Origin of the sequence: Pseudomonas sp. Leaf15 (assembly GCF_001421425.1) — a bacterium.
GTDB classification, from domain to species: Bacteria; Pseudomonadota; Gammaproteobacteria; order Pseudomonadales; family Pseudomonadaceae; genus Aquipseudomonas; species Aquipseudomonas salomonii.
The window spans coordinates 57672-112806 of record NZ_LMKI01000014.1; the positions used below are offsets into that span (position 1 = coordinate 57672).

General features: G+C 56.1%; 59 protein-coding genes and 3 pseudogenes (2 of these 62 only partly in view). 25 read left to right on the forward strand and 37 right to left on the reverse strand.

Annotation, left to right across the window (positions count from 1 at the left end):
* Both ASE80_RS13495 and ASE80_RS13500 read right to left on the reverse strand, forming a co-directional pair.
* On the reverse strand, positions 1-78 hold the start of the coding sequence (locus ASE80_RS13495) for a methyl-accepting chemotaxis protein (RefSeq protein WP_056859360.1). The gene continues 1839 nt to the left of window position 1, outside the view; the window shows 78 of its 1917 coding nt (coding positions 1-78); its start codon is at positions 76-78; its stop codon lies beyond the left edge, outside the window.
* 337 nt (positions 79-415) lie between these two features.
* Positions 416-805 carry a histone-like nucleoid-structuring protein, MvaT/MvaU family gene (locus tag ASE80_RS13500; protein ID WP_034103374.1) on the reverse strand — a complete coding sequence of 130 codons (390 nt, stop codon included), beginning with the start codon at positions 803-805 and terminating at the stop codon, positions 416-418.
* 143 nt (positions 806-948) lie between these two features.
* Between ASE80_RS13500 and ASE80_RS13505 the strand changes: the two genes are divergently transcribed.
* From ASE80_RS13505 to ASE80_RS13525, 5 genes are all read left to right on the forward strand, one after another.
* On the forward strand, positions 949-1590 hold the full coding sequence (locus ASE80_RS13505; protein WP_201784831.1) for an HAD-IA family hydrolase: 642 nt from the start codon (positions 949-951) through the stop codon (positions 1588-1590).
* A gap of 261 nt (positions 1591-1851) precedes the next feature.
* Positions 1852-3174, forward strand: a complete 1323-nt coding sequence (locus ASE80_RS13510) for a chloride channel protein (protein ID WP_056859362.1) — start codon at positions 1852-1854, stop codon at positions 3172-3174.
* 421 nt (positions 3175-3595) lie between these two features.
* Positions 3596-4432, forward strand: a complete 837-nt coding sequence (locus ASE80_RS13515) for an isocitrate lyase/PEP mutase family protein (protein WP_056859363.1) — start codon at positions 3596-3598, stop codon at positions 4430-4432.
* A gap of 84 nt (positions 4433-4516) precedes the next feature.
* The gene (locus ASE80_RS13520) at positions 4517-5608 is read left to right on the forward strand and encodes a bifunctional transcriptional activator/DNA repair enzyme AdaA (RefSeq protein ID WP_012723700.1); all 1092 of its coding nucleotides are present in this window, start codon (positions 4517-4519) and stop codon (positions 5606-5608) included.
* A 253-nt stretch (positions 5609-5861) separates the two neighbouring features.
* Entirely contained in the window at positions 5862-7001 is a 1140-nt protein-coding gene (locus ASE80_RS13525; protein WP_056859364.1) for a hypothetical protein, read from the forward strand.
* 365 nt (positions 7002-7366) lie between these two features.
* Here the strand turns inward: ASE80_RS13525 and ASE80_RS13530 are convergent, their stop codons facing one another.
* Together ASE80_RS13530 and ASE80_RS13535 are read right to left on the reverse strand one after the other, a co-directional pair.
* Entirely contained in the window at positions 7367-8584 is a 1218-nt protein-coding gene (locus tag ASE80_RS13530) for a DUF1444 family protein (RefSeq protein ID WP_056859365.1), read from the reverse strand.
* 262 nt (positions 8585-8846) lie between these two features.
* Entirely contained in the window at positions 8847-9629 is a 783-nt protein-coding gene (locus ASE80_RS13535) for a DUF4253 domain-containing protein (protein WP_056859366.1), read from the reverse strand.
* Between the two features lie 212 nt (positions 9630-9841).
* Here ASE80_RS13535 and ASE80_RS13540 point away from each other — a divergent pair, with 212 nt between their 5' ends.
* Positions 9842-10078 carry a hypothetical protein gene (locus ASE80_RS13540; RefSeq protein WP_056859367.1) on the forward strand — a complete coding sequence of 79 codons (237 nt, stop codon included), beginning with the start codon at positions 9842-9844 and terminating at the stop codon, positions 10076-10078.
* 141 nt (positions 10079-10219) lie between these two features.
* Positions 10220-10624: a hypothetical protein gene (locus tag ASE80_RS13545; protein ID WP_236708831.1), complete on the forward strand. Its 405-nt coding sequence runs from the start codon at positions 10220-10222 to the stop codon at positions 10622-10624.
* A gap of 103 nt (positions 10625-10727) precedes the next feature.
* Here the strand turns inward: ASE80_RS13545 and ASE80_RS13550 are convergent, their stop codons facing one another.
* Positions 10728-11027, reverse strand: a complete 300-nt coding sequence (locus tag ASE80_RS13550) for a hypothetical protein (protein WP_056859369.1) — start codon at positions 11025-11027, stop codon at positions 10728-10730.
* 727 nt (positions 11028-11754) lie between these two features.
* The gene (locus ASE80_RS13555) at positions 11755-12555 is read right to left on the reverse strand and encodes a GNAT family N-acetyltransferase (protein ID WP_032900661.1); all 801 of its coding nucleotides are present in this window, start codon (positions 12553-12555) and stop codon (positions 11755-11757) included.
* Between the two features lie 252 nt (positions 12556-12807).
* On the opposite strand from ASE80_RS13555, the pseudogene ASE80_RS13560 reads away from it, so the two are divergent.
* Positions 12808-13149: pseudogene (locus ASE80_RS13560) on the forward strand (serine hydrolase); the annotation flags it as partial.
* Positions 13150-13456: 307 nt separating this feature from the next.
* On the opposite strand, the gene ASE80_RS13565 reads toward ASE80_RS13560, so the two are convergent.
* A complete protein-coding gene (locus ASE80_RS13565; RefSeq protein WP_003173940.1) occupies positions 13457-14404 on the reverse strand; it encodes an aromatic alcohol reductase in 948 nt (315 codons plus the stop codon).
* 195 nt (positions 14405-14599) lie between these two features.
* Here ASE80_RS13565 and ASE80_RS13570 point away from each other — a divergent pair, with 195 nt between their 5' ends.
* Positions 14600-15058: a winged helix-turn-helix transcriptional regulator gene (locus tag ASE80_RS13570; protein ID WP_003429427.1), complete on the forward strand. Its 459-nt coding sequence runs from the start codon at positions 14600-14602 to the stop codon at positions 15056-15058.
* Between the two features lie 17 nt (positions 15059-15075).
* Here ASE80_RS13570 and tnpC read toward each other — a convergent pair whose 3' ends face one another.
* From tnpC to tnpA, 3 genes are all read right to left on the reverse strand, one after another.
* Positions 15076-16605, reverse strand: a complete 1530-nt coding sequence (tnpC, locus tag ASE80_RS13575; RefSeq protein ID WP_056859370.1) for an IS66 family transposase — start codon at positions 16603-16605, stop codon at positions 15076-15078.
* Positions 16606-16686: 81 nt separating this feature from the next.
* Positions 16687-17022: an IS66 family insertion sequence element accessory protein TnpB gene (tnpB, locus tag ASE80_RS31415; RefSeq protein ID WP_003177794.1), complete on the reverse strand. Its 336-nt coding sequence runs from the start codon at positions 17020-17022 to the stop codon at positions 16687-16689.
* The gene (tnpA, locus tag ASE80_RS30735; protein WP_003173944.1) at positions 17019-17351 is read right to left on the reverse strand and encodes an IS66-like element accessory protein TnpA; all 333 of its coding nucleotides are present in this window, start codon (positions 17349-17351) and stop codon (positions 17019-17021) included. The genes tnpB and tnpA overlap by 4 nt, the downstream gene beginning before the upstream one ends.
* Before the next feature lie 105 nt (positions 17352-17456).
* Here tnpA and ASE80_RS13590 point away from each other — a divergent pair.
* A pseudogene (locus ASE80_RS13590) lies at positions 17457-18035 on the forward strand (serine hydrolase); the annotation flags it as partial.
* A 330-nt stretch (positions 18036-18365) separates the two neighbouring features.
* On the opposite strand, the gene ASE80_RS13595 reads toward ASE80_RS13590, so the two are convergent.
* From ASE80_RS13595 to ASE80_RS13605, 3 genes are all read right to left on the reverse strand, one after another.
* Positions 18366-18905 carry a hypothetical protein gene (locus tag ASE80_RS13595; protein WP_177336521.1) on the reverse strand — a complete coding sequence of 180 codons (540 nt, stop codon included), beginning with the start codon at positions 18903-18905 and terminating at the stop codon, positions 18366-18368.
* 282 nt (positions 18906-19187) lie between these two features.
* Positions 19188-19472: a hypothetical protein gene (locus ASE80_RS13600; RefSeq protein WP_003191463.1), complete on the reverse strand. Its 285-nt coding sequence runs from the start codon at positions 19470-19472 to the stop codon at positions 19188-19190.
* Positions 19473-19676: 204 nt separating this feature from the next.
* Positions 19677-20093 carry a hypothetical protein gene (locus tag ASE80_RS13605; RefSeq protein ID WP_003191464.1) on the reverse strand — a complete coding sequence of 139 codons (417 nt, stop codon included), beginning with the start codon at positions 20091-20093 and terminating at the stop codon, positions 19677-19679.
* Positions 20094-20360: 267 nt separating this feature from the next.
* Between ASE80_RS13605 and ASE80_RS13610 the strand changes: the two genes are divergently transcribed.
* Both ASE80_RS13610 and ASE80_RS13615 read left to right on the forward strand, forming a co-directional pair.
* The gene (locus ASE80_RS13610; RefSeq protein ID WP_056859371.1) at positions 20361-20855 is read left to right on the forward strand and encodes a hypothetical protein; all 495 of its coding nucleotides are present in this window, start codon (positions 20361-20363) and stop codon (positions 20853-20855) included.
* Positions 20856-21025: 170 nt separating this feature from the next.
* Complete coding sequence (locus tag ASE80_RS13615; protein WP_056859372.1) at positions 21026-21361, forward strand: hypothetical protein; 336 nt, start codon at positions 21026-21028, stop codon at positions 21359-21361.
* 69 nt (positions 21362-21430) lie between these two features.
* Here the strand turns inward: ASE80_RS13615 and ASE80_RS30125 are convergent, their stop codons facing one another.
* Positions 21431-22090: a hypothetical protein gene (locus ASE80_RS30125; RefSeq protein WP_082463614.1), complete on the reverse strand. Its 660-nt coding sequence runs from the start codon at positions 22088-22090 to the stop codon at positions 21431-21433.
* Positions 22091-22346: 256 nt separating this feature from the next.
* On the reverse strand, positions 22347-23057 hold the full coding sequence (locus tag ASE80_RS13620; RefSeq protein ID WP_056859373.1) for an SOS response-associated peptidase family protein: 711 nt from the start codon (positions 23055-23057) through the stop codon (positions 22347-22349).
* A gap of 99 nt (positions 23058-23156) precedes the next feature.
* Here ASE80_RS13620 and ASE80_RS13625 point away from each other — a divergent pair, with 99 nt between their 5' ends.
* From ASE80_RS13625 to ASE80_RS13640, 4 genes are all read left to right on the forward strand, one after another.
* Positions 23157-23588 (forward strand): LexA family protein, encoded by a 432-nt coding sequence (locus ASE80_RS13625; RefSeq protein WP_056859374.1) that lies wholly within the window; start codon positions 23157-23159, stop codon positions 23586-23588.
* On the forward strand, positions 23575-24855 hold the full coding sequence (umuC, locus tag ASE80_RS13630) for a translesion error-prone DNA polymerase V subunit UmuC (RefSeq protein WP_056859375.1): 1281 nt from the start codon (positions 23575-23577) through the stop codon (positions 24853-24855). The genes ASE80_RS13625 and umuC overlap by 14 nt, the downstream gene beginning before the upstream one ends.
* A gap of 146 nt (positions 24856-25001) precedes the next feature.
* Positions 25002-25640, forward strand: coding sequence for a hypothetical protein (locus ASE80_RS13635; RefSeq protein ID WP_056859376.1), 639 nt, complete (start codon positions 25002-25004; stop codon positions 25638-25640).
* Complete coding sequence (locus ASE80_RS13640) at positions 25637-26839, forward strand: XRE family transcriptional regulator (RefSeq protein WP_056859377.1); 1203 nt, start codon at positions 25637-25639, stop codon at positions 26837-26839. Before ASE80_RS13635 ends, ASE80_RS13640 begins: the two co-directional genes overlap by 4 nt.
* A 109-nt stretch (positions 26840-26948) precedes the next feature.
* Here ASE80_RS13640 and ASE80_RS13645 read toward each other — a convergent pair whose 3' ends face one another.
* The 3 genes and pseudogenes from ASE80_RS13645 to ASE80_RS13650 all read right to left on the reverse strand — a co-directional run bounded on the left by ASE80_RS13645 (position 26949) and on the right by ASE80_RS13650 (position 30453).
* Positions 26949-27227: a DUF3892 domain-containing protein gene (locus tag ASE80_RS13645; RefSeq protein ID WP_056859378.1), complete on the reverse strand. Its 279-nt coding sequence runs from the start codon at positions 27225-27227 to the stop codon at positions 26949-26951.
* A gap of 403 nt (positions 27228-27630) precedes the next feature.
* Positions 27631-27825 (reverse strand): annotated as a pseudogene (locus ASE80_RS31420) (2-oxoadipate dioxygenase/decarboxylase family protein); the annotation flags it as partial.
* Between the two features lie 180 nt (positions 27826-28005).
* Positions 28006-30453: a UvrD-helicase domain-containing protein gene (locus ASE80_RS13650; protein ID WP_056859379.1), complete on the reverse strand. Its 2448-nt coding sequence runs from the start codon at positions 30451-30453 to the stop codon at positions 28006-28008.
* A 324-nt stretch (positions 30454-30777) separates the two neighbouring features.
* Between ASE80_RS13650 and ASE80_RS13655 the strand changes: the two genes are divergently transcribed.
* Positions 30778-31599: a DUF6602 domain-containing protein gene (locus tag ASE80_RS13655; protein ID WP_056859380.1), complete on the forward strand. Its 822-nt coding sequence runs from the start codon at positions 30778-30780 to the stop codon at positions 31597-31599.
* A gap of 86 nt (positions 31600-31685) precedes the next feature.
* Here the strand turns inward: ASE80_RS13655 and ASE80_RS13660 are convergent, their stop codons facing one another.
* The 3 genes from ASE80_RS13660 to ASE80_RS13670 all read right to left on the reverse strand — a co-directional run bounded on the left by ASE80_RS13660 (position 31686) and on the right by ASE80_RS13670 (position 33049).
* The gene (locus tag ASE80_RS13660; RefSeq protein ID WP_056859381.1) at positions 31686-32069 is read right to left on the reverse strand and encodes a hypothetical protein; all 384 of its coding nucleotides are present in this window, start codon (positions 32067-32069) and stop codon (positions 31686-31688) included.
* A gap of 90 nt (positions 32070-32159) precedes the next feature.
* A complete protein-coding gene (locus ASE80_RS13665) occupies positions 32160-32606 on the reverse strand; it encodes a hypothetical protein (protein WP_012723693.1) in 447 nt (148 codons plus the stop codon).
* A 47-nt stretch (positions 32607-32653) separates the two neighbouring features.
* Positions 32654-33049: a DUF6957 family protein gene (locus tag ASE80_RS13670; protein ID WP_043205199.1), complete on the reverse strand. Its 396-nt coding sequence runs from the start codon at positions 33047-33049 to the stop codon at positions 32654-32656.
* A gap of 258 nt (positions 33050-33307) precedes the next feature.
* Here ASE80_RS13670 and ASE80_RS13675 point away from each other — a divergent pair, with 258 nt between their 5' ends.
* Positions 33308-33805, forward strand: a complete 498-nt coding sequence (locus ASE80_RS13675; RefSeq protein ID WP_043205197.1) for a helix-turn-helix domain-containing protein — start codon at positions 33308-33310, stop codon at positions 33803-33805.
* A 444-nt stretch (positions 33806-34249) separates the two neighbouring features.
* Here ASE80_RS13675 and ASE80_RS13680 read toward each other — a convergent pair whose 3' ends face one another.
* Together ASE80_RS13680 and ASE80_RS13685 are read right to left on the reverse strand one after the other, a co-directional pair.
* Positions 34250-35023: an L-iditol 2-dehydrogenase gene (locus tag ASE80_RS13680; protein ID WP_056859382.1), complete on the reverse strand. Its 774-nt coding sequence runs from the start codon at positions 35021-35023 to the stop codon at positions 34250-34252.
* Positions 35024-35036: 13 nt separating this feature from the next.
* Positions 35037-36347 (reverse strand): ABC transporter substrate-binding protein, encoded by a 1311-nt coding sequence (locus ASE80_RS13685; RefSeq protein ID WP_056859383.1) that lies wholly within the window; start codon positions 36345-36347, stop codon positions 35037-35039.
* 209 nt (positions 36348-36556) lie between these two features.
* Here ASE80_RS13685 and ASE80_RS13690 point away from each other — a divergent pair, with 209 nt between their 5' ends.
* From ASE80_RS13690 to ASE80_RS13700, 3 genes are all read left to right on the forward strand, one after another.
* Entirely contained in the window at positions 36557-37495 is a 939-nt protein-coding gene (locus ASE80_RS13690; protein WP_056859384.1) for an AraC family transcriptional regulator, read from the forward strand.
* 155 nt (positions 37496-37650) lie between these two features.
* Positions 37651-38613, forward strand: coding sequence for a nucleoside-specific channel-forming protein Tsx (locus tag ASE80_RS13695; protein ID WP_056859385.1), 963 nt, complete (start codon positions 37651-37653; stop codon positions 38611-38613).
* Between the two features lie 14 nt (positions 38614-38627).
* Positions 38628-39656, forward strand: a complete 1029-nt coding sequence (locus ASE80_RS13700) for a purine-nucleoside phosphorylase (RefSeq protein ID WP_056859386.1) — start codon at positions 38628-38630, stop codon at positions 39654-39656.
* Between the two features lie 140 nt (positions 39657-39796).
* Here the strand turns inward: ASE80_RS13700 and ASE80_RS13705 are convergent, their stop codons facing one another.
* The 7 genes from ASE80_RS13705 to ASE80_RS13730 all read right to left on the reverse strand — a co-directional run bounded on the left by ASE80_RS13705 (position 39797) and on the right by ASE80_RS13730 (position 43870).
* A complete protein-coding gene (locus tag ASE80_RS13705; RefSeq protein WP_056859387.1) occupies positions 39797-40132 on the reverse strand; it encodes a DUF6124 family protein in 336 nt (111 codons plus the stop codon).
* Positions 40133-40563: 431 nt separating this feature from the next.
* The gene (locus tag ASE80_RS13710; protein ID WP_056859388.1) at positions 40564-41523 is read right to left on the reverse strand and encodes a quinone oxidoreductase family protein; all 960 of its coding nucleotides are present in this window, start codon (positions 41521-41523) and stop codon (positions 40564-40566) included.
* A gap of 30 nt (positions 41524-41553) precedes the next feature.
* On the reverse strand, positions 41554-41727 hold the full coding sequence (locus ASE80_RS30135; RefSeq protein ID WP_082463615.1) for a DUF1427 family protein: 174 nt from the start codon (positions 41725-41727) through the stop codon (positions 41554-41556).
* Positions 41728-41829: 102 nt separating this feature from the next.
* Positions 41830-42594 (reverse strand): AraC family transcriptional regulator, encoded by a 765-nt coding sequence (locus ASE80_RS13715; protein ID WP_056859389.1) that lies wholly within the window; start codon positions 42592-42594, stop codon positions 41830-41832.
* A gap of 67 nt (positions 42595-42661) precedes the next feature.
* A complete protein-coding gene (locus ASE80_RS13720; protein WP_017139618.1) occupies positions 42662-42832 on the reverse strand; it encodes a metallothionein in 171 nt (56 codons plus the stop codon).
* An 89-nt stretch (positions 42833-42921) separates the two neighbouring features.
* A complete protein-coding gene (locus ASE80_RS13725; protein ID WP_056859390.1) occupies positions 42922-43377 on the reverse strand; it encodes a DMT family transporter in 456 nt (151 codons plus the stop codon).
* A 4-nt stretch (positions 43378-43381) separates the two neighbouring features.
* The gene (locus ASE80_RS13730; RefSeq protein WP_056859391.1) at positions 43382-43870 is read right to left on the reverse strand and encodes a DMT family transporter; all 489 of its coding nucleotides are present in this window, start codon (positions 43868-43870) and stop codon (positions 43382-43384) included.
* 117 nt (positions 43871-43987) lie between these two features.
* On the opposite strand from ASE80_RS13730, the gene ASE80_RS13735 reads away from it, so the two are divergent.
* A complete protein-coding gene (locus tag ASE80_RS13735; RefSeq protein ID WP_056859392.1) occupies positions 43988-44920 on the forward strand; it encodes a LysR family transcriptional regulator in 933 nt (310 codons plus the stop codon).
* 142 nt (positions 44921-45062) lie between these two features.
* Complete coding sequence (locus ASE80_RS13740; protein ID WP_056859393.1) at positions 45063-45320, forward strand: type II toxin-antitoxin system Phd/YefM family antitoxin; 258 nt, start codon at positions 45063-45065, stop codon at positions 45318-45320.
* Between the two features lie 8 nt (positions 45321-45328).
* On the opposite strand, the gene ASE80_RS13745 is transcribed toward ASE80_RS13740, so the two are convergent.
* From ASE80_RS13745 to ASE80_RS13755, 3 genes are all read right to left on the reverse strand, one after another.
* The gene (locus ASE80_RS13745; protein ID WP_017139624.1) at positions 45329-46648 is read right to left on the reverse strand and encodes an Nramp family divalent metal transporter; all 1320 of its coding nucleotides are present in this window, start codon (positions 46646-46648) and stop codon (positions 45329-45331) included.
* A 41-nt stretch (positions 46649-46689) separates the two neighbouring features.
* Complete coding sequence (locus tag ASE80_RS13750) at positions 46690-48243, reverse strand: DUF726 domain-containing protein (protein WP_056859394.1); 1554 nt, start codon at positions 48241-48243, stop codon at positions 46690-46692.
* A gap of 87 nt (positions 48244-48330) precedes the next feature.
* Entirely contained in the window at positions 48331-49110 is a 780-nt protein-coding gene (locus ASE80_RS13755; protein WP_056859395.1) for an AraC family transcriptional regulator, read from the reverse strand.
* Between the two features lie 99 nt (positions 49111-49209).
* Here ASE80_RS13755 and ASE80_RS13760 point away from each other — a divergent pair, with 99 nt between their 5' ends.
* Both ASE80_RS13760 and ASE80_RS13765 read left to right on the forward strand, forming a co-directional pair.
* Positions 49210-50082 (forward strand): EamA family transporter, encoded by an 873-nt coding sequence (locus tag ASE80_RS13760; RefSeq protein ID WP_056859396.1) that lies wholly within the window; start codon positions 49210-49212, stop codon positions 50080-50082.
* Between the two features lie 81 nt (positions 50083-50163).
* Positions 50164-50565: a RidA family protein gene (locus tag ASE80_RS13765; RefSeq protein ID WP_056859397.1), complete on the forward strand. Its 402-nt coding sequence runs from the start codon at positions 50164-50166 to the stop codon at positions 50563-50565.
* Here ASE80_RS13765 and ASE80_RS13770 read toward each other — a convergent pair.
* The 4 genes from ASE80_RS13770 to ASE80_RS13785 form a co-directional block, all read right to left on the reverse strand.
* A complete protein-coding gene (locus ASE80_RS13770; protein ID WP_056859398.1) occupies positions 50555-51451 on the reverse strand; it encodes a LysR family transcriptional regulator in 897 nt (298 codons plus the stop codon). The genes ASE80_RS13765 and ASE80_RS13770 overlap by 11 nt on opposite strands.
* 19 nt (positions 51452-51470) lie before the next feature.
* The gene (locus tag ASE80_RS13775) at positions 51471-51776 is read right to left on the reverse strand and encodes an XRE family transcriptional regulator (RefSeq protein ID WP_017139630.1); all 306 of its coding nucleotides are present in this window, start codon (positions 51774-51776) and stop codon (positions 51471-51473) included.
* Positions 51769-52134, reverse strand: a complete 366-nt coding sequence (locus ASE80_RS13780) for a type II toxin-antitoxin system RelE/ParE family toxin (RefSeq protein ID WP_056859416.1) — start codon at positions 52132-52134, stop codon at positions 51769-51771. Before ASE80_RS13780 ends, ASE80_RS13775 begins: the two co-directional genes overlap by 8 nt.
* Positions 52135-52348: 214 nt before the next feature.
* A protein-coding gene (locus ASE80_RS13785; RefSeq protein ID WP_056859417.1) for an autotransporter-associated beta strand repeat-containing protein crosses the window boundary here: on the reverse strand, positions 52349-55135 show its 3' end. It continues 8592 nt past the right edge of the window; the window shows 2787 of its 11379 coding nt (coding positions 8593-11379); its start codon lies off the right edge, out of view — the gene reads right to left on this strand; the stop codon is at positions 52349-52351.

Consider the following 55135-nt stretch of genomic DNA (forward strand, 5'->3'; position numbering starts at 1 on the left):
GTTCATCTCGCTCAGTGTCTCTCGTTTGTCAGCTACAAAAATCCCGGCGAAGACCAGAAAGCCCAACAGGGGAAACATCAAAATAAGCAGTAGCTTTGTACTCAAAGGAGCATTTCTAAGCATGGCAGGCCTCAGGGCTTGAAGATGTTGTTTAAAGCTATCCAAGGCGAACGTTCTATGAAGTCGACGTCTGATAGAGCCCAGGATGGTTCAGTAGTAGCCTGCCGTAGCCAGTTTTTTCTCCGTTCGGAATGTTTCGGCTGAAACCAGCAAAGCTTTACCTGTACCCGTGTATCGATAGGGGCCTAGGTACCGAGTAGGTGGGATCTTTAGCTAGTACGAAGCGTTGACATGGCAAAGCGGACTGCGAAAAAAAAGGCCCTCATTGAGGGCCTTTGCGTCTGCTAACTGTAATTCACTTCGAAAGCCAAGACTCTACGACATCCGAACCATGCTCATTTTTCCAGGCTTTAAGCAGCTTGTGATTACCACCTTTGGTCTCAACGATCTCGCCCGAATGCGGGTTTTTGTAAACTTTCAACGAACGTGCCTTCCGAGTACCCTTCTCTGCAGGCGCAGACAACGGAGCCGATTTGCCACGCTTAGCAGCCGTAGGATCAAGCAGATTGATTACGTCACGCAGGCTGTAGCCGTACTCAGCCAGCAGACCGCGTAGTTTGCTCTCAAACTGCATCTCGGCCTGCAAGCCAGAATCGGATTTCATCGACTCAAGCGCAGCCAGTTGAGCAGCCAGATCTTGTTCGAGTTTGCGAAATTGTAAGCGTTCGGCGAACTCACCTGGCAACTGAGTGCGCCCTAAGGTTATGCATAACAAGTCTTATACCTATCCAAGCCGTTCTCATATGCTTGCGACTCGGGAAATATGCCAACTGAAAACGCTGGGATCTGTTCGCAATGCGAAGTACGGGATGCCAGACGGAGGCTACGTTGATTCAAGCTTTTATGGTTGATGTGGATGGTGTCGTCGTTGATGGTCGCCCCTCCGACGGTGAGGGCTGGGCTTCATCTCTTGAGGAAGATCTCGGGCTAGCAAGCTCAGATCTCCATAAGGCGCTCTTCGAGCCTTACTGGGATGCCATAGTTACAGGCAAGTTATGCCTAGAGGAGAGGCTTGAGTCAGTGCTGGCAGACATTGCTCCGAAACTTTCTCGGCATAGATTATTGAGTTATTGGTTTGAAAACGATGCTCGGCTCAACCTTGGGTTCCTGTCGGATCTGGCCCGTCATCGTCGTCGTGGTGTGAAAGTATTTCTCGCGTCCAATCAAGAACACCTACGCGCAAATTTTTTAATGAAATCGCTTGGTCTGGAGCACTACTGCGATGGCATCTTTTACTCGGCGGCGCTGTCTTGCCGAAAGCCAAGCCTTGATTTTTATAAAAAAATTACCGAACTGTCCGGATTTCTACCGGAAGAGTTACTCTTGATAGATGATACTCAAGCTAATGTTCAAGCCGCACGTGAGTCAGGGTGGAACGCTATTTATTGGACGAAGTCTAGCGACCTTGAAGCGCAGATTAGTGATCTACAAGTAATAGGCAAAGACACACAATGCCCCTCCACGGTATAGCGTGTTGAATAGAGACTGCTCTTAGCTACCTTGCTGTCGGGTAGCTAAGCAGGCGCCCATGCTGCTGGGACGGCTGGAGATACTCACCGTCCTGGTACTCGTAACACCGGTTTTTTGGAGGTATTAATCCTATCAATGAATAGGTGAATACCCATGGGCGCAAAAAAAGCCTGTCGAGCGGCTCCGCCAAAGCTGTTTGGAACGAGCTGCTTATTTGGTTAGTCTTGCGGTCAATATGGCGACTTCAAGGAAGCCCTTCGGGTGATCAAACCGATAATGCTGTTACGCCGAGGCTTCGCGTCAATGCGCTGGCGCACCAGGGTCACGTTATGGATTGCGGCAACCATTGCCGGCCTACTGGTGGTGGCTTTCGCAAGGCTGGCAGACATGGCACTGGCGCAGTTTGCTCAACAGACCGCTGAGCGAGCGTGGCTACCTTTTATTTACACCCCACTGATCGGCATGCTCGTAGTCTGGCTGACAACGCGCTTTTTCGTGGGCGCCCAAGGCAGCGGAATTCCTCAGGTAATCGCAGCAACACGACTTGCACGTCAAGGTAAGCCCATTAACAGACTGGTTTCACTGCGCATTGCTTTTGCCAAGATAAGCCTTGGAACTCTAGCACTGACCGGCGGTTTTTCGGCGGGGCGTGAGGGGCCCTCAGTTCAGGTTGCGGCATCCATCATGCACTTCTTTCACCGTTTCTTGCCCAATGCGCGAATCGTACGCAGCGAGGATCTTATTCTGGCGGGAGGTGCAGCGGGTATTGCGGCAGCATTCAATACGCCCCTGGCAGGGATAGCATTCGCGGTAGAAGAGCTGGGACGCAAGCTGGAAACCCGTACCAGCGGCGTTCTTCTTAGTACCATCATCCTATCTGGGATGGTTGCCATTGCCTTGCAGGGAAACTACAACTATTTCGGTCACTTCGGCATTCAGGACATCAACCTCGACATAGTCGTCCCGGCATTAGTCATAGGGATTGGATGTGGGCTATTGGGTGGTTTGTTCAGCCGAATGTTGTTATGGCCGCAGCGGCATCCACACCTCATGATCTGGCAATGGCGGCGCCTGCACCCGGTGTGGTTTGCCGGCATCTGTGGATTGGTCGTCGCTATATTGGGGTGGCTGAGTGGTGGAATGTCGTTCGGTAGTGGCTACGGCATTACCTCTCAGGTCATCGCATCCGATTTAGTCCTGCCATGGCACGCGCCCATTACTCGCTTCCTGGCGACCGTAGTGACCTATTTCTCTGGTATTCCAGGCGGTATTTTCGCCCCTTCGCTCGCTGTAGGGGCTGCAGTCGGCGCCAATACCGCAGAGCTATTTCACTTGGCCGCTCCGCCCACCATTGCTCTCTGCATGGTTGGTTTTCTGGCTGCCGTTACTCAATCGCCAATAACCTCCGCAATCATTGTGATGGAGATGATTAATAGCCACAGCATGGTGATCAGTCTCATGGCGGTAGCCCTGATCGCCAAGGCTGTCAGTTCAAGAATGGGCCCTGAGTTGTATCAGCAGTTGGCGCGAGGCTTTCTCGAGAGTGCAGAACCTGCCACTAAGCCAAAGATTCCTACTCGATAAGCCTACCGCTTGGTCGTTCTAGCCAGTGAGCTCAGTTTATCCTTCTCATGCTGCAGCGCTAACGTGTCCTCTGCACGAGTGATAAGAAGATCCACGTGCCTGCCGCATGCATCCTTAAAGATCGCTGGGTTTATTCCAGCGAGACTGATGCACCTGCATAGCTTTGCCTTTCAGTGCAGCGTTGGCAATGGAAGAAGATCGTAAGCGTCCGGGGAAGTCATCTATCCGATCCCTGCAATGACTGGATGTGTATGGCAACGTCTTTCAGCAGGCTTTTGAGTAGGTATTCACCCATTCCTAGCCCGCAGAAACTATATTCGCTAGCTCTTAAATCACTGTCGATTTCTCGGTGGAGACGTCGGTGTAGTCAGCTTACGATAGCGCGCTCTGCATCTGTCTTTTCTCACCGGGGTACCACTGAATGACGCCACTAAGTGCGGTTTTTCGCAACCTTCACCAAGATAATTTGTTGGTACTCGCCAACGTGAGCGATGCTGGCAGCGCACGTATTGTCGAGAGCGTAGGGAGTAAGGCAGTCGCGACCAGCAGCGCCGCCGTTGCTTGGGCGCATGGATACCAAGATGGCAATCAACTTCCCCTAAAACTGCTGACTACTACAGTTGAGTCAATGGTTCGAGTGCTTACAGTCCCCCTCACGGTCGATGTCGAAGGGGGCTATTCCGACGACCTTGAGTCGGTTGCTAAAGTTATTGAATGCGTAGTTAGGGCTGGAGCCGTTGGAATCAACATTGAGGACGGAACAGGCAGCACTGATCTGATTTTGCGAAAAATCGAAGTGGCAAATAAGGTAGCAAACAAGCATGGAATAGACTTGTTCGTGAACGTACGAACTGACGTTTATCTGAGATGTTTGGTAGAGCCAGCGCGACAATTGCCAGAGACCCTATTCCGTGCATCGCTGTTCGAGCAAGCAGGTGCAGACGGCATTTTTGCGGCTGGAATGGTTGAGGAAAACGACATTGCTACACTGTGCGAGGCAACGCGGCTACCCGTCAACCTGCTTGCCTGGAACGGCCAACCCGGCATGGATGAATTAACGAGTCTAGGCGTCAAACGGCTAAGCGCTGGTTCCAGCATTGCTGAATTCTTATGCGGCGCCAACAAGGCGCTCGCCAAGAGCTTCTTGCGAACGGGAAAGCTTTTCGAGTATCCATCGGACGCATATACCTACAGCGACCTGAATAACCTTATGGCAGCAAAAAAACACCTAAGCGAAAAGTTATCTTCGCCCTATTAATCTGTGATCCGCATGAAAATCGCCGCTGTTTTCCGCACCTCGAAAGCGATTTTCACACCCATTCGAGGACGAGGCTACGCTCTAATGAGATCTTACAATCACGCTCTTCCGCCCAGAAGCGAGATGGTAAATGCGATGCTATGCAGCGATACCGCCTATGAGGGCGTTTTTTTCACTGCTGTCAAAACTACAGGTATTTTTTGCCGCCCTACATGTGGTGCACGTAAGCCAAAGCCCGAGAATGTAGAGTTCTTTTCGCAGGCCAACGAAGCCATGGCTGCAGGTTATCGGCCTTGCTTACGATGCAAGCCATTAGATCTCGCGGCTTCCGCGCCAGATTGGGTCAAGGGGCTACTGGCCTCTGTATCTGCATCACCTGACGCTCGCTGGAGTGATGCTGAACTAACTACGCGTGGTATCGATCCGTTACGCTTACGCAGGTGGTTCAAACAAAATTTTGGCATGACTTTTCATGCATGGATGCGCTCTAGAAGGCTCGGTGTCGCCCTAGGCCGGATTTCTTCGGGCGAAACCCTGGATAACACAGCATTTGACTTAGGATACGAGTCATTGAGTGGCTTTAGGGATGCTTTCAAAAAAACATTTCAAATGCCCCCCGGTAAGGCAACTGAAACGTCCCTCCTGCTTTATCGCCATCTGACTACACCGTTGGGCCCAATGATTGCCATGGCAGAGGAACGAGGTTTGGTACTCCTCGAATTTCTTGACCGTCCAGCGCTAACCGCTGAATTAAACGAACTGCGTGGGCGTCATGGGTATTCAATTGCGCCTGGCGAGCATCTCCACATCAAGCAAATCGAAGTGCAACTAAAACTTTATTTTGAGGGAAAGCTAAAGAAATTTTCAGTACCGCTCCATATGCCAGGCAGTTCTTTTGACAGGCTTGTGTGGGCAGAGCTTTTAAAAATCGACTATGGAACCATTTCAACCTACGGTGCCATCGCTGGGGCCATCGGTAAGCCAGGTGCAAGCCAAGCAGTGGGCAATGCAAATGGACACAATCGCTTATCCATTATCGTTCCCTGTCACCGTGTCATAGCGACGAATGGAGCACTCGCCGGATATGGCGGAGGACAGCCCCGAAAAGAATTTTTACTGCGTTTGGAGAAGACTGCTTTGCAGATAACTCAACAGGACGAATTCCTGTTGGATTAGCTGCTAATCGGAACATATGCAGACACAACTAAAGAGTTCCGGAAACAGCCCCTCCGAACTCCAGAACTAATGGCGTAAGTCCCCACGTGTCAGCAGGTTAATTCCACATCACCTATTTCCCAACGGTGCTGGATTGAGTGATACGCGATGAGACATCCCGGGCTAACCACAAGACGTGTTGGACAGAACCTTACGATCAGCTATTGTCGCACCAGTTTAAGCTTGGCTTCTAACGTATCAGCGAGCGTTCTAAATGCAATCAATACTACGCTTCAGGACTATCACGTTTGGTCTGATGCTTTTTGCAAGCCAACCCCGTGCAGACTCACTGGTAAGCGAAGAACAACTCTTACTGCCCATCCAGGTTGACTCACATATTGAGAAAATCGAAGCATTAATCGTTCGTCCCGTAAAGGAGGGTAAGTACCCCATTGCACTGATTGTTAACGGCTCGGCGGCAACATCTCCGTCCGCCGCACATGCCGATTGGCTTGCTCATATCGCTCACGACTTTGCGCACCGTGGCTGGCTTGCCGCATCTATTGTATGGCCCGGCTATGGTCGTTCGACCGGAAACTTCATGAATGAAGGGGGAACTTGCACCAATCCCAACGTGGCACGATTTCTCGATGCGCATGGCAGAGAGCTTGGCGCCGCATTGGCGGCTGTGCGTGAGCGTCCAGATGTAGATCCATCCTTGGCAGTAGGTGTTGGTATCTCTATCGGCGGAGCGTCAATGCTAGACCTCGCGGCTCAACCAAGTCACCCATTGACGGCGGTAGTTAACATCTCTGGCGGCGTTTACCACTACACAAATGTGGGCTCTGCGGACTCTAATTGCTCGTTATATCAAACTGATCTTGTGCGAAACCTCACGAAATTTGGCAAAGGCAACCCAACGCCAACGCTCTGGATTTACGCCGAGAATGATCCGTTTTTCAGCCCAGATCTTGTAGGTCGGATGATCGCGGGCTACCGCTCGGCGGGAGGTAATGCTGAACTGGCGCTGCTACCCCCATTCGGTAGGGATGGGCACTCGCTCTACAAACAAGAGGCCAATACCCTTTTAAAGCCTCATATCGAAGATTTTCTCAGGAGCAACCGGCTTCCTGCCATGGACGACAGCGCATTAATGCTGCTGCTTTCGAAGCTGGCGCCCGAAGACCGTGCGAGCGCTGAGGCTTATCTTCAGAGCGTTACCGAGAAAGCCATGGCCATGTCCAAGGAAAGTAGCAGCATTTACTGGTACTACGGCGCGCGCTCACTCAAGACAGCACGAAAGCAGGCGCTTAGAAATTGTCGCAAGGCAACTGGCAAGCCCTGCCAGCTCGTTGCGCAAAATATGGAGTTGATTGATGGCTGGCAAGATGTGGTTTCCCCATCGGAGAAATGACGAGCTGCTTGGCGTATCGACCATATCGCACTGAGTAACCAACGCAAGCGGAGCGCGCAGGCTGGCACAGCCGAAGGCGTGAAGGATGGACGCCCGCAGGGCCGAGATACGGCGGGACGCGGGAGCTCGGTTCGCCACAGCCTGCCCGCGCACAGCGGCTCGCCAACTGAAGTAAGTCAGTCAGATCTTGCGGCCCGACTCAGTAGCGCTAGAGAAGCCACCAACCCCACATCGGTAAACTCCCAAATTTTCCCACCAGGATAAGCAATCAAAATGGGGAGTGTATCGTAATGATAAATTGCGACTGCTGCTTTGCCAGCTCAGCGATACCTCCATTGCAGTGCGCCAGAGTAGTAGAGCACTGATCACAAGGTAGTCAGGCGATTAAGCTGCTCAACCGAAGGAAATCCCAGTGTCCGATAGCGACGTGGATAGCCCGCTTCTGTAGCCAGCAGATCGCCAAGCTCGGATTCAAGTTCACTCCAGGAGACGGTTTTGACTGTCGCTTCCCCACCCTCAACAGGTTCAACCAACGCGACGCGATCTGTCTTGGGCAACAGCGTCAGCACACCTTTTGTCCAGGCGCTCATCGATACCGTCTGGTTTGGTTGGTCAGCCATTTGGAAGAGGTTGTAGGAGGCGACGAAGATGTCGATGCCCTTTTCCAGATTGAGCTTGTCGAGCAACTCTTTCTGATTGGCATAATTACTCTGCAGCAGCAAATGCTCCAGTGTAACCAACCGACTGCTGACCCCTTCATCATCACAGTTAAACGGTATGATATCGCGACCTTCGTAGGTGTAAATATCGGTAGAGACAGCACGCCCCCTTTCAAGAGCCTGGAAAGCAAGCTCTACCATCTGACGAATTCCCTGTTCGTCCTTGTCTCCAGTGACCATCAGGACGTCTCGACTGGGCACCATGAACACTGGCCGACCTTTAACTGGCACGCGCTGAAGGACATCTGGCAACAACACCCTGCTGGTGTCGTACCCATCCGCCCACTCCCCAGCGTATAGGCCTGGAATAATCTCCCCGAAGGCTTCGTTTGTCGTATCACGCAGGTTCTCGATGGAGATCTTTACCGCCTCTTCCATCGTCACACCCCAATGTGCTTCGGGGCCATTGGTAAGGGTGGCAGTGGACTCGGGCGAATCGACAGCAAGCAGAATAACGCAGTCTCGGCCCAAAGGCTGTGAAACATAATCGTACTGCTTGTCGCCATTTTTACGGGCGTGTTCCAGTCGAATTTCTTCAAGCATGGCAAGGTTGCGAATCACCGGACGCAGCTGTGCTTTGACATTATCAAACACAGTCTCGGTTTTTCTACCCGCCTCTAACAGCGTCGATACGTATCCGGTCAGAACGGCGGATTTCTGTGCTTTGTCTGCATTTTGATAGTCGCGAAAGGCATTATGGAGATTGAAGTACGATCCATCCCCATGGCGGATGCGGAACTCGTTCTTCTCAAAATTCAGATTCTCGCTGAATCCAGCTTTACGAGTCGAATCCATAAATTTTTTGGCAAATGCTTCATCAGTTAGCGGTCGATTGAAAAATTTGTCGAGCAGGGAAAAAAGCATGTACAGAATCCTTTTTGTCAGCAGGCAATTGTAAACAGCGGGAATTGGGCAGGCTTAAACTTGTTCAGCGCTTGGGACGGCTGCTCTCCATATCGACAGCTATCAGACGAAATTGACGTTACGTAGCGGAAAACGAGCAGCGCCAATCATGTGCCTGATTGTAGTGGATGTGTGGATACTGCCCTCCTACGAGGCGGCAAAAAGCTCCAGACCTCTCACAAGCTTTGTTAACTATTCAGCCGGACTTTGGATGCGACGAAGCTCACTCCACGTAACGGAGCCAAAGATGCGTCCGACCGGAGATCGCCTGCGCAACTTTGGAAACACGTCCCTGTAGGTTTTCATCGCTAGTGTTATAGAGCGCACAGAAGTCTTTGGCTACGACGTTAGCAAGTGATGTATCAGGCGGTTCAGCACGAATGAAGCCGATGTAAGAAGCACCTACGCCCATCAACTCATAGCCATGCGCTTCTGAAAAATGACGCGCAACGGCAAAGTTTTTCGCGGGATCCAGATCCGAAGTGAAATAGCCATTCGGAAAAGCCGCGAGTGCCTGGCAGGACTGCTGAACGGGTACCAGGAGCGCTGAAAGAGGCTGCTCTAGAAGAGAGATAGGGTTGTTCTGGTAACCGATCCACTCCTGGAGGGCCTGCTGATCTAGCGTCAAACCATGAGTACAAGCATCCTCGAAAGACGTGGCTGCAACCAGGGTCATGAAATTGCGAAGACAGATTGCGAACTCCTCTTTTGTAGTCGGATAGCCTATGTATTCACCATTCTCAAAGCACTCTGGAGGCAAGCCCGCTATGTCCTGCTCCGATGCATCGTCCATCCCTAAATTATTGCGCACATGTCCCGAGGTGTAGCGGGCTTGGTGCAGATCATCGAGCGAGAACAGAGGTTTAAAGCCTGGATGCGCCTCAGCAATCTTACGACGAGCTTCGGTCAGATCGTCAAAGCTGGTAATCCCGCTCACGCCGTACTCATCGCATGTACCTACAGACGGATTATCACGCTTGCCGTTACCGCGAAATTCGATATCCATAAACCGTGGCCTGCTCCATTTTGGTACTGAATTGAGTGAGTAATCCTAAGCGTTTCAGGATCATCATTGAAGGTCTGCCGCCAAGCGACAATAAGTCTTCCTGCCATCACATAGCAGCGCGCTACGCTAACTTTGACGTTCGCACTTCGAGGTAATGTTGATGTCCGAAACTGGCCTACCATGCAATTTCTAATCGACTCAGGGAAGAACTGATGACTACAGATCCGTTATGTCTAGTCTTTGTGCCGGCTCTGGCGGCAGTGCTGCAAGCCGCCGAGGATAAAAAGGGCCAGCCGCTTACCGAGATTGAGGTGTGTGAAATCCGAGACAGATCCACCTGCATCGCTTTGCCTTTTAGCGCAGCCTTGGCAGTGGAAGAAGATCGTGGTTATCCAGACATCGTCGCGGAGGACTGCTGGAATGAATGGCAACGTCTACGCTCCCAGTGATTTGCGCCTGTACCAAAACAATGCAGCCCTTATGTGATCAGACAATCATCCGACTGTAAGCAACCGTTGCTCTCTGTCGGCCACGAGACGCTGATAGCACACCGAGTACCTCCCTATCTGCCAAAAGTGAGTCACCCCCTCATGAACGAAGGTTGGCAAAACGACGACTATTTCATCATCTTCACGGAGGATGAGAGCTTAGCTGCCATGAAGGCCTACGGATTTGATCATCATCTTCCGGGGTACACGCTATTAGGTCTAAGAGGGTGGGACGACTTTATCGTCATCAACTCTTCCGGAGTAATGTTTACCATTCCGACGCTGCCACTCGATGCGTCCTATGCCGCGCCGTTTGCCCTTCCCCAGCAGATTTCCCTTGAGCCGGACGAGCGTTTCGCTGGCAAGATCAAGTGGTATACGAAGCCCTTAGTCTTTGGGGGCGACCCGGCGGACAAAACAAATTTTGCATGGATCACTCACGAGCAACATGCTGAACTTGTCATCTGGTGGAACGAACAGTGCAGGAGCGCCAAATCACAGAGCTAGTGTAATTTGCCCATAAAGCGGAAATCGCAACACATGCTCAAATGGCGTACTGAGGCACTCACGACTAGCCGAGACCCTATTTTTTTACCAGAGCTGCTGGGTGCTATCGATGAGTGTCCGTCTCCTCAGCCGGATAAAACTCGCCTTCCTTCCCCATCTTTTCCAGCCGTTCGCGCACCATCAACTCAACGTTGGCCACAGCAGCGTGATCGCCAAGGTTGACCACCTTCACGCAAAGACGTCTGACGTTGTGATCGTGGGTGCCCTCGCTCATCATCTCGTGGGTGAAGACCTGTTCGCCACGCCATAGGCATAGCTGGGTATGAGTCCCGCCGAGCCATATCTCGTTGATTGATCTCAGGTCAGTGGTCGCCAGTTGATCGACGGTGATTGTCTTATCCATTGCACTGTACCTTACCCGTGAGTAGGCACAGGTAGACATACAGGCATAGCGGGTCGTTCCAAGCGTCTGCAGCTCAACCGCGCCAATGGTGGAAAGTACGCCCCGGATCAACGTCGGACAATTGAAGGCGCAAGTACGAACAGACAAGGGGAATCCCATGACTGACCCGCCTGGTTTTACATGCAGATGGCCGCGCTTGGATAAACCTTAACCCACCCTCCCCTGTCCAATACTGCCAGCTCAATAATCAGCACAGCACGGAAGAAAAGCACTGGCTTCAGACGCATTCCGGCACAGTGCACGACGGCGTGCTGCCTATGGAACGACTGACAGCTATCGGCCAAAAGCAGCCGATAGGATTAGACTACATCTAAGTCCTGTCAGAGATTATTTGTATGCTGATTGAGTGCCAAAGGTGCAGCCAAGGTTACGTTCGAGCAATGCGGGTGCGCTCCACAAATATTTTGCTGTGGGTGTGCGAAGAGTGTGAAGCAACGTGGACGAGCCAGGATGAGGTGAGTGCCAGTAATTTTGAAGACTACGGTACGTTAATGGCCGGCATTGGGCGCAGTTGTTTATGGTCAGAATTGGAGCCACAGTGAAAAATTCGTTACCGCTTACATTTCTGTCAAATGTCCGCTTTGGGTCGCTTGCTGCTCCTCACGACAGGCAGCAATCGGCCAGCAGTAGCTCTTCATGACAGCCTGCAATCGGCCAAGAGCAGACTTCAGCTATCTACCAGGCGATATAGCGCTTGAGCGTGGGATGTCGCTAGCCCTGTACGCTGCAAATTTCGGCGACTTTGCGAGCTGGGAAGCGCGGTTGCGGCGATCACAAGACTGCCGTGTTTTTTTGCTTGCTCTATCCGATGAGATATCAGGGCTCCATGGTAGCCCTGGCCTCGTGCATTTTTTCGGGTGGCAGCCGTCCCAAGGTAGGCAACTCCATTGCAGGCCAGGTACATCAACGCTCCTGCCACGACCTTTCCATCAGCTTTAAGGACGTACATTTTCAGACGTTCATTTGACATCAGTCCTGCGAACGAAGCCTGGCTCAACTGAAGATACTCTGGCTTGGTATGAAATCCACTCGCATGCACGGCTGCGAACTCAAGAAGCGTTTGTGAGGTGGCTTCTTCGATTTCGAATGAGTGGTGATTCAAGACCACATTTTCGATGGTGCACGCGAGTTGCAGATGCGTCCACCCCCTCAGACGCTCCAGCCGCTTCTCACCCACCAAAGTGTACTGTTCCAAAGTCGAGGCCTTTCCGATAAGAGGCGTTACTGTCGAATACTCTGCTGATTCCTTGAGCAAGCTCAATAGTGACTTGGGTCTGTCGGTACTATCGCCGTAGATGCGATTGAGCATCGGGCTAGGTGATGCCTTCACCTGAAAGCATGGAAAAGCTTCGTTGAAAAACACACGAGCACCAAAAGGGTTTCCACTTATCCGAGACAAACTCTCGACGCGGGCACACAAATACTCGCTTTCTGCGGCCTCAATCGCATTAGCCATTCCGACATTCATGTGCATAGCCCTTATTGCGTGATGTCCCAGAAGGGTAACGGCAAATTCAACAATACACACCTCCAAACACACAGCTGGTAGATAACCTGCTCCGGTGTGCCTTTGGGATCGACAACTGCCTGTCGCGAAGGGCTGCAATCGGCCAGAAGCAGTCGTTCAGCACAGCACAAACGGCTGACGTCACCCCGGCGAAGAAGAGTAATTGAGATATCTTGTCGAGCTGTCGATTCGCTCAACATTCCAGGGAAGCCAATGCTCATTTCACTCTTGTCAAATGGTCAGCCACAAACGCCAGACCGATTGGAACTGATCGCCCCCTGGTGGAGTTTCACGAAAACGGTCTTGGCTGCGACGGCCCTATCGTTGGTGCGTGACGGACTGATCGGATTGGACGACCCCATTCCCGATCACCCTTTCACGTTACGCCAGCTACTGCGGCACGAGGCCGGCTTGGCTGATTACGGAGAACTTGCGGAGTATCACACCGCCGTTACTAACGGTGAGCCAGCATGGACGGCAGATGAAATGATGCGGCGCCTTGACGGTACTCGACTTCGATACACCTGCGGAACCGGCTGGCGTTACGTAAGCGTCCGGCAGACACACCTTGACCACACCATTCTCCCCCGTGCTCCTCAAAACCACGCTCATTTGCAAGGCTTTAGTAAGCGCTTGGTTAAGTCACCGTGGTTCGGAATTCGCGCTTAGAAAACTCAATAGATAGTGAAGTGGGACGCCTCAGACCTCGGCAGATGGTGCGGATAAGATAAAGATTCGGTCGTCTTGGATTACCAGACCCATTCTCCGCGCCTTAGCTTCGGTTATCAGCGCCCATTATCAGACTGAGGAGCTTTTTAGCAGGTCAACTCCGAGCGCGAGAACGTTCGTTCAGCTACTGCCCTTATGCTGATGAGGTTGCCAGATTTGCACGGGCCCACTCCTCAGCGGTCGTGACTTGAGTCGACTGCTGCGCGTTGAAAGTGCCTGCTTTAGGCCAGGCCACGCCTCTGCCCTGGGCGAACACAGCGCGGTACTTCTTGATGTGATGCGTTGGGTCTCTCTCCAATTCTTGGAGCAAGTACGGAACAGTCCACACGTTACGTTTGAACGGGCGACCCAGTACACGTTCGAGGAGGCTCGCAACCTCTCCGTACGTCACTGTATCTCCCGAGAGGTACACAATCTGATCGCGGAAGCGAGGTTCGAAGAAAACAATTTCCGCTGTCAACGCACCAATGTCTTCTGGAGTCGTGAGCGTCACGCTGGTCTCAAGACTGCCTAGCGCGTTCACGGTATCGTTTTCGAAGTCAACCACCTCGAATACTGGCTCGAATAGAAAGCTGGTGAACATACCCGTCGAGATGATTACCCATTCAGTTTTATCCTGGGCGCGAAGCAATTCGCGTACATCAAGCTGAGCATCGAACAGATCTTGAGGACTGCCCCGACCGATTACCTCGAAGTCGACACCAAACTGCCAAGGAAAGTAGCGCTTCACACCGGACTTGAGAGCTGCTGTAGCCAGCTTCATCGGGGTTTCCCGGCCTGCAACCATGCCTGCGCAGCCTATTACGGTATCGAACCGTGCGAACACTTCAGCCAACTGATCGATTGAATTATTCACGAGATCTGCGGCCACCATCTGGATGCCAAGATCTCGAAGCTCATCGATTTCGACCTTTTTCTCGGGCACCTGAGTGTTGATGGTCGAATCCCTGAGCAGGACGCTGATTGTGGAGCCGGGCGCGCGCTTTGCTACTCGCGCAAGATTGCGCAGAACCGGCAGCCCAAGCTCACCGGCGCCTAGAACGAGAATGGATTGGGGGGAAAGCTGGGTCACTTCGGTCATGATTTCTCCTGAGACCTGTTGCCTGTAAGATGAACAAATGCTTGCACGATTAGGCAACGTTCGTAAGAAGGCACACCTGTGATACCAGAGAATGAAATGACCGATCAGGAGGCTCTCAGCCAGGCAGAAACAATTTGCCGAACGCTTAGAGAAGACGATGATGGCGTCAGACGAGAAGTGCTTGCTCACGCNGAAATGACCGATCAGGAGGCTCTCAGCCAGGCAGAAACAATTTGCCGAACGCTTAGAGAAGACGATGATGGCGTCAGACGAGAAGTGCTTGCTCACGCAGGTAGCCGCTGGTCGTTAGGTATTCTGCATGCCCTGGGGGTTTACGGCACGATGCGCCATGCCGAAATAAAAAGGCAGATGACTGGGGTGACTCAGCGGATGTTAACCAAGACGCTACGCTCCATGGAGCGGGATGGGCTAGTGGTTCGGCGGGAGTTCGGTGAGATTCCGCCACGTGTCGAGTATGAGCTGACGCCGCTGGGTATGGGACTGTTGATCCGCATGTCACCTATCTGGACTTGGGTTGTCGAGAACGTTGAGGATTTCCGCAAGGCGCGGCGTATTTTCGACAGTCAGGATGACAAAAAACCCGCATGGCAAATACCTCCATCGACACCATTAGATTCAGACGCGTCGGACTGAATGTAGCTCATAGCGTGTTAGGAGCCCTGTGCCCATTGATGCGGTAGTAATTGGTCAATTGCACTGGCCCTCTGTGTCGGCAACCGCGTCAGTACATCCTTGAGATACGCGAACGGATCATGCCCATTCATGCGTGCCGATTGAATCAAGCTCATAATTGCCGCCGCTCGTTTACCGCTGCGCAGTGATCCGGCGAAGAGCCAATTCGAACGGCCAAGGGCCCAACGCCGGATCGTATTTTCGACCCGATTGTTGTCGATGGGCACAGCACCATCATTGAGGTAGCGCGTCAGCGCTACCCAGCGTTTCAGGCTGTAATCCAGAGCCTTGGCTGTGGCCGAGCCCTCGGGCACAAGTTCGCGCTGAGCCAGCATCCACTCATGCAACTTCTCCGCGATAGGAATCGCCATTTCTTGACGTAATCGCCAGCGATCTTCATCTCTCATCTCTTTGGCCTTTCGTTCAACCTCGTATAGGCCGCCGATTGAGTGCAGCGCCTGTTCGGCCAGTTGGCTTTTGTTCGCCACATGCAGGTCGAAGAACTTGCGGCGAGCATGGGCCATGCAGCCGATTTCGGTGATGCCCCCTTCGAAGCCGGCCTTGTAGCCTGCGAAGCCATCGCAGACCAGCTTGCCGTTCCAAGTGCCCAGGAAGTTGCGCGCATGTTCGCCAGCACGGCTCGGGCTGAAGTCGTAGACTACCGCCTTCAGTGCCGAGAATGGTGTCGTGCAGTAGGCCCAGACATACGCTCGGTGCGTTTTCTTTTCACCCGGTGCCAGCATCTGCACGGGTGTTTCATCGGCATGGACGACTCGCTGGGCCAGCACTGCCTCGCGCAGTGCTTCCACGAGCGGTTGCAGTTGTACGCCGGTTTGACCCACCCACTGCGCCAGTGTCGAACGGGCGATGGGCAGCCCGGCGCGGCCGAAGATTTTCTCTTGGCGATACAGCGGCAGATGGTCGGCGAACTTGGCCACCATGATGTGGGCCAGCAGGCCTGCGGTCGGGACGCCTTTGTCGATGACGTGCGCCGGTACCGGCGCCTGGATTAGCGTTTCACACTGCTCGCAGGCCCACTTTCCACGGATGTGACGCTCGACGGTGAATACGCCGGGCGTGTAGTCGAGCTTTTCGCTGGCGTCTTCGCCGATGCGCTTGAGGGCGCAGCCGCACTGGCAGTGGCTGTTGTCCGGTTCGTGATGGATCAGTGTGCGAGGAAACTGCGGTGGCAGCGGTGCGCGCTTGGGTTGCTGGCGCACTTTGGCTTCGACAGGTGCCGGTTGCAGCGCCTCAAGTTCGGCTTCGATAGCGGCGATATCCGTATCGATCAAGTCGTCGAGCAGGCTGGCTTGATCCGGGCTCAACTGCTCGCTGCGCTTGGCAAACTTGAAGCGTTTGAGCAGCGCGATCTCGTGGGCCAGTTTCTCGTTGACCGACTTGTGATGAGTGATTTGCTTGTCCATTGTCTCGACGCGCTGGATCAACTGCGCCGCCAGGGCACGCAGTTGTTCAGGGTTTAACTGATCGAGATTTGGATGCAAAGTCATGCCGCCGATTTTGCCAGAGAGGGCTGATGGCGACGATAGACTGATGGGCCAATTGCGCTGGCAAGCACGCCATGGCAGATGTTAAAGCATCGAGATGATTCCGCCTGCACCGACGCGCTGCCAAGGTAAACCGAGCACCAGGGCCTGAAGTTGCTCGGCATCCAACTCAACTTCGGAGCCGTGTCGCACACCCGGCCAGAAGAAGCGTCCTTGATTCAAACGCCGGGCGGCAAGCCAAATCCCCACGCCGTCATGCACCAGCACTTTCATTCGATTGGCGCGGCGGTTGGCGAACAGATAGGCACAGTGCGGCTTCGCCGCACCGAACACCGCCACGACTCGTGCGAGCGCGGTTTCAGTGCCGGCGCGCATGTCCATGGGCTCGGTGGCGAGCCAGATGGAATCGACGCGGATCATCGCAGCAGGTCTCGTAGGAAAGCAGAACACGCCGCTGCATTTTCTGCTGGCCAACTCACCACGACTACACCTTTTGGATGCGGCACTTCGATTCGGATCGTGGCAGGAAGGGCCTGATGCATCGGCACCGGCGGCGAAGTCTTGACCGGGATGAAGGCAGTTTGCAGTGCCAGGTTTTTCTGCGCATGCACCCGAATCCATTTATGGACGAGGTTTGCATTGAGGTTGTGGGTCAAGGCGACATTGGCAATTGAAGTGTCAGGATGGGCGCACTCAGTAATGACCTGGGCCTTGAAGGACTTGGAATAGGAACGGCGTTCTTGTGGCATGGGCGTCCGCTTAAAAAGGCTAAAAATGGTGTCCACTTAAATTTAGGTGGACACCATCGCCTTAACCGATGGCATCAGGAAGATGTGTTGCTCGGACGGTTACGGCGTTACTCGAATTTCGGCTATTTACTCATCGGCAGGCTAATTGAACGGCTGACTGATCTGGCGCTTGATGATGCGGTGATTCAACGTGCTCTTTCCCCTCTGGGCATCTCGAACGTTCGCTTTGCTAAAACACGAGCCGACTTACAAACGTCCCCTCTTGGACGCGCCTCAAATTATGACCCCGCATGGGTTTACCATGGCTTGTTGATCGGCCCGATTTCGCAAGCAGCGCTCTTTCTGGATCGACTTCTCTGCGCAGATCTCCTCTGCGCGGGCTTGCTCAAGGAAATGCAGACAGCACGAACACTAGGCGGCCCGATTCCCGGGCGCCCATGGGTCACCCCGGGCTACGGCCTCGGCTTGATGCACGGTTCGATTGACGGTGGGTATTCTCTATCCGGGCACACAGGCTGCGGGCCAGGCAGCGTCATTGCTGTCTACCGCATCTGCGACGGCGACGCATCGGCTTGCTGCGCTGCTTTTGAGGCGGATGCCAGTGAAGGTGCCGTTGAAGCCCTCGTTGTTGGGCAACTGATGCAAGTTTTACGACAGGGGGGTGACGGCATCAAAATCCTTTAGCCGGAGGCCTTATGGTTCGCCGGATGACCGCTTCGGGTCGAAAGCGCGCAGTCGTATGCAAACGCAGACATGCCCTTTCGAGCAGTCAAATTGAGTTGAACAGACCGAGATATGACATGGTTGCGGTGCTCTCCGGTAAGCGCACCAGCGGCTCTACATCGGTAGTGGTCGAACGTCGGTCGCCCCAGATGGCATTCGAAACCAGCCTCTTCAAGGGCGGCTTTCGCGAGCCGAGCCGCCGGGGGGGGCTCGGCCCTTCGGGCATTCATCCTTCACACCTACGGGCTTCGGCATGCGCGCACCGCTTGCGATGGAACGCGCCAGTCCTCGTTAATCTGTAACCTGCGGGCAAGGGTTAAAAACCTCGGTTACGTCGAGTGTTGTATGCCACGGGATGGCAGTGCCTGACACCATTCCGCCTACGCTTTGCTTTCGACCCGACTTGCGCACATATCCGCCATCCGTCCCAGTGAAGACGTGCTGCCCTGGCTTCGTCAGATAATCAAAGAAACTGACTTTCACAGGCACATTCATTTGCCCACCCGGCGTAATGACGGCGAGCATGATCGCTCGGTCTTTGGTGAATACAACGAACGGTTCGACTCCAGTGCGACCACCAACTGTCTTCACGCACTGCACTTGTTCTGGGAGGATGCGTGCGGTTTCAGTGTAGGTGTGGTTGTTGTAGAGGCTGAGGATCAGGCCTTTGCTGGTCAACACTCCCAGGCCTTGAGTGGCCCTGCAGCTGCCTTCGCTTCCATATGGGAACAAGCACCAGTTAGTTTCCGATACGGCTTGAATATCCGATGGTGCAATTTTCAGATCGCGCTGGATTTGGGCTTTTGATTCCGGCGTGTCGTAAGGGATCATGACGCATCCGCCGACTGTCACTGCTGCGATGAGGCCTATGGCCGCAGATACGTTTTGAACTGATGATTTGAAGGTGTTAATTGTTCGCTCTCCTTGCTGTATTACCACCACTGGAAGGCTGTGGCGATTTTGGTAGCGAACCTTACGGCATGGGCGAAAAGCAGTCATCCTCGTGCTGATAACTGGATCGGTAGATGACTTGATTGGACGCTTACCTATTTCTGACCGATTGCTGCACCCTGGCAAAATCGTACGCAATACCTTGCTTAAAGAGCCAGCAACTCAACGCTCGAGCCTGTCGTCACTCTCCTCCGACATTTTGGTACTCGCTTTCATCGCAGATAGCGTCGGCTTGGCAGCAGCGATGACAAGGCGCCATTGAGGGAGCGCAATTGCCGCAGCGTCGTTCTCTATGAGTTCAGGTGTTGCTTCGCAAAAATCCTCGATGGCTGCGCTTACATTTACCAAAAAAACGCTCTGCATTGGAGTGAACCCCTGATCGACGAAGTATCCTTTTGGCGACGGAGTTGGCACCCAATCTTCCCATGAATTGATTAACTCATTCATACCACACCGAGGTGGCTCATTCTCGCACTCGATCAGCCACTCAAGTAGCTCGACAATTCGATTTCGTATTCGTTGGTAGACAAGCTGTCTGGTCATAATTTCACGTCTGGTTGAATCGTCATCCGCCCCAAATGAGGACAATTTTAGCCTTAGTCCAGTGCCTGCGCCTGGTCAAAAACGGGCCTAACCTATGAGGCCGTCAGCTCAGTTGAACAGGCCGAGATATGTGATGGTTGCAGTGCTCTCCGGCAAGCGCACCAGCGGCTCTACTTGGGTAGAAGTCGAACGACGGTCACCCCAGATGGCATTCGAACCCACCATTATAAAATGCGTGAACTCTCCTACCCTAGAGCTGACCAACACTCTCTCGGACTGACTGCGGATTTGCGCTATGACGTCTTGTGGGGTGCCGGCAAGCTCAACGAAATCTGAATCCATAGAGAACCCCAGCTCCTCCGCTAGACGCCAGGTTGGATTGCGGTCTTCCCACGAAATGTACTCGGCTTCGCTTACGCTTTCAGGGGGCTCTGGCTCCCACTGCTCAAACACAAATTTCTTCGCCTCGGATTCAGTGGCAAAATTGGCACCGAAGAGATGGAAGGGCCAGCAGCCATCTTGCATGACACGATCTCGATTGTTGATGAGTCGTCAGGATCGTAACTGATTACAATCGGAGGAGCAGCTTGTCAGGGAAGCCCGACGGGAAAAGATGCTCACAATCCGACCTCGTCCTCATCGTTGTACCAAGGTTGAAATCTGCCCGTCCGTCCAGGTGCAATATAGGCTGCCCTTCAAGCGTCCGAGAGTAGTGATCTGACGCGTAGGGTGATATCACTGGAGTATCATCATTCTCTGTGACACCGCCGCACTGCATTGAAGGACTTCGCGATGAATCAAGTTATCAGCGCCGCTTACTACCGACCTGGATTCGCCAGGAGCGCTTGCGCATGGTTAATGATTGACGGCATTGGAATTGAGCAATGGCTGTCCACTCATCTCGAATGGTCAGACGTCGCAAGCCTTGGTCTTTCTCTGATCTGGCTTATCGACGAAGACGAAGACGCTCTTGCGAACCGTCGCATCATCCCGGCGGAGGATGGAAGCTCCACAATCGTGCCGTTGCTGGTCTGTAGCGATGACATGAATTTCGACTGTATCGTCTTGGTCGCTGAGCAGGTAATCGAGGCTGACACCGTACACTGGCTGCGCTTCGGTCGAAGTATTTCGGACAAACTGGAAGTTGGAATCTCGACAAAATGGATCGCCGAGAGCAAGCCGGTAAGCTTCGCATTGGAGGCCTTCCAAAACGCATTGGAGCAGTTCACTCAGTTGTCGAAGACGAAGCCAGACAACCATTGCGATGCCCCCTTAAGCCCTCAATAGCCTAGCTTACGTTGCATCATTTTTATCGCTATCAGGCCCACTACCACGTTGAAATGTTGCGAGCACGTAGCCCGAATTCACAGTGGGTATACATGCTTCCAGAGGACACGCTGGAGCAGCCATCCTAGTAGAATTCGTCGAGCTGATTACCGCCCCCTTTGAGATGTTCTATGAGCTCTGAATTAACTGAAGAAGAAATGCGTCGTGCCCTATTCGGTACGCCTCAGCCCGAAGACCAGGTGTCTGCGCCTCAAGTACAGGAGCCTGAGCCAGAAATGGTACCTACAAAGCCAGCAGAAGCTCCCCAAGTGAAGAAGAACGTGGCGAAAGCATTTACGCCAAGGCTGAGGGTCACGTTACGTGTTGGAAACGAGTTTGAAGGGAAAATGATCGAATTGATTCACGAGGCTGATACGTTGAGCTCGTTGCTTGCTGAGCAAGAGGCTGTGAAGGCTGCTAGGAAGAAGTACAAGTACGTGGATGTCGTATCGGTTAAATCGATGTAGACGACGCAACTGGCCGATGAGCTCTCTATCTCTAACGAGCGCCCCCCTTGGCTCTGCTCTCTATCTGCATCAACTCGGTGGCGTTGTCGACGAACAGCCCGTCACTTGTGGGTAAGTCTGGCAAACAAGCATAATTTTATTTTTGGGCTCAAAGCCATGATCAATCATGCAGCGTTGCACTTCTGCAGTGCGCCCGATGCTGGCGACGTCCAGATTCGACCCAAGTGGTTTCGCATAGCCGCACGCATACATCACTGGCAGGGCTTCACTATCATTGGCTACCTCGAATTCGAAATGGCGTGATGCTCCCGCTTTACGCCATGAGACCTGCATACGTTCATCCCGACCAGAATTAGGCTTGATTGGATGAAATGCTTCATCTTCTACAAACGGCAACGCTTCGAGCTGCGACAAACTGAGCGGACGACCCTGCCTTTTTTCGACGCAGGCTGGCATATTCTCCATTATTTCACAGTATTCAAAGCCGTCCTTGCGGGTAAAACCGAGGCGCTGCATACATTGAAAGTGAATTATCTGTTCGTTTATTGGGAAATGGTTTTGTGGCCCTGCCACAGGGTCGCCACATTCTGCCATTGCGGCTCTTACACCATCTACAGAGGTCGAAGTGCGTTCCCATCGGGTGAATTCCGGTGATGGGGGGCAGCCGGTGAGTAAAAGTACCGATGAGATCAGGACTGGGATGGTAATGATCTGAGATTTGCTGAACATATTTTGTCCTTAATTTATGTCATGCCACCCTAATGGTGTCCAACTCTTCGGGGCGAATAATCCCACCATATGACTCCTACAGTACCAGACGCTACCTGGGCGGTCTCGGGTATGCCGGGTGTCAAAACTGGTGATTGATCTAAGCGATGTCCGTTCTTGATGAAAGCTGACGGGAACTACTCATGGACAGGCAGGACAACGCTCCAGTTGCCGTCCATCAACATCTACAGCCAACGGGATGTACGACTCAGGTTGATCATTCATCGACGTCTGACGCCCCTGAGAGCGGCTTAACCAATTCTGGGCCCTGATTACGAACGCTACCCACAGCCTTGCTCACCTTATACCAATGAAAATCGGTGGCAGGCCGGCAGTGTTTCATCGCGATTTCCCGCGCGCGTTCAGGGGAAGTATCTGAGGCGATCCATTCGCGGGCGTGCTCAGGGGCCAAAACCAGCGGTTTCCGATCATGGATATCTACCATCCCTTGATCACTGGCGGCGGTGATGATGACGAAGCCGTCGCGAGGGTCTAGCTCCAGGCCCTGGTGAACCTCAGCTAAACCAGCGAAGAACATCGGAGCCTGCTCCTTCAAGGTTATGAAGTAAGGCTGCTTTTTCTTTGGATCAGCCGGATCTTTGACCCACTCAAACCACCCGTTTGCCGGTGCAAGCACGCGACCGTTTGGCCAGAGATGACTGAAGAATTTCCCGCTCATGACTGTTTCAACCCTGGCGTTTATCGGATCAGGGCGCTTTCCTTTCGCCCAAAATGGCGACCATCCCCATTTCACCTTATCAATGCTCAGCTTTTCATCTACGGGCCGAATAATTTCCACGCGGGTTGAGGGTGCGACGTTGTATCGCTCCACTGGCCAAAGATCGTAGCCGTTGATCACAAGCTGCTCTGGCGCGAGCTCCTTCAGATAATGATCCATCGATTCGTAGATCGAGTAGCGTCCGCACATGCTGTCACCCGTCGAATAGTGATGCTTATGAGATTGACCGCAAGCGAAGCAAATCGTTAACTGTATATACGTACAGTCTACCACTTTAAGGCTTGCATCATGAGCGTCACCATCCTCGGCCCACTCGCTACTGGCGGTAAAAAGCTGCCCCTTTATTCATCCAAGGTGCCGGCGGGCTTCCCCTCCCCTGCGGCTGATCACATCGAAAAGCACATCTCCCTTGATGAGCTGTTCGATATTCGAGCCCCGCACGTGTACCTGGTGAGGATCGACGGAGACAGTATGCAGGGCGCAGGAATCTATTCAGGGGATCTGGTGGTGGTTGATCGAAGCATCGATGCGGTCAGTGGCGATATCGTCATCGCCGCGCTGAACTCGGAGCCTTTCTGCAAGCGCCTACTTCTGCGTGAGAACGCCGTACTCCTCCTGTCGGAGAATCCGAAATATCCGGCAAGACATGTCATGGAGGGCGATGAGCTCGTGATCTGGGGTGTGGTGAAATACAGCGTGCGCGATCATGACAACACGTGAACCTGTATTTGCCCTGATTGACTGCAACTCGTTCTATGCGAGCTGCGAGCGAGTGTTCAGACCCGACCTAGCAAAGACACCTATCGTGGTGCTGTCCAACAACGATGGCTGTGTGATTGCGCGCAGCTACGACGCCAAGCCTTTTGTGAAAATGGGCCAGCCGTACTTCCAGATCAAAGACCATCTACGCCGGCATGGAATCGTGGCCTTCAGCAGTAATTACGCGCTCTATGGCGATATGAGTGAGCGCGTCATGACGATCATTGAGTCGATGGTGCCAGCGCTAGAGGTCTACAGCATTGATGAGGCGTTTGCCGATCTAACTGGCATCCCTGGAGATCTGTCTGCATTCGGACGGCACATGCGATCCACGCTTCTCAAACGCACAGGCATTCCTGTCGGTGTAGGCATCGCACGCACCAAGACGCTGGCCAAGCTCGCCAACCATACCGCCAAAAGGCTGTTGGATATCACCGGTGGTGTGGTGGATCTGTGCGACCCGTTCAAACGGGACTGGACGCTGCGCAACACCGATGTCGGCGAGGTCTGGGGGGTGGGCCGGCGCATGAAGGCACACCTGGAGGTCATGGGAATCAAGACCGCAATGGATTTAGCGAAAGCCGACCCTACGATGCTTCGTCGGAAATTCAGCGTAGTGATCGAAAAGACCGCGCGCGAGCTCGCCGGCATTTCATGTCTGGAACTGGGGGAAGCTGACCCGCCCAAGCAGGAAATCTGCTGCAGCAGAATGTTCGGCACACGACTCACACAGATCGAGCCGATCAAGGAAGCCGTCGCCACCTACACCCAACGCGCGGCGGAAAAGCTCAGAGCGCAAAACTCGCTGTGCAAGAAGATCCGCGTGAGTATCAGGACAGGCATGTTCAATCCCGAAGAAGCGAAGTACGCGAACGGCGCACTCGTTGAACTACCCTACCCGACAAACGACGTTCGACTCATGACCAAGGCTGCAACCGAAGCGGTCAATCGCCTCTTCCGACCAGGCTTCAAATACAGCAAGGCGGAAGTTCTGCTGATGGACTTGCGCCAGCCCGGCGAATTCACTGATGACCTGTTTGCGCATTCCCAGCCCGTGATGGCGGACAAGGTCATGAGCCTTCTGGATGAGATTAATGGCCGCTGGGGAAAAGGAGTGCTGCGGGTGGCTAGCGTGCCTGTCGCGCCTGGTTGGGCGATGCGTCGGGAGCTGATGAGCCAAAGTTATACGACGAAGGTAGATCAGTTGTGGACGGTCAGAGCTAAATGATACGCACGATTCATCTGTGCCCTTTGGCGACGGCATGAGCAAAACCGATATTAAAGCGCTTCACAGCATCTAAATCACACAAAAACCTACACACACGAAATTTTTCAGGTATATAATCTCGAAAACCGAAACCTGAGCACCACTAGATGAGCCCGAACCCAGAAGCTATCGCCGCTTTGCTAATTGCCAACGTTCCGCGTGACCTTGTGATGGGTGTCGAAGACGCCTTTGCCGCAGGTGCGCTACAAGCCTTTGGGTTGACGAAAGACGTCAGTAAAAAGCAGCGGAAAACTGCGCTGGGGTACATGCGGCACATCCAGATGAACGAGCGCTTCAGTGATTTGCTGGAAGCATCCAATGCTGAGCTGATTTCCTCTCAAGGCAACCGCGTGATCGTGGGCGTGGCAGGGATGTTCAAATTTGCGCGCTTGAACATGAGTACGACGAACTGGAATCGCCCCACTCGCAGCACCATCCGACGTGAGCTGGCTGAAGCCAATGAGGCCATGAGCCAACTGGTGCAGCCATCTCTTTTTGAGCCACTGGATGTGACCTCGGGGGCGTTTTTCTTCGTCGCAGGCTTCAGTGGTTCACTGCATCACCACCCTGAGAAGCCACTGCAGGTCTACATCGCAGTACCCAATCCAAAAATGGACGGATGGCTGTTTCGGGAAACTTTGAGCCAGTTCCTAAATCGCTATGATGCGGCTCCGAAACAGGCCGACAACGCAACAGTAAAACTCAAAACGAGCTTCGTCGAGCTCGGAGGACAGGAAGAAGCATGAGCCGGGGCATTACAGATTTCCAGCCAGGTCGATTGATTCAAGCTCTGGCTGCCCGCGCGCTTTCGCAAGTACAGCTCGCTGCCATGGTCGGCGTATCGCCAGCCACGATCAGCAAGTGGAAGTCTGGACAGCAGGCGCCCGAAGCGGAGGCGCTTGATAGCCTCTCCAAGGTCATCAATGTCAGTCCTGAATGGTTCACCCGTCCTCTTCCTAAGAAGGGTTCGTTGCCTCTTTTCCGAAGTAATGCGTCTGCCCACGTTTCTGCGAGGGCGATGCTGGAAGCCCGGCTAGAATGGACGCAGGACATCGTCTTGGCGATGAACGAATTCGTGGACTTTCCCGATGTAAATCTTCCGGTCAGATCCTTCACCGATCCTCAGCAAATCGCTAATTCCGACATCGAGGAGGCTGCCAGTGAATGCAGAGATCTCTGGAGTCTTGGTCGTCGTGCAATTCCTGATTTGGCACTGGCTGTAGAAGGTGCCGGTATTATCGTAGTGCGAGAGGAAACGGGTATCGCGCCGATTGAAGGCCTTTCTGCATGGAGCTACGAACTTCAACGGCCACTGATACTTCTGTCAGCCGACAAAGGTAATGGCTTTCGCAGTCGATTTGACCTGGCACACGAGCTAGGCCACCTCATCCTTCACAAAGGCATAGACCGCTCAACCGATCCCGAGCGCTACAAGTTGATGGAGGCACAGGCTCACAGGTTCGCCGGCGCTTTCCTACTGCCAGCAGAAACGTTTGCAGCCGATGTGAGGACTCCGGTCACACTTGATAGCCTTCTGTTGCTCAAGCAGCGCTGGGGCGTCTCCGTTGCGGCAATGATCATGCGCCTCGAGGCGCTCAAGATCCTCGACGCTGATGCGAAGCTTGTTTTGTTTAAGCGAAGGTCAGCTAGGTGGGGGGCTAAATCCGAGCCAGGTGATGATGCGCGCGCCCCTGAACAACCTCGACTTCTCAAGCGCACTATCGAGTTGTTATCGTCTTCTGGGGTTATGCCGATTGAGTCGGTATCTAGCTATATCGGTTTGGCTGCAAATGATGTCGAAAAGCTTGCGGGCCTGCCGGAGCGTTATCTGTCGGGGAAAGCTTCCGTTTTCCATCTGGCCAAATTGAAGTCCATGGTTAGCGGCGATCCATCCGTCAAATCTGGAGATAGCGCAGTGGTGCTTCCCTTCAATCGGGGTGGCTGAACCACTGTCATGTACCTGGAGCTGGTTGCAAAATTCATCTCGGCAAAATGAAAGGCCAGCAGGTCGACAGTGGATTCGGGGGCGAGGGATGAGTTGCGCTTTCTAAGTATTAGAAAGTAGGGAGACTTTCGAGGTTGTCTTCTTTACGAGCGTTGCGATCAGTTGCCAGGAACTCACCGTCCACTACGTGGACATCAGCGCCGTTACGCCACGCACCGTTTTCCATAAAAATCGTCTTGAACTTCGTATTGCCCAACGTGATGAGCTCTGCAACGAATGCACGGTCGGCGATCATCTTCAAGGCTTTGCCACTTTTGATGACTTTGACTTGCTGGATGTGGCCACCCGGTTTGTCTCGATGGATGGCACAGATATAAAAATCAGTCATGTTCATTTCCTTGTTGTTCAATGTGGATCCCTCGCTGGATCATGATGCTGGTAGTGGCACATTGAAATCAACGTAAGTCTGCAATTGGCACGCTTCCGGGACTACACGCCCATCAACTCACCCGCCCGCCCCCAGCGTAGAGCTAGGTGTAGGAGCGACGGATACCGGGCTAAAGCGGGCTCAGACGGTAGCAGCCTCGGCTACTCCCAAAGCATTCAACGCGCCTTGGAGCGACACCGTCTGAGTGCGCTCGTAAACCTGCAAGTCATCCAAAGCGTCCCCGCCCAATGCTTGATGAAAAGCATCGCGGTTCGCTATCTCTGCATAACGTGCTTGAGCGTTGTCGACTAGATTGGACTAGAAGATGCCAGCCGCGCTCATGGGCAGAAAGTCTTCGTATAAGCATGCGAAATGGACTAATGCGCAGCGAGGCCTCGTTGACCGCGCGAAATGCAGTGGAGTGCACTGGCACGTCGGCAGGCGTTAAATCGTAGTAGCCCACCGGCTGCATGCCCATCACCGCGAACAAGCGGCCCATGGTCGACAATTCCTCGGCGGTACCTATACGGATTGCGCCATGACGCTCAAGGTCTAGGCGATGATGCGCTTAAGCTGAGTGACGCGGAGGTGGAACGTCGCTTTGAGATCAAAGCCAGCAAGGCAGTGCGGGAGCTAGAAGAGGATATAGCTCAAACCGCCTGACCGCTCAGCCACTGCGCTTTTCTGTATTAGCGCAAATCGCCTACAGATATCAGATTAAGACGAACAAAGGCCCTAGCTAGCGTCCTTTGACTGCTTTGCGTTTGATTCCATCTGAAGGGGGGGCAGGACGGGGAGTCACAACATTCCAATAGGCCTGATTCCCCTTGATATAACGGCTTGCCTTCTCCGACGCAGGTACCTTTTCGTCCCAGGAACCATACCAATAGCAGTAGGTGATGGCCCGAGTGATGGCTACGTAGGCTGTTCGCAGCGCCTCCTGCTGCTGTGCCCTGTCGTAACCGCAGGGCTCGCCCGGATTCGCCATACCGGCCTGGGCATAGAAATCGTTTCTCGAAGGCGATGATGTGGTGACCTCGCAATCCCCCAGCAAGAAGACGGCGTCGGCCTGCAAACCCTTCGAGGAGTGATAGGTCAGAAACTTGATGGCCTTGTCTCGCTTGTCTTCACGAGCTCTCTCAATGACGTCGCTGAGTTTTGCTTTGGCATCTTTCTTGGTGTCGCGTTTACGGTAAAGAATAAGGATCGAGTGGCCAGCGTCGTAATGGTGTTCGGCCATCTGGACTAGGTGTTCCCAGTCAAGCTCTCGAACCTCTACCGGTATCTGGTTGCCGATCACACGCTTGTTAACGGCAACACCGTGCTTGTTTTCAAAACCTGGTGTCTGGTTGACGATTGCTTCTGCCGCATCAACCACCATTTGGTGTGATCGATGGTTTTCCTGCATGAACACCTGTGTCTGTTTCGGCGACCTAAACTCCTTGCCGAACTCCATCAGAAAACGTGGAGAGCTGCCACGCCATCCATAGATGCTTTGCCAATCGTCCCCTACCACCATCACCGAAGCATAAGCTGGGGCGCCCAAGGTTTTAGCGGCCAACCCGCGCAGTTCGATTTCCTTGAAGGTCGCCCTGACCCACGAAATTGTGTTCGCCCCCACATCTTGGAATTCGTCGATGAGAAGCGTTGTCATCGGGCGAAGTACGCTGTCCGGTACTGCCTTAAAATTTTGCTGACCACGTTCGCTGAACATCGCAAACATACTGTTAAACGTCATTACCGGCGGGCTCATCTGCAGCAGTCGTTCGTTGAACGCGGCCCAGTAAATGCTCATCGCATGGAAAAATTGGATGTCGGGCTCACCCTTGTTTAGGGTCATATTTTTGATTGCCTCAATGGCGTCCAAACCCAGGTTTTCGATGAAAGAGGCATTGGAAAAAAAAGCTTCCAAAATATAGCTCGAACTTATGTCTCCCCTGACCTTGTATTGGAATTTCGGGCATCCAATTATCCGACCTTTGAGCGCGTCAACCGACTGAGATGCATCGACATAACTGTTCAGGTAGACAACCCGTGGACTGCAAAAGGCCTGAAACAGCGTCCGCTTGTCGCGCACATGCTTGCGCATGAACCAGCCGTACTGGTGATCAAGCTTGATGTCATTTGGCTCGGTATCGTCGACTCCTAGTATCACGTATGTATCGAACTCGGGAATATATCCGTTCACGCGGAAGTTTTTCCCAAGCAGGCGGACGGTCTTCTGTACAGGCTCTATCCCATCAATTGGCCAATGACCGGCAGCTTCCCAAAGACCTTCAAGTTGAGCACACAACGCATCATCGATATTCGCCATTTGCCAAGCCTTGTCCTGGCGCTCTAGAACGTCTGGATGGTCTTTATCCATCTCAGCTAGCAATAGTGAGCGCTGGTAAAGGTCTCCGATCAGTGAGCGAAACTCCGTGTTGGTTTCGTAAAGCTCGTGGTATGTCGCGTTCATCAGATCGAGCTGGGTTTCGCCCAGCTTGACATTCAGCATCGAACCGTCCTTTTCGTCCTCACCTGGCTTGTTGTCTAGAAACTCGAAAGCCTTTACATCACTTAGACCATCGATGCTTTTGGCGAATGACAGAATACGGGAATGGAACGTGCGGACAATCTCAAGAGATTTTTTCTCGCTGACTTCATAACCCCAAAGGTCAAACACCTCGCGGACTTTCTTCGCGAAATCCAGCTTAGATTCTTTTGTGAAAGTGACAACTGTCAGACACGACAAATCAATTTTGAGGTAGTGGTATAGAACGATTAACCGCAACACCATGGTGGTCGACTTACCGCTACCAGCGCCCGCAACTACAGAGGTGGTCGGAGTAGTGGACAAGATCATCTTCCACTGATCTTCAGAAGGAGGTTGATCAGGAAGATATTGCTTCACATCCTGCCGAATCTCAGCAGCCATTTCTGGAGTGATTGCAAATCTCCAGTCTTTGAATAGTGCAAGTTCTTTGATGCCCGGTGAAGCGGGAGTAGTAGGTGTGCCAGGACGCAACTCAACAATTAGCTTTCCGTCGTCGAGTCCTTGGGTATGCCCCTGAGAGAAGCCCTCCTCTAAGCCTCTGCTATTCCCCTCTTCGATACCGAGCAGACGACCCGCATTCCAAGCAGAGGCTTGTTGAAATCCGACGAAGTCCAGAATGGCATTGGTGAGCCAGCTGAAAAATCTACGCATGGCGAACTGCAGGCTACGGCCAGACTTCAAGGTAACGTTGTCAGCTGACGAATCAATCTGTGGTGGTTGAGAATGAGGGTTGTTTGATCGCGAATCCACTAGCTAAGAGCTCCCTGCAGGCTTAGAGCGTGCCAGGAATCCGGGCGCCGCCTCTTCGATATAAGCGCGTAGATTACCACCACAACTGCAACGTCAAGCTTCTAAAGCTGAGGTCACGACAGCCCGAGCGCCTAACCGCAGCATGTCCTGACTTGCCAGACCCTGTGTTAGTCCGGAGGATTGGAGTCTTGGGCAGACGGACATCGAGCAACTGGAGGAGGATCAATGAACTCATACGGTGGATACATTGAGAGGTTGGCCAGGAAAGTCGAAGCGAGGTTGCAGGACATCGAGGCGATTTACAACTTTGACCTTGGGAATGAATTCGAGATCGCCATATGCGCTTTGCTGGAGGATATTCTGCCGGCCAAGTACGGCGTGTGCCGGGGTTTTGTCGTCGCTGAAAATGGCGAAAAGGCCGGGGATGACCTTATCATCTACGACAAGATGTCCAGCCCTACCCTACGCTCCGGTATGAGCCGCCAGTTTCCGGTAAAAGAACAAATCCCGGTTGACGCAGTGTATGCCTACATCGAGTGCAAGCATTCGATCTCGGATTCTGCGGTATTGGCAACGGCGATCAGCCAAATCGAAGCGGTGAAGAAATTACTGCTCACACGTCGAGGTCGCACCAACCCTGAGTATCAAGTGGATGGGCCGATCTATCACGGAAGGGTCAGGGACTGGCCCCGCACTTACCCTCCACTTAAGAACCAGCCTTTCTGTGCAGTCTTTGCACGCAAATACTCCCCGGACATTTCCGTTCACAACGTCAAGGGAGAGCACGTCCCTGATTTGATGATTCTGGGTAATGACCACCTCGCGACTCCTACTGTATACATGGGGCCGGACGGTATTCAATCGTCCCTCTTTTACGACACCAAGTTCGGTGCGCCACTGTGCGTGGAGCCAGCCCCCGCAAACGCATACGGCTTGGGGTTGGTAATCCTTCTTCAGGCACTAAGTTGGATCGACCTTCTACCGATAGATTGGACGGGGCCACTGAGCACCACGTTCCTCGATAACCTCCTCAACCGCAAAACCTGACTTAAGCTCTAGGCCTTAAATGGAAAATGGCCAGTGGCAGCGGCTCGGAAATTCACACCTATGGCATCGCATTTGACTCGAGAATATTACTGCAACAGGCGCGGAGTGAAATGGTACTGCCCCTTTGAGACTCTCAGATAATCACGCAGGGAGGCTCGCCCATTGCCCCTCTGGAACGTTGCAAGTACGTACCGCGAGTTCTCGGTCGTCATAACCCAAAACCTCCCCTCGCGTTCGACTTTCAACACGTCGGAAGTGCGGATCAAATGACCATCGCCAAACCGACCGTACTGGTCTTTCCGCTTGTGGCCAAACACTACACCGATACCTGCGCGCGACCTGATGGAAACGCCACAAAGGTAAGCGGTAACCGGCACATCAAAGCCTTGCTCTTGGGCTTTAATGATACGTTTGAGATCGAAATCTGTATGGCGTTTTCCGTGAAAAGTGACATCAATGGTGTCGAGCATCATTGCGCTCCGGTGCTATTCCGCAAGGCGTTATCAGGAATTCCGCACGGAACCAGACGCGTTGGTATCGTGCAAGATTGTTGGTAATTTTCAGACTGATCGAATCATGGATTCGAGAAAAATTGGCCGGCAGTTCTGTAGTAACTGAATTTGAAAACCTGGGCGGTGTGAGTTGTGGTAAACAGCCCCACTGTCCACCTCGATCACGCTGACTTCAAAGTCGTTATTATCGTCACCAATAGTCACCTTAACGACGCGATACATACCCCAGGCATCGCAGTTATTCATCCAAGGCGGGGTAACCACTTGCACGTCGACTATCACTTCCCCTGCATTTTGCTGCACAAGTAATTGCTGCAGTCTGTGCTCACCTTCAATCATCCTTGTGAACTCGGTGCTGCGACCTTGCTCGGTGATTCGGACGGTCAGGTGATACCAGTGCGATCTAAGCACCCGTGACACACCCTGCCAGTGCATCAAGCCTTCGCCGAACAATCCTGGAACGCCAATAGCGTCTGAGTCTTCAGTTCTGAACATCAGGTGCCTCAGTTTTCTGCGGACGCAAAGCAGCCCGGTTGGTTAATTCAAAATAGAGAGAAGATCTCTTTGATGGTTGCTGATTTGCGATGACCCGGCCCGAGCAGCACATAGACGCTATTCCGTGTTTCGAACAGAAAGCCGTCGTTGAACGCAGTGCCCATACTCGACCTGACCCAGTGGCCGGGTTCAAAACGTCTTTGCTCGTCATCCACGACCTTGTGGGCAAACATAAACATTGGCTGGCATCCGGCAGCGGATACTTTGGTTCGCTCGGCGTCGGTGACGATGGCGTCTAGGATTGTCCATTCTTCTACGGCGCAGAGGGGCATCCATTTGTAGCGTTTTCTGGCTGCAGCCATTGCGTCTTCCAGACTGAGTTCTGAGCCAGCTAAAGGAACTCCACTGCCTTCCAAAAGCCCCTCATCAATAACTTCAACCATGTGCAGCCTCTTGAATTGGTTAGGAGCGATAGATCGTACGCACGAGGCTCTGAGGCTCACTGAACGGCCAGCCCGCTGCACTCCATGGAGTGCTGACCGCTCACCTACATTTTCCATAAATTGCCAAGAATGACTTTGCGGATGCAGCTAAAGGGCTGGTGAATTCTGCTTTCAAATCAAACCATGCGCAATACTACCTCATTTTGATATTTAACGGAAACCCTCCTGTGTGGCTATATCCTGACTTTTGAGTAAGCCATGCAACTTAGAATCGCTCTCGCAGGCGCAATCAGGGCCCTGCGCCTGCAGCGTCAGCTTCGACACGAAGATCTTTCCGACGCCTCCGCGAAATCCAAGCTCAGCGCCCTCGAGCGTGGCGAAACAAGCATCACTCTTGAGAAGTTCGAGAGCCTTGCTGAGGGCCTTCGAATAGACCCTCTAGCGCTCCTAGCTCTATGCATGTCCAAAAAGCTAAATACCCCCTATACCGCTCTTATGGAGACTGCTTTAAAGCAGCTCCGAGCTTTCGAGAAAGAAGGAGGTCTGGAAATTCTTGCTGAGCAGCTCCCTGACGGAGAGGTCGCCCACCGTAACCCAGGCAAGCCTCAGAATAGACAGAGCGAAAGCGTCGTTCGCGAGCTTAAAGCGGCAGGGATGAATCAATCGCAGATTGCACGCGAGACCGGCCTAGCTCTATCGACTGTCCATCGATACTGGAAGAGGATTAATGCTACCGACTCTGGCGCAGATGAGTGATGGGGAAAAAGCAAGTTTATCGCTTGCCGTCTGCAAGCGATTCGAGCGCAGATACAAAAAAGCCGTACTAGACAGAAATTCGCCCAAAATCGTTAGATCTGCCAAGTCATTGTTTTACATCATGTAATCCATCCCTAACAGTTAGTAAGGTTCCAGAACTTCTGAGGGTCGACGTCGAATGAGGCAATGGCGGTTTTCAAAAGGGTCATGGCGGCACTCCTGTGAGGTGCAGGTAAAAGTAGACATGAGGTACGGCTACCTCCACAAACACTTTGTTTACTTTTTTGAGCACAGCGTTGCCAACTGACCTCGCATTCAAGCCTTATGGGGATCCAATGTGGGAGCGGGCTTGCTCGCGAATGCGGTGTGTCAGTTGCTGAATGCATTGACTGACACGCCGCTTTCGCGAGCAAGCCCGCTCCCACATTTTGCTCAGTGCTTGGCTCAATTCATCCAGTTGCCGCCATCGACGTTGTAGGTCTGGGCCACGATGTAATCGGCGTCTTTAGAGGCCAGAAAAATCGCCATGCCGGTCAGATCCTCAGCCGTGCCCATCCGCCCGAACGGCACGTCGGCGCCAACCCGTTGCTTCTTCTCGCCAGGTGCCAGCCCTTCATGCCTGGCAAACAGCGCATCCACGCCATCCCAGTGCTCACCATCCACCACGCCCGGTGCGATCGCATTGACGTTGATGCCCTGCTTGATCAAGTTCAAACCCGCCGACTGCGTGAGGCTGATCACCGCCGCCTTGGTCGCGCAATACACCGCCACCAATGGCTCGCCGCGCCGCCCGGCCTGGCTGGCCATGTTGATGATCTTGCCACCGTGGCCCTGGCTGATCATCTGGCGGGCCGCGGCCTGCAAGGTGAACAAGGTGCCGGCAACGTTGATCGAGAACAGCCGGTCAAAGCTGTCGCGGGTGATGTCGACGATGGGCGCCAAGTCGAACAGTGCAGCGTTGTTGATCAGGATATCGAGCTTGCCGGCATGGGCCACCACGGCCGTAATCGCGGCGTCGATAGAGGCTTGCTCGGTGACATCCATCGCGACTGCGTAAGCCTGTGGCCCCAGTTCGGCGGCGGTGGCCTGGGCGCGTTGCAGGTTGATATCGGCAATGGCGACCGTTGCGCCTTCAGCGATATAGGCCTGGGCAAAGGCGCGGCCGATACCGCGCGCCGATCCGGTGATCAGCGCGCTTTTACCTTCGAGTCGGTTCATAAAGAAGTCCTGTTTACTTAGGGTAACCGGCGCGTTTCATTTCGCGCTCGGTAGTGGACTGAGCCGCAAGCAGCGCCTGGTCGACCGTCATGCCGCCGGTAAGCGCCGCCGAGAACAACTTGCCCACCGAGGTGCCGATGGCCTGAAACTCCGGGATGGTCACGTACTGGATGCCCACATACGGCACCGGCTGGGCTGACGGGTGCGCAGGGTCGGCGTGCTTCATCATCTCCAGCGTCACCTGGGCAAACGGCGCGGCCTTCAGGTAAGCCTCGCTGTAGGTGGACTGGCGGGTGCCCGGTGGTACGTTGGTGATGCCTTCTTTTTCGGCGACCAGCTGGATGTAGTCCTTGGAGGTGGCCCAGGCAATAAAGGCCTTGGCGGCGTCTTTGTGCTTGGATGTGGCCGGGATGGCCAGGGACCAGGCGTACAGCCAGGAGGAGCCTTTGTCGGTGACTTCGGTCGGTGCGGCGGCAAACCCTACGCTGTCGGCCACTTTGCTCTGGGTTCTGTCGGTGGTGAACGAGCCGGCGACGCTGGCATCTACCCAGATTGCGCACTTGCCGCTGTTGAACAGCGCCAGGGTTTCGTTGAAGCCGTTGCTGGAGACGCCCGGCGGGCCGTAGTTCTTCAGGGTGTTGACGTAATAGTTGGCGGCGGCTGTCCACTCGGGGCTGGTCAGTTGCGGCTTCCACTGTGGGTCGAACCAGCGTGCGCCAAACGCATTGGCCATGGTGCTCAGCAAGGCGATGTTCTCGCCCCAACCGGCTTTGCCACGCAGGCACATGCCGTATTGGTCTTTGTCTTTTACCGTGAGTTTGGCCGCGAACTCACCGAGCTGAGTCCAGGTCGGATGGGTGGGCATGCTCACGCCGGCTTGCTTGAACAGGTCGGTGCGGTAGTAGGTGACGGTGCTTTCGCCATAAAACGGCAGCGCATACAGGGTGTTGTTAACCGACAAGCCCTGGCGCACGGAGGGGAAAATATCCTCGGCATCATAGTCGGCAGGCAGTTGGGTCAGCGGCTCCAGCCAGTGTTTGGCGCCCCACAATGGCGTCTCGTAGGTGCCGATGGTCAGCACGTCGAATTGCCCGCCCTGGGTGGCGATATCGGTGGTGAGGCGTTGGCGCAGCACGTTTTCTTCGAGCACCACCCAATTGAGCTTGATGTCCGGGTGCTGCTGCTCGAACACCTTGGACAAGCGCTGCATGCGGATCATGTCACTGTTGTTGACCGTGGCGATGGTCACGGTGTCGGCAGCGTAGCTGGGCATGGCCAGCGCCAGGCCGGTCAGCAGGAACAGCGCGTGTGGGAGCTTGAGCATGGCGGTATCCACCTGTTGTTTTTGTTGTTGAGCAGCGATTACAGCAGCTTGGTCAAGGCCTAACAAACGAATGACGAATGCACGGCTGGTACTTTTTTAACCCGCGTTTGAAAGTCAAAAAAGTATCAACGCCGGGCAAAACCGGGGTAGCGCACTGATTGCCAGTGCGCGTATTTTGAAGCCATCGCACCACTACAAGAGGCATCAGCATGCCCGTCAGCCGCGCCCAATTGTTCGAACACCGCCCCGCCGAACTCGAAGTGATCCTGCCCGAGCCGGACCACTGCTTTCGCTGGTTCGAACATGACTACCCCTATGATCTGGCGCGCTGGAACCACCATCCGGAGTTTGAGATTCACCTGATCCGCCAAGGCAGCGGCAAGTTGGTGGCGGGCGACTATATCGGTGCGTTCAGCGCCGGGCATGTGGCGCTGATCGGCCCGGACCTGCCCCACGACTGGATCGGCGACCTGGCCCCTGGCGAGTACCTGAACGGCCGCGACGTGGTGCTGCAATTCGATGGCGCCGCCCTGCTCGCTCTGCGCAAGACCCTGCCGGAACTCGGCGACTTGCAGCCGTTGTTCGAACAGGCCCGACGCGGCCTGGAATTTACGGGCGAGACCGCCGTGCAGGCAGCCGGGTTGATGGAAGCCATCGGCAACGCCCATGGCCTGCAGCGGTTGATCCTGTTTCTGCAACTGCTCGACACGCTTAACAATGTACCGCAAGCCCAGGTAAAGGCGTTGGCCAGCCCCTGCTATGCGCCCACCCTGGATGCGCGCAGCGCCGAGCGCATCAACAAAGCCTTCGATTACCTGATGCGCGAGCTGACCGGCGACTTGCGCCTGTCGGTTATCGCCCAGCAACTGCAGATGAGCGAGCCGGGCTTCTCACGCTTCTTCAAGCGCAACACCGGCCACGGTTTTATCGACCTGATGCGCAAGTTCCGCGTACAACGCGCCTGCCGCCTGTTGCTGCAAAGCGACATGTCGGTGGCAGACATCTGCTTTGAAGTGGGCTACGCCAACCTGTCCAACTTCAACCGGCACTTTCGCATCGAAATGAACCAGACGCCGAGCGAGTATCGACGCGAAACCGCGATGCATTTATTCAACCGCAGCGATAAATTGACACCCAGCCAATTTTGACCAAAAGGTCGACTAATCCCTGTTTTTTTCATACTGCTCAACCCTTTGAGCAAAGTTGGTACGCCACGTGCAAACGTTTGCGGAACGAACTTGGCCACCAGGTTCATCACTACCCGCAGAAACGGGTTCCAACCGCGTAAGAATAGGGATTTTCAATGCACCTCACCTCAAGGCGTCCCGCTTGTTTTGGTGTTTCCTTGCTACTGGCCGCCGTTACGGGAGTACTCAGCGCGCCCATTTTGGCGCAGCAAAAACCCGCGGATGACTCAGCACAGGGCGAAACCCTCAGCCCTGAAACCAAAAGCCCGGAAGCCAGCCCGACAAAAAAAGGCGTGTACATGTCGGACTGGTTCAACCAGGACCTGACCCTGATCGGCAGCAAAGACATCAGCTTCGGCCCCAAGCCGCAGGACGATGTGTACCTGGAGTACGAGTACTTCGGCCGCAAGGGCCCGTTCGAGCTGTATGGCTATATCGACGTGCCGAAAATCCTCGGCATCGGTAACAGTAATGACAAGGGCGCGTGGGACCATGGTTCGCCGGTATTTATGGAGCATGAGCCGCGTATCTCCATTGACTACCTGGCCGGCCGGAGTTTGGCCATCGGCCCGTTCAAGGAATGGTATGTAGCCTTTGACTGGATCTACGACCACGGCAGCAACAAGTCCAACCGCGCCAACACCCTGTACAGCGGCCTGGGCACTGACATCGACACCCATTCGCGGGTCAACCTGTCGGCCAACTTCTATGGGCGCTACCAGTGGGAAAACTACGGCGCAAGCAATGAGTATTCGTGGGACGGTTACCGTGCGCAAATGAAGTACATCGTGCCTATCAGCAGTTTCGATAACGGCGCATCGCTGACCTATATCGGCTTTACCAACTACGATTTCGGCTCGGATTTGCACAAGGACAACCCGGCGCGCACCGCCAACTCACTGGTGGCGACCAACGTGCTGCTGTACTCGTTTACCCACTTGCGCTTCACCCTGGTCGGCCGTTACTTCCACAACGGCGGCAACTGGGAGGATGGCAGCGAGCTGAATTTTGGCGAGGGTAACTTCCGCGCCCGCTCGGATGGCTGGGGCTACTACGCCGGTGTCGGTTACCAATTCTGATCAAGGAGCTTTAGATGAACATGCTTACCCGTCTCTCGATGGCCATCGGCCTGGCCTTTTTGCCCCAGGTGGTGCTGGCGGATGCTCCGGCGCCGATCAAACCCAAGGTGATGCTGATCACCATGTTCGCCCCTGAGGCGCAAACCTGGATCGACCGCCTGGAACTCAAACAGGAAGTCCGCGTGCCAGGCCTGTCAGCCGAATACCCGGTGATCCGCTGCAACACCCAGGACGTGTGCCTGCTGGTGACCGGCATGGGCCAGACCAACGCCGCCGCGTCCACGTTGGCCCTGGCGTTGTCGCCCAAGTTTGACCTGCGCCAGAGCTACTTCCTGATTGCCGGGATCGCCGGCATCAGCCCTAAACACGGGACCATCGGCACCGCAGCCTGGGCGCACTACCTGGTGGAGTTCGGCACCCAGTGGGAGCTGGATTCGCGCGATGCGCCTAAAGACTGGCCAACCGGCTACATCGGCATCAACACCAAAGGCCCCAACGAAAAACCACCGTTGGACTACAAGACCGAAGTATTCGAGCTGAACCCGAAGTTGCAGGCCAAGGCGTTTGCCCTGTCGCAAAAGGTTGAGCTGAGCGAAAGCAAGGAATCCAGCGCCTGGCGTAAACACTACCCGGCCGCGCCGGCCAACCAGCCGCCGCAAGTCACGCGTTGCGACACACTGGCGGGCAACACCTGGTTCTCCGGCACACGCCTGAGCGAACGCGCCGAAGTCTGGACCAAGTTGCTCACCGACAACAAAGGCGAGTACTGCACCACCCAGCAGGAAGACAACTCCACCTATGAAGCCTTGCTGCGCGCCAGCCGTGAAGGGTTGGTGGATATTCAGCGCTTGGCCGTGGTGCGCGCCGGGTCCGATTTCGACCGGCCATATCCGGGTTACAGCGAAGTGGACAACCTGCTGAAATATGCGGACCAAGGCGGGTTTGTACCGGCGCTGGAGAACCTGTACCGCACGGGCAATCCGCTGGTACAGGCGATCCTGAAGAACTGGTCGGCCTGGGAAAAAGGCGTCCCCGAAGCCTAGTGCAGATAGATCGTTCCCACGCTCCGCGTGGGAATGCCGCCCCGGACGCTCCGCGTCCCGCCTTAGAGGATGCAAGGTGACGCGGAGCGTCACAGGATGCATTCCCACGCAGAGCGTGGGAACGATCTTAGCTCCTACATTCAGGCTACGGGGTGGGCAACATTCAGCGCCTTGTCGACCAGCAGCTGCACACCTTCCAGCATTCGGCAGATACCCAGCGCGACATTGCGTTGCGAACCCTCGATTTCAAATGCCAGGTGGTTGGCGATATCACTGATGGAAGCCAGATCCTGGGAAGCATTGACCAGCAAGGTTTCCGTGCCCAAGTCTGCGCGCACGGTGAAGATGCCTTCGCTGGATTCAGCAATGGGTTTGCCGGGGTTGAGATAGTGGTTGATCGCGCGGTAGGCGACTTCGTGCAGGGTGCTGGTGTCGTAGTCTTGATGGGCTGGAGGGTTGGGGGTGTCTTTGATCATGGTGGAATCCTTCGGGAGTGGAGCCGCCACGTTTCGCGGTCAAGCGAAATAGGGTGGCAGCTATACGCGGGTTGACCGACCGGTCCCAAAGTAGCCCGGCATACCCTAAGGTATCCCGCGTACAGCTGCCGCGACACGATACAGCAGACGTAAAAAAAACGCCTGATTCGATGCGGTACAGATGCACTTGGGAGTCGGACGGTCAAATCCGGCCGCTGAATTGGCAGCGACGGCAGTGAGGTTAGTCAGCCCGCTTCCGAGCGACAACCTGAAACCTTTGTGGGAAACGTCCGATCAAAAACAGCCCTCAAACCTAGTGAAGATCAAAATGTGGGAGCTGGCTTGCCTGCGATAGCGGTGGATCAGTCAATAACTCTCTGACTGACAGACCGCCATCGCAGGCAAGCCAGCTCCCACACTTTTCAACCGCATCAAGGCAGGAAAATGATCTTGTCCGCACTGCCCTTGTTCACTTCCTCGTAGCACTGCACCCCATCCGCCAACGCCACCTCACGCAAGCCTGTCGGCAACGGCAGCGAACCCTCATCAAAAAACCGCCCGAACTGCTCCAGCATCACCGCGCACTGCTCGCAGTTGTAGAGCAGCGAATTGATGCCCACCACCGAACCGCCCTTGCGGTACAACGCCAGGGCCGGCAGTTGCACATGCCCATCAACCGGCGCCGCGATGATCGCGATGCGGCCAAAGGGAGCCAAACCGGCGACAGCCGCCGGCAGCCAGAAACCCGTAGTGTCAAAGATCACATCAGCGCCGCCCTTGAACACCGCATTCACCTGCCCGCCCAATGCGTCCGGCTGGCCCAGGGCAATCGCGTCGAAGCCCTGCGCCTGCAACGCCTCGACCTGATCCGCTTTGCGCACCGCCGCCAACACCTGCGCACCGCGAATTTTCGCCAGCGCCAACGCCGCGCTGCCTACCGCACCATTGGCGCCAATCACCAGCAGCCGCGTGCCTTTGCCAACACCGCTACGCGCCAGCGCATCCCAAGCAGTGGTGTATGGCACACCGAGGCTGGCAGCTTGGGCAAAGCTCAGATGCGTCGGTTTATGCGCCACGCCCTTCGCCGACACCGTGAGGTATTGGGCGTGGGAGCCGTCGGCGAAAAAACCGAGGTCACGGCCGGTGCCCCACACTGCCTGGCCAACCAGTTCCTGCGGGCCTTCCACCACCACACCGGCAAAGTCCCGGCCGGGAATACGCGGCAACGTTGTGTAGGGAAAACGCCCAAGCACGTTTTTAACGTCGCTGGGGTTCAAACCCGCCGCTTTAACTTGCACCAACACTTCACCGGCAGCCGGCACCGGTTTGGCGACTTCAACGAAACTGAGGGCGGCGAGGTCGCCGGTGGCGGAAAATTGCAGTGCTTTCATGGCCAATATCCATCGAAGTGAAAAAAGAAATCAGGACAACCAACCGCTGACCAGCTCACGGCCCATGGGCCAGAGCTTTTCACCGAGCAACATGCCCATCAGCCCCACAAGGGCAATGGCGGGCGGCGCGGGCGAGCGAAAGTCCAGGGCGCCGTAGATCACGCCGACAACCAGGCCGATGGCGAGGGAAATGAGATAGTTCATAGGGGATAGTTCATAGGGATACGCCGGGTGGGTTGATGCGCCCAGTTTAGTGAGCCCAATCCCGAAGCATCGGCCAAGTGCTTCAGGATATCGGCCAAAGCCTCAACCGGCGTATTGCGACGGCGCCACACCGAGTTCGCGGCGGAACATGTCGCTGAAGCTGCTGGGCGAATAACCCAACGAGCGGGCAATGCCGCTCACCGACTGGCCCTGGATCAGCTCCGCCACCGCCGTGGCGAGTTGCACCTGACGGCGCCATTCGGCAAAGCCCATGCCGAGGTGGTTCTGGAACAACCGCGCCAGAGTGCGCACGCTGGCGCCAGCCGCTTCGGCGTGTTGCTCAAAAGGGATTTCCAGCGACGGCGCCGCCATCACCGCCTGGCAGGCATTGATCAACCGACGATCGGCCTCCAGCGGCATGGCAATGCGGATCTGCGAGCGGCGTGCGCGTTGCAGCTCCAAAAGCGCCAGGCCGACCACGGCGTCGTAATAGGCTGTATCACCGTTATCGCCCTGATCAACCAGGGCGACGATGAGCTCACGCAGCAGCCCACCGACTTCAATCACTTGCACCTGGCTGTCCAGCGTCGCCGCCAACGCCGGGCGCAGGTAGATATTGCGCATCTGCAGGTCCGAGACCACACGAATGCCGTGTTCCACACCCGGTGGCAGCCACACGGCGCGTTGCGGCGGCACCACTAAAGCTTCGCGCGGTGTTTCAACCCACATCACCCCGCTCATGGCGTAGAGCAACTGGCCCCAGTCGTGGCTGTGGTGTTCCACATACAACCCACGGGGGTAGGTGCGCGCCAGCGGTTGCACGGGCACAGCATGATCAGTGAGGTCGGGAGGCGCGGCCAGGGCCATGAAGCACACATCAATCAAGGGTGAGCGGCCATGGTAATGACCGCCACCCGATAAGCCGAGCGGATTTTTAGCCGTGGGCAGACTTGGCGCACTCGCAACCGGTCGACGAGGCACACGGTTCGCCATGCGCATGGTGCTCGGCGCAGCCTTGGCAGCAGTAGCCCTTGCCGTCTTTCATCACCGCGTTAGTGCCCAGTACACATTTGCAGTGTGGGCAGGCACAGGTTTTATCAGCCATGTTCAGACTCCTTTTGCATGGTCGTCCAGGTGCAACGGGCGCTGCACCTTAAGCAGTGACTACAGGCAAGGTTTCAAGGTTCACCGCCGTTAATCGGCCTGGCGGCTGTTGCTGCGGTACATGAACACCAGCGCCAGCGCCAACAGCAGCATCGCCACGATACGGCTGCCCGACAGCTCGATGGCCGGGTTGCCCAACCAGCCAAAGTTGTCGATCAGCATGCCCATGCCCAACTGCCCGACGATCACCGCCACCGTGGCCACCGCCGTACCCACCACGGGCACCGCGCCGACCATGACCATCATGTACACCACGCCGAACAGGGCGCCGGTCAACTGCCATTTGGGCACGTCCAGCAAGCTCACGGCCTGTGCGGGTTCGAAGAAGAAAATCAACAGTGCCGTGGTGATTGCGCCCACCGCAAAGGTCAGCAAACTGCTGCGCAACACGCCTACCGTCTGGCCCAGGCGGCCGTTGATCGCGGCTTGCACACTCAGCACCGCACCGGCGGCAATCACCAGTAGCAATAACAGAATCAGATTCATCGCCTTAACCTCGTGCAATCAAAACAAGTGCCGCCACAATCAACGCCAGGGCAATCCAGCGCTCGCCATTGACCCGTTTACGCGCGGTGCCGAACCAGCCGAAATGGTCGATCAGCACGCTCTTGCCGACCTGGCCCGACAGAATCGCGATCATGGTCATGGCGATGCCGATATGGGGCGTGGCCAAAGTCAGCACCACCACGTACATCGGCCCCAAAAAACCGCCGATCAACTGCCAGCGCGGCAGGTCGGTGAGTGCCGGGCCTTTTTGCGGGCCGCTGAACAACAGCAGCAAAAACAGAATCGCCGTACCGACGCCAAAGATGCTTAACGTCGCCCACAAATGCCCGACCTGCACACCCAATGGCCCGAGCAAGCCGGCCTCAACCGACAGGCCCATGCCCGCCAGAATCACCAGCGGCAGCAAGAGCAAGCGCAAAAGGTTTTTTTTCGGCCTGGCCTGCGCCACGCCCTCGATGGAACTTGCCTGCATACATCACCTGCGCATCAAGAAAGGAAACATGGCGCGCATTATCCGGTGGCCGTCTTGTGCGATAAATGGGAGCATGCAAATAACACCTTTGCGCATTGCGCACAGCACGGAGCCACGATGCAGGGTTTGAATGAACTGAGTTTCAAGGCATTGCGCCTGTTTGTCGCCGTGCTGGATCACGGCAGCTTTTCTGAAGTGGCGCGCCGTGAAGGGCTGGCGCCCTCCTCCATCTCGCGGCAAATCCAATTGATGGAACAGGCGCTCGGCCAGCAATTGCTCTACCGCCACACGCGTGCGGTCAGCCCTACCGAAGCCGGGCGCCTGCTCGGGCGCCACGCACGCTTGATGCTGGAACAGTTGGAGGCCGCCGGCCAGGCCTTGCAGGAGCAGGAAAGCGAACCCAGCGGGTTGGTGCGCATCAACGCGCCGATGGTGTTTGGCCAGCGTCACCTGTCACCGTGGCTGGGCGAGTTGTGCCGTCGCTACCCCAAGCTGCAACTGGATATCCAGCAAACCGACACCTACGTCGACCCGTTGCAAGACGGCACCGACCTGCTGTTTCGCATCGGCGTGCTCAACGACTCCAGCATGCAGGCACGCATCTTCGCGCCCCAGCGTTTTCGCCTCGCCGCCAGCCCGGCGTACCTGGCCCGATATGGCACGCCGCGTCATCCCGATGAACTGGCCAACCATCAATGCCTGGCCTACAAAGGCATCACCGGCCAGCAACGCTGGTTCTTCCGTCGCGGCCAGGGCGACTGGACGCCGTACAGCGTCAAAGGCCCCATAACCGGCAACCACGCCGACACCCTCACCCACGCGGCGGAACAAGGCCTAGGGCTGGTGGTGTTTCCGTCCTGGTTGATCGGCGAAGGCTTGCGTGCTGGCACCTTGCAAGCGGTGCTTACGGAGTACGACGTGGCCACCACCCTGGAACCGCAACAGATTGCGGCGTTGTGGCCAGGCAGCCGGCGGCTGTCGCTGAAGGTACGCACGGTGATTGATTATTTTGTGGAGTGCTTTGGAGCGGTGCCGTATTGGGATCGGTGAGGTTGCTCCCTCTCACTGGAAAAGCATTGGAAGGTAAAAATTCCTCGTGGGAAAAGTAGGCTCGTTCTGATTTTTCGGGCCACTATTTCCGGCCACGGTGTGCTACGCCAAACTCAGGCTACTTCCGCACAGGAGAGACGCCATGAATGCGCAGCGACACGTCATAACGGATCCATTAGCCCCAGCGAAAGCTCACGTCTCCAAGCTGGCTCATCAGGCCAGTACCGGCCAAATAATCATTATCATCAAGACCCGATGCGCGCTTGCCCAGCTCATAACGGCTGGGCAATACCGGAGCCAAAGAATTGGCTTAATGAAAGGCAAACTGACTGTCCCGGACGACTTTGATGCGCCATTGCCTGACGAGGTGCTCGATACGTTCCAGAAGGCTTTGATCTAAAACTCCGATCAAAACAACCACTGCCCAATCAACCACGCATTCGCCCCACTGATCAGCGCAAACAGAAACCACGCCAGTAGCCGCGTGGGCAGGCGGTTAACGAAGGGCCCCATCAGTTGCTTGTCGTCAGTCATGCGGATCAGCGGATACAACGCGAATGGCAGCTGCAGGCTGAGCACCACCTGGCTCAGGATCAGCAGTTTGCCGATGGCATCGTCGCCCATCAGCCACACCCCCAGGAACGCCGGGATCAGCGCCAGCCCGCGCGTGATCAGGCGCCGCTGCCAGCACGGGATGCGCAGGTTGAGGTAACCCTCCATGATCACTTGCCCGGCAATGGTGCCGGTAAAGGTCGAACTCTGCCCCGAGGCCAACAAGGCGATGCCGAACAGGATGCTGGCGAAGGCGCCACCCACCAAGGGGTCGAGCAGGTGATAGGCGTCCTGGATTTCGACCACCTCGGTGTGGCCGGTCTTGTAGAACGCGGCGGCGGCCAGCACCAGGATCGCGGCGTTGACTAGCAACGCCAGGGCCAGGGAGCCGATGGTGTCGATACGCGCCAGCTTGACCGCGTCCTGTTTGCTGGCGAGGTCTTTGCCAATCAGGCGGGTCTGCACAATGGAGGTGTGCAGGTAGAGGTTATGCGGCATCACCGTGGCGCCAAGAATACCGATAGCCAGGTACAACGGCGCAGCATCGCTGATGGCCGCCAGTGACGGAGTAAAACCACTGAGTACGTCCGGCCAGTAAGGTTTGATGAGCACCAGTTCGATAAAGAAACACACGCCGATGGTTGCCACCAGCGCCAGCATGATCGCTTCCAGGCGCCGGAAACCGCGGTTTTGCAGGGCCAGGATCAATAGTGTGTCGAAGGCGGTAATGACGATGCCGGTGGTCAGCGACACACCTAGCAGCAAGTGAAAGGCCAGAGCGCAGCCAAGTACCTCAGCAAGGTCGGTAGCGATAATGGAGATTTCCGCCAACACCCACTGCGTGCGCGCGGAGCGTTTGCTGTAGCGCTCCCGGCACAGTTGCGCGAGGTCTTTGCCGGTGGCGATGCCCAGGCGCGAACACAGGCACTGCACCGCCATCCCGGCCAGGCTGGCCAGCAGCACCACGAATAACAGGCTGTAGCCGTAACGTGAACCGGCCTCGATGGCCGTGGCCCAATTGCCAGGGTCCATGTAGCCGATCGAGATCAGCAGGCCGGGGCCGGCGAACATCAGCGCCCGTTTGAAAAACGAGGCCTTGGGGTCGACGATAACGGAGCCGGCCACTTCCGGCGGACAGAACGGGGCGGTGGCGATTTTCGGCAGGCTGAATTTCACGCGGTATCCCAGGCAAACACACAAGTCAGAGCCGCAGCTTATCAGTCCGACGCGACCGTGCGCATCACCGTTTCCCGGGGCAAGTCGAACGCTTCGACGACTTGCACCACCAGGTCCATCTCCTGGTTCAGCGCCTCGCGCTCCATGCGCTGGCGAATCATGCCAATCACCAACACCGCCAAGGTGGTGATCGAATAGGCCGGGCCGGAAAACGCACGCACGCCTGTTACCAGCAACATCGCCGCCGCCAGCGCCTGGCCCACCACCGGAATCGCCGTGGCCGCGCCGCGCCGCAACATAAATCCGGTAAGCCCCGCCAACGCCGTGCCGCTCAGAGCGGTGGTGGCCGAACGGCCGATATCGATGCGATTGAACAGGCCCTGCTCTTTTTGCGCGGCCGCCTTCAGCTCAGCGTCGAAGGCCTGGCGGTCGGCGCGACTGAGCTTGTCCTTGTACTGCTCAATGAGTTTTTCCGCGACCTGCGCCTCGATGTCCGCCAGCACCACGGTTTCAAGCGGCCCATCGAACTTGATGCCCAGCCGCTGTGCGACATCTTCGGCGATCTGGCGATAACTCACGCCATGGCCACGGGCGAGGTTCATAAAGCTGTCACCGCCCATGCGTTGCAGTTCGATGGCCAGTTTCAGCGGTTCACGCACGTCAGCGTCAATCGAGGCACTGCGTTTTTGTGCCATCAACTCAGCCAGAAACTTAAGCTCCTCCGGGCGTGCCTGCACCAGCGCCGGGAACAGTTCCACGTCCTCCTCGGCAAAACGCACTTCGCTGCTACGCAGGTCGGCGCGGATCAGGCCACGCCGTTCCTGCAGCAGGTCGGTGTACTGCACCACCGTTTTCAGCTGCGGCCAGTAGGCGGCGTGGTCGAAGGTGGCCAGGTGCACGTTGGTGACCTTGGCCTTGAGCGCGGGCGTGACGTCGATCGCATACCGGCCGATACAGCGCTCGGTGTCCGGCTTGATCGCAAGCGCCCAGTCCTTGCTGGAGTAGCAGTTGATCACGCGGCCCTTGAGCGGGGCCGTCACTTCATCCCAGGGGCTGGACGTACTGATGGCGCCACCCATCAGCAACACATTGTTGAGCGGCAATTGGCGGGCGACCTCGGGGCTGGCCAACAGGCTCTTGACCAGGATACGCGCGCCGAGGGAATGCCCGATCAGGTTGATGCGCCGCACGGGCAGCGCTTCGCCGTGCAGGTAATGGGCAAGCTCAGGCAATAATGTCTTGGCCACTTCATCGACACGCGCCTCGACACTTTTGTAATGGTCGAGAAAGTAGGCAATCGCACGGCCCACACCCACGGTTGCCGCGCCCAGGCCGCCACCGCCCAGCAGTGCGGTGATCACATCCTTGACCGGTGCAAACAGGTTTTCCAGAAAATGCCCCGCCGGCCAGAACAGCATCAGGTTGGTCGAACCTTCGATGCTTGCCAGTTGTTGCGTGAAGTTGCCCAGTTGCTGGCGGTTGAAGAACGCCGAGTAACCGTGAACATAGAGATTGAGCACATCCCCTTGGGGCTCGCCGCACAACAGGAACGTGGGCTTGCGGGTGCGGTGCATTTCATCCCACTGGTGCTGCATGGGCCGGTGACTCCTGGTGACGGTGGGCGGCGATAGTAACAAAGCATGGCCGCCTGCAAGGTGAATCCTGACCAGCGTGTGAGTTTTTCAGAACAACGACACGGCCCTGGACTTGGCCAGGTAGCGCGCCGGGGAATCGCCCAGGTGCCGCCGAAACACCGCGGTGAAGGCGCTGGGGCTGCTGAAGCCCAATGCGAACGCGACCTCGGTGATCGAGGCGCCATGGCTGAGTTGCGCAGTCGCCTCCAGCAGGCAGACTTGCTGGCGCCAGGCCACGAAGGTCATGCCGGTGCTGTCCTGAAAGTGACGGGTAAAGGTCCGCCGACTCATGCTCGACCAATCCGCCATTTGATCCAGAGACACGGTTTGCGCAGGCGCTTCCAGAAAGCGCTGGCAAGCTTTCGCCAAGCGCGGTTCGCAGGGCAACGGCGCACTCAGGGGCAAGGCCGGCAGCGTGCCGATTTCGTCGATCAACAGCGTCAATACGCAGTGCCGTCGCACCTCGGACGTTGCCGCCCCGCACGTCAACGCCGCTTCCAAAAGATGCCTGAGCAACGGCGATACCTCGAACACCTGGCAGTGCCCCTGCAACCCTGCGCGCTCGGCCGCTTGCGCATCGAGGTAGGTATTGAGCATCACTACATCGCCGCGCATGTGCATCTCATGGGCAATGCCACCAGGCACCCAGATGGCCCGCTGCGGCGGCACCACCCAATTGCCCAGGTCGGTGAACATTCTTAAGGCGCCGGTGGAGGCATAGGCAAACTGGCCGCGCGGGTGCGTATGCCGGGCAAACACGCTGCCGGAAGGGTATTCACGCAGGGTCACAAGCGCTTCGGGGTCGTTGTCGTCAAAGGTCGGAATCATGGCCCGATCTTGTCAAAGTATGACCTGACATAGCAAGCGGGCCATCAGCCCGCACTCTAGCATCCACCCCTTTGAAGCTACCGGTTCGAAGGAACGTCCATGCACAAGAAACACCTGGCACTTGCCCTGTTGGTCACGCTGGCCTGGGGGCTGAATTTTCCCATCACCAAGCTGGGCCTGCGGGCCGTCGACCCGTTTGTACTCACCGGCCTGCGCTTTGCCCTTGCCGCCTTGCCATTGGTGCTCTTCATCAAGCGCCCCGCCGTGCCATTCGCTTATGTGGCAGCCTATGGCGTGATCTTCGGGCTGGGTATGTGGGGGGTGATCAACTATGGCATCCAGCTTGGGGTGAGCCCGGGGATTGCCTCCTTGCTCATCCAGCTCAGCGTGTTTTTCACCCTGGGTTGGGGCTGTGTGTTGTTCAAGGAGAAAATTCGCGGCGCGCAGTGGGCCGGGGCTTTTTTGGCCTTGATTGGATTAGCCGGGATCATCGCCAACCAGCAAGGCGAACACGCCGTGCTCGGCGTGCTGATGATTGTGTTCAGCGCACTGGCGTGGAGCATCGGCAATGTCATCATCAAGACGTCCGGGGTTAAGGAAATCTTTTCTTTCATGGTGTGGGCCAGCCTGTTCCCGCCAATCCCGCTGTTCCTGATGGCCTGGTGGGTGCACGGCGATGCGGCGTTCGTAAGCCTCCCCACCCACCTCGACCGCACCGCCGTAGGGTCGCTGCTGTTTCAGGTTTACCTGGCCACACACTTTGCCTACTGGGGCTGGAACACGTTGCTCAAGGCGTACCCGGTGTCCACGGTCGCGCCGCTGTCGCTGCTGATTCCGGTGTTCGGCGTTGCCAGTTCGATGTTGATACTGGGCGAGCGCGTTAGCACCGCGAACCTGGCCTTTATCGCAGTGATTATCAGCGGCCTGGCAGTCGGGCTTTATCGCAAACCAATTGTGCATACCGGTAGATAGTCATGGCAGGAACTCGGGATTTTGTTCGTGTATTCGCTCTATTAGCATCCATCGGGTCTTGTACTCAACCGAGGAAATACCATGAGCACGCCCGAATTTTTTGTCACCCCAGGCTACGGCGATACCCTGCGCGAACACCTGCACTACTCCCAGGCAGTGAAAATCGGTAACCGCGTAGAAACGTCAGGCCAGGGCGGCTGGGACGATGAGTTGAACATCCCCGCCGACCTCAGCGAAGAAATTGCCCAAGCCTTTCACAACCTGGACCGCACCCTGGCCACCGCAGGCGCGGGTTGGGAGCATGTGATTCACATAAACTCCTACCATGTCGGTGGGTTTGCACCTGAGGTCAACGAAGCGATGGTCCGGCAATACCGGCGCTACATGCCCAACCATGCGCCGATCTGGACCCAAGTCGGCGTCGAGGCCCTCGGACTGCCAACCATGCGTGTGGAGATACGCGTCACCGCGATTATTCCCTGACCCCAAACGTGCGGATCACCCACTCGGTAAACACCTTGAGCCGCGCACTCTGATGGCGGTTAGGTGGGTAGAGGATATGCAATGGCGTGGCCGGGCGTGACCAACCCGGCAGCACCTCAACCAACTGACCGGTGTCGAGGTAGTACTGCACGATCGACTTGAAGTGCTGCCCCACACCCAGGCCCGCGAGCAACATTTCCTTGAGGCCGTTGCCTTCGTTAGTCGAAAAGGCGCAGTCGTTGACCTCGATACGTTGCTGGCCCCGCTCAAAAATCAGCGGCTCCGGCTTGCCCGACCCGGCAAAAAAATAGCCGGCCTTGAGGTGGTTGTTTACAAGGTCTTCGGGCGACTCCGGCAAACCCCGGCGCGCCAAATAACTGGGGGCCGCACAGGTCAGGTATTCAAGGTCCGCCACCTTGCGCCCGATCATCGCCATGTCTTCCAGCTTGCCAGCACGAATCACGCAATCGGCGCCCTCCCCGACGATATTCACCGCACGGTCGCTGATGCCCAAGGCGATGGTGATATCGGGGTATTCACGATGAAAGTCCACCAACGCCGGAATCAACAGGCAATTGGCAAACGAGGCCGGTGCGTCCACGCGCAGGTGCCCGCCGGGCTTGAGGATCTGCCCGCGTGCGGCGCTGTCCACTTCATCCAGCTCAGCCACCAGCCGTCGCGCATGGCGGTAATACTCCAGCCCTTCAAGCGTGGGCGCCAGGGCGCGGGTGGTACGGTGCATCAGTTGGGTGCCCAGGTGTTTTTCCAGGTCAGTGATGAGTTTGCTGACGGTGGAGCGTGGCAGCGCCAACTGGTCGGATGCACGGCTGAATGAACCGGTATCGACAACACGGACGAAGGCGCGCATGGCCAGGAGCTGATTCATCGGGGTGGTCCACTGTGACTTAGTGAGCGAAGTTGTCGATCTTGACCTGACCATCCGGGAAGGTCGCGATGATTTCCAGCTCGCCGCCCATCGCCCGGATATAGTCGCGCAGCGTGCTGATGTACATGTCGGTACGCCGCTCCATCTTGGAAACCGCCGCCTGATTGATATTCAACGCCTTGGCCAGGCTTTCCTGGCTCAACTGTTGGGCCTTGCGCAACTCATGCAAAGGCATTTCCTTGAGGTGCTGGCGGAACAGCTGCTCGGCTTCGGCACGCGACTGCGGGGTCATGCGCGCTTGAAGTTCGGCGAATTTTTTAGCCATGTTTACGGGCCTCTTTACGCAATGTTTGCAAATGGATGTCGTACACATTTTCGGCCAAGGGCACATGCACCTCGTACCACCTGGAGTCGGCGGCTTTATCTCCTCCGATCAGCAGGACAGCGCAGCGCCTGGGATCAAATGCATACAACACTCGATAGGGCCGGCCGGCATGCTTGACTAGCAGTTCCCGCAGGTTGCCATGCCGGGAGCCCTTGATATCACTGGTGTGGGGGAAGCCCAGCCCGGGCCCGAAAAGCCCCAGCAGATCAACGCTGGCGGACACGGAGACTTGCTCCTTTGCGCCCAGCTCATCCCACCATTGTGCGAATTCATCCGTGTATTCAATGTCCCAGTCCATGCAAATATGCCACCTAAGGAATATAAACTCAAGGGCATACTTTAGATTCAGAAAAGGCTGCATTGCCAGCCGGGTTGCAGGTGAAATTGTTTGTACATCCTTCTGACCAGACGCAGTGCAACAACCCCGCCACCTGGGCAAAAATCGAATAGCGTTAAGAAATATTTCCCAAAAAAAACCGCCCTTTCGGGCGGTTAAAAGTACTCGGCTTTGATCAGAAACCGAGGGAGAAACTGATCGTCATCGCATGGTCCTTATCGTTGCGCGACAGTTGGCCGGAATAGCCCAGGCCCAACTTGCCGTTCTGACTGATCTGATAGTCCAGGCCCGCCTCCACCACCGCGCTGTCCTTGGCGATCGGCACACCTTGGGTGCTGAACGATGCACCGCCGTTGACAAAGCTCAGGTCGGCATCCGGCTGAGTGTCGCCAAAGGCATGACGCCAGCCGATGCTGCCCCGTGGGGTGATTTTCGAGCCGTTGCCCAGGGTGATGGTCTGGCCGATGCGCACGCCCAGGGTCGAGAAGGTCACGTCCTGATCGGCATCGCCGCGCAGGGCCGCCGAGCCGCCTTTTTCCTTGAGGGTGTCGCTGTCGTAGTTGACGTAAGCCAGGCCGGCGAACGGTTCTACCACCACTTTGCCGGTTTCAATGGTGTAGCCCACTTCACCGAACACTTGTGCGCTGCGCGCCTTGTAGTCGGCTTTGAGGCGTTGGCCTACACCGCCTACGGCTACGTCGCGCTTGCTTTCGATGTCGTGCCAGCTGTACGCCACGCCCAGGCGAGCGGCGAAGGCTTCCTGCTGGTACGCGGTGTAGGCCATCAAGTGGTAGCTGTCGACGTCGGCGCTGGAGCTGCGGCGCTTGGCGTCCAGGTCGCTGCGGGTGTAGCCGGCGGCCACACCGACGCGCCAGGCGTCATCCACTTGCTTGTCGGTGCCCAGCAGGAAGCCGCCGAGGTTGCGATCCAGTTTGGCGGTGTTACTGTCGCCGCCCATATGGCCCCAGGTGCCCAGCACGCGCATCCAGCCGACCATCTCGCCGTGGCAACCGGCGCTGCTCAGGCGGTTTTCGCTTGGCGCGAGGCTGTTGCGTGGGTCGTCTTCGCGGTAGCAGCCGGGCTGGCGCAGGCGCTCGTTGACTGCGTCACGCACGTAACGCGAATCTTCGAGCATGGCGCTGGCGGTACTGGCGTGAATCTCCCCGGACAAGCTGTCGAAGGCGGCACGCGCCCCGGCGGCATCGGAGTTGAGCAGCGCGTTCTGCACCGTTGCGCCACCCACCGCAGCACCGCTGTCCAGCGCGGCGGCCACGCCACGTTGGTTACCGGTAGCAGCCACGCTGGCGTAGCTGACGTTGTTGCGGCTGACTGCCAGCGCCACTTGAGTCGGGCTGTAGTTCAACGCGGTATTGAGGAATGCCAGGTTCTCCAGGTTGGTGGTGCCGAAGGTGCCGTTCACCGCACCCGCCGTGAGCAGCGTGTAGGTGGCCGGGCCGGCGTACGGCGCCAGGTTGACCACATTCAAGGTGCCGCCCAGGTTCGCCGTACCGCCGACGGCCAGGGAGCCGGTCGACGATGGGGTGATGAGCAGGTTCAACGCACCGGTACTGCCATTAGTGAAGTTACCGGCCACCGTCAGCTTACCGTTATCAGGTGTGACGCTGCCGTTGTTGACCAGCGCGCCGACGCTGCCGTTGCCGGTCAGGCCTGCACCGTTGGCGACGCTCACCTGCCCACCGAACACCGCGCCTGGGTTGGCTGCGTTGCCGACTTGCAGCACGCCTTCGTCCACCGCCACGGTGCCGCTGAACGGCTGATTGCCGGTCAGCAACAACGCGCCTGCGCCTTGTTTGGTGATGTTGCCGGTTCCGCTCAATACGCCATTAAAGGTGCCGTTAGTGCGTTGGACAAACAGCAGCCGCGCATTGTTGAGGAAGCGACCCTGCAAGCTCAGCGCGTTACCGGCCAGCGTACCGCCACTGACGGTGGTGCCGCCTGTGTAGGTGTTGGCGCCGGTCAACAGCAAGGTGCCGGCGTCAAGTTTGTTGATCGCGCCGGCACCCACGATTGGCGCGGCCAGTTCGGTAGTGACGCCCGAATTGACACGCACCACTGCGGTACCGGTTGGCGACAGGGTCCCACCCGCGCCTGCCGTCAACGTGTAGCCAGGGTCAAGGAATTGCAGGCCAGTGAAGCCTTGGTTGCCGACCACCGTGACCGTACCGCCCTGCCCGCCGAACACGGCAAACTGGTTGTTCGACACCTGGCCCTGGGTGCCGGTTGGATCGGTCCAGTTGGTGCCTGGGCCCCAGGTGCCGCTACCGCCGGTGATGGTGCCGTCCGGGTTGGTGGTGCCACCGTTCCAGAACTGAATTTGCCCCGGCGTGGTCTGCACCAGCAGGTTCAGTTGGTTGGCCAGCGACGTTTGCAGGCTCAGGTTGCCCAGGCCGACCGGCAGCGAGCCGAGGGTCAGGCCGTTATCGGTCAGGGCGCCGCCGTAGCGGAACAGTTGATAAACGCCGAGGCCAAAGCCACCGGCATCGGTGACGTTGAGCGTACCGTCGAGGGTCAGATTGCCCGCCACATTCACCGCGGTGGTGGATGCTCCAGGCGCGCCGAGGGTGAAGTCCAGGGCGGTGCCCGAGGATAACGCCAGCGACCCCACCGACAGTGGCGTCGCAGCGCCGGCCTTGAGGGTCGAGCCATCAGCCATTGTCACAGCACCGCCCAGGCTACCGCTGCCGCCAAGGGTCGCGCCGCTGGCCACCTGCACCGCTGCGCTGTTCAAGCTGCCGTTGACCAGCAAGCTGCCGGCGTTGACGTTGGTGTTGCCGGTGAAGGTGTTGTCGCCGGTCAACAGTAACGCGCCGGTGCCGGTTTTATTCAGCACGCCTGCGCCGGTGAGGTTACCGGTGTAGGTGCCATCGGTACCCTGCTCGAAGGTCAGGGCCGCGTTGTTGGCAATCGCGCCTTGCAAGCTGTTGGTGTTGCCGGTGGTGGT

Coding starts and splice junctions, on each gene's coding strand:
- ASE80_RS13515 (WP_056859363.1), top strand. CDS start 3,596: ATGACGCCACTAAGTGCGGTTTTTCGCAACCTTCACCAAGATAATTTG.
- ASE80_RS13520 (WP_012723700.1), top strand. CDS start 4,517: ATGAGATCTTACAATCACGCTCTTCCGCCCAGAAGCGAGATGGTAAAT.
- ASE80_RS13525 (WP_056859364.1), top strand. CDS start 5,862: ATGCAATCAATACTACGCTTCAGGACTATCACGTTTGGTCTGATGCTT.
- ASE80_RS13530 (WP_056859365.1), bottom strand. CDS start 8,584: ATGCTTTTTTCCCTGCTCGACAAATTTTTCAATCGACCGCTAACTGAT.
- ASE80_RS13535 (WP_056859366.1), bottom strand. CDS start 9,629: ATGGATATCGAATTTCGCGGTAACGGCAAGCGTGATAATCCGTCTGTA.
- ASE80_RS13540 (WP_056859367.1), top strand. CDS start 9,842: ATGACTACAGATCCGTTATGTCTAGTCTTTGTGCCGGCTCTGGCGGCA.
- ASE80_RS13545 (WP_236708831.1), top strand. CDS start 10,220: ATGAACGAAGGTTGGCAAAACGACGACTATTTCATCATCTTCACGGAG.
- ASE80_RS13550 (WP_056859369.1), bottom strand. CDS start 11,027: ATGGATAAGACAATCACCGTCGATCAACTGGCGACCACTGACCTGAGA.
- ASE80_RS13555 (WP_032900661.1), bottom strand. CDS start 12,555: ATGAATGTCGGAATGGCTAATGCGATTGAGGCCGCAGAAAGCGAGTAT.
- ASE80_RS13565 (WP_003173940.1), bottom strand. CDS start 14,404: ATGACCGAAGTGACCCAGCTTTCCCCCCAATCCATTCTCGTTCTAGGC.
- ASE80_RS13570 (WP_003429427.1), top strand. CDS start 14,600: ATGACCGATCAGGAGGCTCTCAGCCAGGCAGAAACAATTTGCCGAACG.
- tnpC (WP_056859370.1), bottom strand. CDS start 16,605: ATGACTTTGCATCCAAATCTCGATCAGTTAAACCCTGAACAACTGCGT.
- tnpB (WP_003177794.1), bottom strand. CDS start 17,022: ATGATCCGCGTCGATTCCATCTGGCTCGCCACCGAGCCCATGGACATG.
- tnpA (WP_003173944.1), bottom strand. CDS start 17,351: ATGCCACAAGAACGCCGTTCCTATTCCAAGTCCTTCAAGGCCCAGGTC.
- ASE80_RS13595 (WP_177336521.1), bottom strand. CDS start 18,905: ATGATCCCTTACGACACGCCGGAATCAAAAGCCCAAATCCAGCGCGAT.
- ASE80_RS13600 (WP_003191463.1), bottom strand. CDS start 19,472: ATGAATGAGTTAATCAATTCATGGGAAGATTGGGTGCCAACTCCGTCG.
- ASE80_RS13605 (WP_003191464.1), bottom strand. CDS start 20,093: ATGCAAGATGGCTGCTGGCCCTTCCATCTCTTCGGTGCCAATTTTGCC.
- ASE80_RS13610 (WP_056859371.1), top strand. CDS start 20,361: ATGAATCAAGTTATCAGCGCCGCTTACTACCGACCTGGATTCGCCAGG.
- ASE80_RS13615 (WP_056859372.1), top strand. CDS start 21,026: ATGAGCTCTGAATTAACTGAAGAAGAAATGCGTCGTGCCCTATTCGGT.
- ASE80_RS30125 (WP_082463614.1), bottom strand. CDS start 22,090: ATGTTCAGCAAATCTCAGATCATTACCATCCCAGTCCTGATCTCATCG.
- ASE80_RS13620 (WP_056859373.1), bottom strand. CDS start 23,057: ATGTGCGGACGCTACTCGATCTACGAATCGATGGATCATTATCTGAAG.
- ASE80_RS13625 (WP_056859374.1), top strand. CDS start 23,157: ATGAGCGTCACCATCCTCGGCCCACTCGCTACTGGCGGTAAAAAGCTG.
- umuC (WP_056859375.1), top strand. CDS start 23,575: ATGACAACACGTGAACCTGTATTTGCCCTGATTGACTGCAACTCGTTC.
- ASE80_RS13635 (WP_056859376.1), top strand. CDS start 25,002: ATGAGCCCGAACCCAGAAGCTATCGCCGCTTTGCTAATTGCCAACGTT.
- ASE80_RS13640 (WP_056859377.1), top strand. CDS start 25,637: ATGAGCCGGGGCATTACAGATTTCCAGCCAGGTCGATTGATTCAAGCT.
- ASE80_RS13645 (WP_056859378.1), bottom strand. CDS start 27,227: ATGACTGATTTTTATATCTGTGCCATCCATCGAGACAAACCGGGTGGC.
- ASE80_RS13650 (WP_056859379.1), bottom strand. CDS start 30,453: ATGCGTAGATTTTTCAGCTGGCTCACCAATGCCATTCTGGACTTCGTC.
- ASE80_RS13655 (WP_056859380.1), top strand. CDS start 30,778: ATGAACTCATACGGTGGATACATTGAGAGGTTGGCCAGGAAAGTCGAA.
- ASE80_RS13660 (WP_056859381.1), bottom strand. CDS start 32,069: ATGCTCGACACCATTGATGTCACTTTTCACGGAAAACGCCATACAGAT.
- ASE80_RS13665 (WP_012723693.1), bottom strand. CDS start 32,606: ATGTTCAGAACTGAAGACTCAGACGCTATTGGCGTTCCAGGATTGTTC.
- ASE80_RS13670 (WP_043205199.1), bottom strand. CDS start 33,049: ATGGTTGAAGTTATTGATGAGGGGCTTTTGGAAGGCAGTGGAGTTCCT.
- ASE80_RS13675 (WP_043205197.1), top strand. CDS start 33,308: ATGCAACTTAGAATCGCTCTCGCAGGCGCAATCAGGGCCCTGCGCCTG.
- ASE80_RS13680 (WP_056859382.1), bottom strand. CDS start 35,023: ATGAACCGACTCGAAGGTAAAAGCGCGCTGATCACCGGATCGGCGCGC.
- ASE80_RS13685 (WP_056859383.1), bottom strand. CDS start 36,347: ATGCTCAAGCTCCCACACGCGCTGTTCCTGCTGACCGGCCTGGCGCTG.
- ASE80_RS13690 (WP_056859384.1), top strand. CDS start 36,557: ATGCCCGTCAGCCGCGCCCAATTGTTCGAACACCGCCCCGCCGAACTC.
- ASE80_RS13695 (WP_056859385.1), top strand. CDS start 37,651: ATGCACCTCACCTCAAGGCGTCCCGCTTGTTTTGGTGTTTCCTTGCTA.
- ASE80_RS13700 (WP_056859386.1), top strand. CDS start 38,628: ATGAACATGCTTACCCGTCTCTCGATGGCCATCGGCCTGGCCTTTTTG.
- ASE80_RS13705 (WP_056859387.1), bottom strand. CDS start 40,132: ATGATCAAAGACACCCCCAACCCTCCAGCCCATCAAGACTACGACACC.
- ASE80_RS13710 (WP_056859388.1), bottom strand. CDS start 41,523: ATGAAAGCACTGCAATTTTCCGCCACCGGCGACCTCGCCGCCCTCAGT.
- ASE80_RS30135 (WP_082463615.1), bottom strand. CDS start 41,727: ATGAACTATCTCATTTCCCTCGCCATCGGCCTGGTTGTCGGCGTGATC.
- ASE80_RS13715 (WP_056859389.1), bottom strand. CDS start 42,594: ATGGCCCTGGCCGCGCCTCCCGACCTCACTGATCATGCTGTGCCCGTG.
- ASE80_RS13720 (WP_017139618.1), bottom strand. CDS start 42,832: ATGGCTGATAAAACCTGTGCCTGCCCACACTGCAAATGTGTACTGGGC.
- ASE80_RS13725 (WP_056859390.1), bottom strand. CDS start 43,377: ATGAATCTGATTCTGTTATTGCTACTGGTGATTGCCGCCGGTGCGGTG.
- ASE80_RS13730 (WP_056859391.1), bottom strand. CDS start 43,870: ATGCAGGCAAGTTCCATCGAGGGCGTGGCGCAGGCCAGGCCGAAAAAA.
- ASE80_RS13735 (WP_056859392.1), top strand. CDS start 43,988: ATGCAGGGTTTGAATGAACTGAGTTTCAAGGCATTGCGCCTGTTTGTC.
- ASE80_RS13740 (WP_056859393.1), top strand. CDS start 45,063: ATGAATGCGCAGCGACACGTCATAACGGATCCATTAGCCCCAGCGAAA.
- ASE80_RS13750 (WP_056859394.1), bottom strand. CDS start 48,243: ATGCAGCACCAGTGGGATGAAATGCACCGCACCCGCAAGCCCACGTTC.
- ASE80_RS13755 (WP_056859395.1), bottom strand. CDS start 49,110: ATGATTCCGACCTTTGACGACAACGACCCCGAAGCGCTTGTGACCCTG.
- ASE80_RS13760 (WP_056859396.1), top strand. CDS start 49,210: ATGCACAAGAAACACCTGGCACTTGCCCTGTTGGTCACGCTGGCCTGG.
- ASE80_RS13765 (WP_056859397.1), top strand. CDS start 50,164: ATGAGCACGCCCGAATTTTTTGTCACCCCAGGCTACGGCGATACCCTG.
- ASE80_RS13770 (WP_056859398.1), bottom strand. CDS start 51,451: ATGAATCAGCTCCTGGCCATGCGCGCCTTCGTCCGTGTTGTCGATACC.
- ASE80_RS13775 (WP_017139630.1), bottom strand. CDS start 51,776: ATGGCTAAAAAATTCGCCGAACTTCAAGCGCGCATGACCCCGCAGTCG.
- ASE80_RS13780 (WP_056859416.1), bottom strand. CDS start 52,134: ATGGACTGGGACATTGAATACACGGATGAATTCGCACAATGGTGGGAT.